This is a genomic window from Candidatus Thiodiazotropha sp. AKAK3, assembly GCF_058244645.1.
The window spans coordinates 57,672-115,342 of record NZ_JBSYOQ010000048.1; the positions used below are offsets into that span (position 1 = coordinate 57,672).

General features: G+C 47.7%; 49 protein-coding genes (2 of these 49 cut by a window edge). 31 read left to right on the top strand and 18 right to left on the bottom strand.

Features of this window, described 5'->3' with window-relative positions; genetic code table 11:
- The 4 genes in view from lpdA to AC4IE7_RS09570 are tightly spaced (at most 55 nt apart) and all read left to right on the top strand, a layout consistent with a single transcriptional unit that may run on beyond the window.
- Positions 1-596, top strand: partial view of a dihydrolipoyl dehydrogenase gene (gene lpdA / locus AC4IE7_RS09555; RefSeq protein WP_490776604.1) — the 3' portion only. It extends 1,129 nt beyond the left edge of the window; the window shows 596 of its 1,725 coding nt (coding positions 1,130-1,725); its start codon lies off the left edge, out of view; the stop codon is at positions 594-596.
- A gap of 25 nt (positions 597-621) precedes the next feature.
- Complete coding sequence (locus AC4IE7_RS09560; RefSeq protein WP_490776653.1) at positions 622-1,815, top strand: class I SAM-dependent methyltransferase; 1,194 nt, start codon at positions 622-624, stop codon at positions 1,813-1,815.
- Complete coding sequence (locus tag AC4IE7_RS09565) at positions 1,812-2,591, top strand: alpha/beta fold hydrolase (protein ID WP_490776605.1); 780 nt, start codon at positions 1,812-1,814, stop codon at positions 2,589-2,591. The genes AC4IE7_RS09560 and AC4IE7_RS09565 overlap by 4 nt, the downstream gene beginning before the upstream one ends.
- Before the next feature lie 55 nt (positions 2,592-2,646).
- Positions 2,647-3,618: a TAXI family TRAP transporter solute-binding subunit gene (locus AC4IE7_RS09570; RefSeq protein ID WP_490776606.1), complete on the top strand. Its 972-nt coding sequence runs from the start codon at positions 2,647-2,649 to the stop codon at positions 3,616-3,618.
- 76 nt (positions 3,619-3,694) lie between these two features.
- Here the strand turns inward: AC4IE7_RS09570 and AC4IE7_RS09575 are convergent, their stop codons facing one another.
- Complete coding sequence (locus tag AC4IE7_RS09575; protein ID WP_490776607.1) at positions 3,695-4,384, bottom strand: DUF481 domain-containing protein; 690 nt, start codon at positions 4,382-4,384, stop codon at positions 3,695-3,697.
- Between the two features lie 65 nt (positions 4,385-4,449).
- Here AC4IE7_RS09575 and AC4IE7_RS09580 point away from each other — a divergent pair, with 65 nt between their 5' ends.
- Positions 4,450-7,011: a TRAP transporter permease gene (locus tag AC4IE7_RS09580; protein ID WP_490776608.1), complete on the top strand. Its 2,562-nt coding sequence runs from the start codon at positions 4,450-4,452 to the stop codon at positions 7,009-7,011.
- A gap of 55 nt (positions 7,012-7,066) precedes the next feature.
- Positions 7,067-8,503 carry an exodeoxyribonuclease I gene (gene sbcB, locus AC4IE7_RS09585; RefSeq protein ID WP_490776609.1) on the top strand — a complete coding sequence of 479 codons (1,437 nt, stop codon included), beginning with the start codon at positions 7,067-7,069 and terminating at the stop codon, positions 8,501-8,503.
- Positions 8,504-8,515: 12 nt separating this feature from the next.
- Here the strand turns inward: sbcB and AC4IE7_RS09590 are convergent, their stop codons facing one another.
- Positions 8,516-9,664, bottom strand: coding sequence for a GGDEF domain-containing protein (locus AC4IE7_RS09590; protein ID WP_490776610.1), 1,149 nt, complete (start codon positions 9,662-9,664; stop codon positions 8,516-8,518).
- A gap of 97 nt (positions 9,665-9,761) precedes the next feature.
- Between AC4IE7_RS09590 and AC4IE7_RS09595 the strand changes: the two genes are divergently transcribed.
- Positions 9,762-9,902 carry a hypothetical protein gene (locus AC4IE7_RS09595; RefSeq protein WP_490776611.1) on the top strand — a complete coding sequence of 47 codons (141 nt, stop codon included), beginning with the start codon at positions 9,762-9,764 and terminating at the stop codon, positions 9,900-9,902.
- A 169-nt stretch (positions 9,903-10,071) separates the two neighbouring features.
- On the opposite strand, the gene AC4IE7_RS09600 is transcribed toward AC4IE7_RS09595, so the two are convergent.
- Complete coding sequence (locus tag AC4IE7_RS09600) at positions 10,072-10,356, bottom strand: hypothetical protein (protein WP_490776612.1); 285 nt, start codon at positions 10,354-10,356, stop codon at positions 10,072-10,074.
- A 44-nt stretch (positions 10,357-10,400) separates the two neighbouring features.
- Positions 10,401-11,048: an ankyrin repeat domain-containing protein gene (locus AC4IE7_RS09605; RefSeq protein ID WP_490776613.1), complete on the bottom strand. Its 648-nt coding sequence runs from the start codon at positions 11,046-11,048 to the stop codon at positions 10,401-10,403.
- A gap of 219 nt (positions 11,049-11,267) precedes the next feature.
- On the opposite strand from AC4IE7_RS09605, the gene AC4IE7_RS09610 reads away from it, so the two are divergent.
- The 3 genes from AC4IE7_RS09610 to AC4IE7_RS09620 all read left to right on the top strand — a co-directional run bounded on the left by AC4IE7_RS09610 (position 11,268) and on the right by AC4IE7_RS09620 (position 14,071).
- A complete protein-coding gene (locus AC4IE7_RS09610; protein WP_490776614.1) occupies positions 11,268-11,660 on the top strand; it encodes a hypothetical protein in 393 nt (130 codons plus the stop codon).
- Between the two features lie 90 nt (positions 11,661-11,750).
- Complete coding sequence (locus AC4IE7_RS09615; protein WP_490776615.1) at positions 11,751-13,343, top strand: NAD-binding protein; 1,593 nt, start codon at positions 11,751-11,753, stop codon at positions 13,341-13,343.
- Positions 13,343-14,071, top strand: coding sequence for a potassium channel family protein (locus tag AC4IE7_RS09620; protein WP_490776616.1), 729 nt, complete (start codon positions 13,343-13,345; stop codon positions 14,069-14,071). The genes AC4IE7_RS09615 and AC4IE7_RS09620 overlap by 1 nt, the downstream gene beginning before the upstream one ends.
- Before the next feature lie 35 nt (positions 14,072-14,106).
- Here the strand turns inward: AC4IE7_RS09620 and AC4IE7_RS09625 are convergent, their stop codons facing one another.
- Positions 14,107-14,460, bottom strand: a complete 354-nt coding sequence (locus AC4IE7_RS09625) for a hypothetical protein (RefSeq protein ID WP_490776617.1) — start codon at positions 14,458-14,460, stop codon at positions 14,107-14,109.
- 108 nt (positions 14,461-14,568) lie between these two features.
- Here AC4IE7_RS09625 and AC4IE7_RS09630 point away from each other — a divergent pair, with 108 nt between their 5' ends.
- Positions 14,569-15,516, top strand: coding sequence for a DUF3108 domain-containing protein (locus tag AC4IE7_RS09630; RefSeq protein ID WP_490776618.1), 948 nt, complete (start codon positions 14,569-14,571; stop codon positions 15,514-15,516).
- Positions 15,517-15,524: 8 nt separating this feature from the next.
- On the opposite strand, the gene AC4IE7_RS09635 is transcribed toward AC4IE7_RS09630, so the two are convergent.
- Genes AC4IE7_RS09635 through AC4IE7_RS09650 form a run of 4 tightly spaced genes read right to left on the bottom strand, consistent with a single transcriptional unit; the run spans position 15,525 to position 18,975 of the window.
- The gene (locus AC4IE7_RS09635; RefSeq protein WP_490776619.1) at positions 15,525-16,298 is read right to left on the bottom strand and encodes a hypothetical protein; all 774 of its coding nucleotides are present in this window, start codon (positions 16,296-16,298) and stop codon (positions 15,525-15,527) included.
- Positions 16,295-17,164, bottom strand: a complete 870-nt coding sequence (locus AC4IE7_RS09640) for a sterol desaturase family protein (RefSeq protein ID WP_490776620.1) — start codon at positions 17,162-17,164, stop codon at positions 16,295-16,297. The genes AC4IE7_RS09635 and AC4IE7_RS09640 overlap by 4 nt, the downstream gene beginning before the upstream one ends.
- A 51-nt stretch (positions 17,165-17,215) precedes the next feature.
- Positions 17,216-18,280 carry a quinolinate synthase NadA gene (gene nadA, locus AC4IE7_RS09645; RefSeq protein WP_490776621.1) on the bottom strand — a complete coding sequence of 355 codons (1,065 nt, stop codon included), beginning with the start codon at positions 18,278-18,280 and terminating at the stop codon, positions 17,216-17,218.
- A 14-nt stretch (positions 18,281-18,294) separates the two neighbouring features.
- Positions 18,295-18,975: an NUDIX hydrolase gene (locus AC4IE7_RS09650; RefSeq protein WP_490776622.1), complete on the bottom strand. Its 681-nt coding sequence runs from the start codon at positions 18,973-18,975 to the stop codon at positions 18,295-18,297.
- A 226-nt stretch (positions 18,976-19,201) separates the two neighbouring features.
- On the opposite strand from AC4IE7_RS09650, the gene AC4IE7_RS09655 reads away from it, so the two are divergent.
- Both AC4IE7_RS09655 and AC4IE7_RS09660 read left to right on the top strand, forming a co-directional pair.
- The gene (locus AC4IE7_RS09655; protein ID WP_490776623.1) at positions 19,202-20,068 is read left to right on the top strand and encodes an HDOD domain-containing protein; all 867 of its coding nucleotides are present in this window, start codon (positions 19,202-19,204) and stop codon (positions 20,066-20,068) included.
- Between the two features lie 12 nt (positions 20,069-20,080).
- Complete coding sequence (locus tag AC4IE7_RS09660; protein ID WP_490776624.1) at positions 20,081-21,262, top strand: sensor domain-containing diguanylate cyclase; 1,182 nt, start codon at positions 20,081-20,083, stop codon at positions 21,260-21,262.
- 2 nt (positions 21,263-21,264) lie between these two features.
- On the opposite strand, the gene AC4IE7_RS09665 is transcribed toward AC4IE7_RS09660, so the two are convergent.
- Together AC4IE7_RS09665 and AC4IE7_RS09670 are read right to left on the bottom strand one after the other, a co-directional pair.
- The gene (locus tag AC4IE7_RS09665; RefSeq protein ID WP_490776625.1) at positions 21,265-22,653 is read right to left on the bottom strand and encodes an integrin alpha; all 1,389 of its coding nucleotides are present in this window, start codon (positions 22,651-22,653) and stop codon (positions 21,265-21,267) included.
- A 204-nt stretch (positions 22,654-22,857) separates the two neighbouring features.
- Positions 22,858-24,375, bottom strand: a complete 1,518-nt coding sequence (locus tag AC4IE7_RS09670; RefSeq protein ID WP_490776626.1) for a dynamin family protein — start codon at positions 24,373-24,375, stop codon at positions 22,858-22,860.
- A gap of 651 nt (positions 24,376-25,026) precedes the next feature.
- Between AC4IE7_RS09670 and AC4IE7_RS09675 the strand changes: the two genes are divergently transcribed.
- The 8 genes from AC4IE7_RS09675 (at position 25,027) to AC4IE7_RS09710 (ending at position 35,647) form a co-directional block, all read left to right on the top strand.
- Positions 25,027-25,422, top strand: a complete 396-nt coding sequence (locus tag AC4IE7_RS09675; protein ID WP_490776627.1) for an SCP-2 sterol transfer family protein — start codon at positions 25,027-25,029, stop codon at positions 25,420-25,422.
- Between the two features lie 147 nt (positions 25,423-25,569).
- Entirely contained in the window at positions 25,570-26,640 is a 1,071-nt protein-coding gene (locus AC4IE7_RS09680) for an efflux RND transporter periplasmic adaptor subunit (protein ID WP_490776654.1), read from the top strand.
- A gap of 151 nt (positions 26,641-26,791) precedes the next feature.
- Positions 26,792-30,907: an efflux RND transporter permease subunit gene (locus tag AC4IE7_RS09685; protein ID WP_490776628.1), complete on the top strand. Its 4,116-nt coding sequence runs from the start codon at positions 26,792-26,794 to the stop codon at positions 30,905-30,907.
- Between the two features lie 284 nt (positions 30,908-31,191).
- The gene (locus tag AC4IE7_RS09690) at positions 31,192-31,728 is read left to right on the top strand and encodes a hypothetical protein (protein WP_490776629.1); all 537 of its coding nucleotides are present in this window, start codon (positions 31,192-31,194) and stop codon (positions 31,726-31,728) included.
- Between the two features lie 357 nt (positions 31,729-32,085).
- Positions 32,086-33,219 carry a hypothetical protein gene (locus tag AC4IE7_RS09695; RefSeq protein ID WP_490776630.1) on the top strand — a complete coding sequence of 378 codons (1,134 nt, stop codon included), beginning with the start codon at positions 32,086-32,088 and terminating at the stop codon, positions 33,217-33,219.
- A gap of 143 nt (positions 33,220-33,362) precedes the next feature.
- Positions 33,363-33,998: an AAA family ATPase gene (locus AC4IE7_RS09700; RefSeq protein WP_490776631.1), complete on the top strand. Its 636-nt coding sequence runs from the start codon at positions 33,363-33,365 to the stop codon at positions 33,996-33,998.
- A 187-nt stretch (positions 33,999-34,185) separates the two neighbouring features.
- Complete coding sequence (locus AC4IE7_RS09705; protein WP_490776632.1) at positions 34,186-34,764, top strand: DUF302 domain-containing protein; 579 nt, start codon at positions 34,186-34,188, stop codon at positions 34,762-34,764.
- Positions 34,765-35,212: 448 nt separating this feature from the next.
- A complete protein-coding gene (locus AC4IE7_RS09710) occupies positions 35,213-35,647 on the top strand; it encodes a hypothetical protein (RefSeq protein ID WP_490776655.1) in 435 nt (144 codons plus the stop codon).
- Positions 35,648-35,793: 146 nt separating this feature from the next.
- Here the strand turns inward: AC4IE7_RS09710 and AC4IE7_RS09715 are convergent, their stop codons facing one another.
- From AC4IE7_RS09715 to AC4IE7_RS09730, 4 genes are all read right to left on the bottom strand, one after another.
- Positions 35,794-37,866, bottom strand: a complete 2,073-nt coding sequence (locus AC4IE7_RS09715; protein ID WP_490776633.1) for an EAL domain-containing protein — start codon at positions 37,864-37,866, stop codon at positions 35,794-35,796.
- Between the two features lie 112 nt (positions 37,867-37,978).
- Positions 37,979-39,037, bottom strand: a complete 1,059-nt coding sequence (gene aroG / locus AC4IE7_RS09720) for a 3-deoxy-7-phosphoheptulonate synthase AroG (RefSeq protein ID WP_490776634.1) — start codon at positions 39,035-39,037, stop codon at positions 37,979-37,981.
- Positions 39,038-39,274: 237 nt separating this feature from the next.
- Positions 39,275-41,524 carry a nitric oxide reductase activation protein NorD gene (locus AC4IE7_RS09725; RefSeq protein WP_490776635.1) on the bottom strand — a complete coding sequence of 750 codons (2,250 nt, stop codon included), beginning with the start codon at positions 41,522-41,524 and terminating at the stop codon, positions 39,275-39,277.
- Positions 41,525-41,551: 27 nt separating this feature from the next.
- Positions 41,552-42,358 carry a CbbQ/NirQ/NorQ/GpvN family protein gene (locus tag AC4IE7_RS09730; RefSeq protein ID WP_490776636.1) on the bottom strand — a complete coding sequence of 269 codons (807 nt, stop codon included), beginning with the start codon at positions 42,356-42,358 and terminating at the stop codon, positions 41,552-41,554.
- A 418-nt stretch (positions 42,359-42,776) separates the two neighbouring features.
- On the opposite strand from AC4IE7_RS09730, the gene AC4IE7_RS09735 reads away from it, so the two are divergent.
- A complete protein-coding gene (locus tag AC4IE7_RS09735) occupies positions 42,777-43,787 on the top strand; it encodes a polysaccharide deacetylase family protein (RefSeq protein WP_490776637.1) in 1,011 nt (336 codons plus the stop codon).
- Between the two features lie 188 nt (positions 43,788-43,975).
- Positions 43,976-45,184, top strand: a complete 1,209-nt coding sequence (locus AC4IE7_RS09740) for a carboxylate--amine ligase (RefSeq protein ID WP_490776638.1) — start codon at positions 43,976-43,978, stop codon at positions 45,182-45,184.
- A 48-nt stretch (positions 45,185-45,232) separates the two neighbouring features.
- Here the strand turns inward: AC4IE7_RS09740 and AC4IE7_RS09745 are convergent, their stop codons facing one another.
- Entirely contained in the window at positions 45,233-46,465 is a 1,233-nt protein-coding gene (locus AC4IE7_RS09745) for an O-antigen ligase family protein (protein ID WP_490776639.1), read from the bottom strand.
- Positions 46,466-47,222: 757 nt separating this feature from the next.
- On the opposite strand from AC4IE7_RS09745, the gene AC4IE7_RS09750 reads away from it, so the two are divergent.
- From AC4IE7_RS09750 to AC4IE7_RS09770, 5 genes are all read left to right on the top strand, one after another.
- On the top strand, positions 47,223-48,263 hold the full coding sequence (locus AC4IE7_RS09750; RefSeq protein WP_490776640.1) for a FemAB family XrtA/PEP-CTERM system-associated protein: 1,041 nt from the start codon (positions 47,223-47,225) through the stop codon (positions 48,261-48,263).
- A gap of 8 nt (positions 48,264-48,271) precedes the next feature.
- Positions 48,272-49,471, top strand: coding sequence for a DegT/DnrJ/EryC1/StrS family aminotransferase (locus tag AC4IE7_RS09755; protein WP_490776641.1), 1,200 nt, complete (start codon positions 48,272-48,274; stop codon positions 49,469-49,471).
- Between the two features lie 25 nt (positions 49,472-49,496).
- Entirely contained in the window at positions 49,497-51,038 is a 1,542-nt protein-coding gene (locus tag AC4IE7_RS09760; RefSeq protein WP_490776642.1) for a lipopolysaccharide biosynthesis protein, read from the top strand.
- Positions 51,035-52,216, top strand: a complete 1,182-nt coding sequence (locus tag AC4IE7_RS09765; protein ID WP_490776643.1) for a glycosyltransferase family 4 protein — start codon at positions 51,035-51,037, stop codon at positions 52,214-52,216. The genes AC4IE7_RS09760 and AC4IE7_RS09765 overlap by 4 nt, the downstream gene beginning before the upstream one ends.
- A 96-nt stretch (positions 52,217-52,312) precedes the next feature.
- Complete coding sequence (locus tag AC4IE7_RS09770; protein WP_490776644.1) at positions 52,313-53,434, top strand: glycosyltransferase family 4 protein; 1,122 nt, start codon at positions 52,313-52,315, stop codon at positions 53,432-53,434.
- Between the two features lie 12 nt (positions 53,435-53,446).
- Here the strand turns inward: AC4IE7_RS09770 and AC4IE7_RS09775 are convergent, their stop codons facing one another.
- Positions 53,447-54,391, bottom strand: coding sequence for a glycosyltransferase (locus tag AC4IE7_RS09775; protein ID WP_490776645.1), 945 nt, complete (start codon positions 54,389-54,391; stop codon positions 53,447-53,449).
- A 334-nt stretch (positions 54,392-54,725) separates the two neighbouring features.
- On the opposite strand from AC4IE7_RS09775, the gene AC4IE7_RS09780 reads away from it, so the two are divergent.
- The 3 genes from AC4IE7_RS09780 to AC4IE7_RS09790 all read left to right on the top strand — a co-directional run bounded on the left by AC4IE7_RS09780 (position 54,726) and on the right by AC4IE7_RS09790 (position 57,636).
- Positions 54,726-55,856 carry a glycosyltransferase gene (locus AC4IE7_RS09780; protein ID WP_490776646.1) on the top strand — a complete coding sequence of 377 codons (1,131 nt, stop codon included), beginning with the start codon at positions 54,726-54,728 and terminating at the stop codon, positions 55,854-55,856.
- A gap of 42 nt (positions 55,857-55,898) precedes the next feature.
- On the top strand, positions 55,899-56,741 hold the full coding sequence (gene nfo / locus AC4IE7_RS09785) for a deoxyribonuclease IV (protein ID WP_490776647.1): 843 nt from the start codon (positions 55,899-55,901) through the stop codon (positions 56,739-56,741).
- Between the two features lie 94 nt (positions 56,742-56,835).
- Positions 56,836-57,636, top strand: a complete 801-nt coding sequence (locus tag AC4IE7_RS09790) for a hypothetical protein (protein WP_490776648.1) — start codon at positions 56,836-56,838, stop codon at positions 57,634-57,636.
- A gap of 29 nt (positions 57,637-57,665) precedes the next feature.
- Here the strand turns inward: AC4IE7_RS09790 and AC4IE7_RS09795 are convergent, their stop codons facing one another.
- Positions 57,666-57,671: the 3' portion of a hypothetical protein gene (locus AC4IE7_RS09795; protein WP_490776649.1), read on the bottom strand. The gene runs 123 nt beyond the window's last position; 6 of the gene's 129 nt are visible here — the last part of the coding sequence; its start codon lies beyond the right edge, outside the window; the stop codon is at positions 57,666-57,668.

Consider the following 57,671-nt stretch of genomic DNA (forward strand, 5'->3'; position numbering starts at 1 on the left):
CGAATGGTAAAAAAATCAATGCGGAAGCCGCAGGGGTCAATGTGGATGAACGGGGTTTCATCCCGGTTGACCAACATATGCGAACCAATGTACCGAATATCTATGCAATTGGTGACGTGGTGGGGCAGCCGATGCTGGCCCATAAAGCCACTCATGAAGCCAAGGTGGCTGCAGAAGTGATCGCAGGTCTGCCTGCCAGTTTCGATCCAATGACTATCCCATCAGTGGCCTACACTGATCCTGAAGTTGCCTGGATGGGTTTGACCGAAACTGAAGCCAAGGCCCAGGGTATAGAATATGAGAAAGGGGCATTCCCCTGGGCCGCCAGTGGTAGAGCGCTGGGTATTGGCCGGGAAGAGGGGGTGACCAAGCTACTGTTTGATCCCAAGACTCACCGTATTCTGGGTGCGGGTATCGTTGGTCCAAACGCTGGGGAGCTGATTGGTGAGACGGTGCTGGCCCTGGAAATGGGGGCCGATGCTGAAGATATCGGCTTAACCATACACCCCCACCCAACTCTGAATGAGACCATCTGTTTTGCAGCAGAAATGGCCGAGGGCAGCATTACAGATCTGATGCCACCAAGAAAGCGCTAATTTCTGGAAAACCAGTTTGGACAGGGTGACAGCCGCCGTTCGGGCCTTTTATGAGGCCCATCCCTACCCGTCGGGTAACAAGCCCTTCTGTGACGGTTACCATGGACGGCTGCTGTTGAGCTATATCGAACGACCTCAGGGTATCCCGCAATATCTCCATATTCTTGAGGCAGGCTGCGGACGGGGAGTCAACCTTACAGCTGTGGCGACAAAGGAGAGTCGGGATCAGTTCATTGGCATCGATATCAATCGTGTGGCCATTGAAGAGGCATCGGCAAGGGCAAAAGCTCATCGCCTATCCAATCTCAACTTCCAGGTGGCGGACCTTCTCGATAGCACAACCCTGCCTGAGAAGGGGAGAGGGTTCGATGTCATACTCTCCTATGGCGTCCTGCACCATCTCAAAGATCCACTAAAGGGGTTACAGCGGCTCGCTGAGTATCTGGCGCCTCATGGGGTGATAGGGTTTATGGTGGATGGCAGCTACGGTCGACAACCGCTGGATCGCTATCTTCAAGCACTGGATATTATCTCACCAGATGCAGAGACGGATCGCCATGCCTATGCAAAGGCCCTTGCCCAAGTTGCAGAAGAGGGTGTTTTCAAGGGGAACTGCTGGCAAGGAACTGCTTTCGTGGATGAGGTGGAGTTTGCTGATCGCTGTTTGCATGTCCATGAGCAAAGCTATGATATCAATGGCTTATGGGATCTGCTCGAGGCAGCAGGATTGCGCTTTATACGCTGGCATGAGACTTTGGATTGGTCTGTTGCGGCTATGACTGACGATGCGGATCTCTCTACGCAACTGAGAGCACTTGATCCGAGGGAGCGTTATCAAGTGGTTGAACGGTTGGCTTACCGGCCTAAGTTGACTCTGGTGGCGTCACGTATAGGGGATGAGCCTCGTAAACCACTGAAGAGAGCAGAACTGATGGCAACTAAATTTGCTCTAAACCCTCAGCTGCAACCTACTGAAGATGAGAGTGGAAAGGTGAATTGGTCTCTTCGAGGACGTCCACTGCCGATCAACAATGATCGACTAACGGATCGACTGATTTCGCTGGCGTCAGAATCGGGAGCCACATTCACCTATCAAGAAATTCTGCAACGTCTTGGTGATCAACAAGTCACTGAAGCGCAAGCTCTGGAACTGTTCACTCAGATGTTGGCTTGTGAATGCTTCTACGCTCCCCATGGGATAGATCCAGGATTAGCATGAGTAAAGATCCACTGCTCTACTACAGGGATTTGGGTGATAAAAGCGGACCTGTCCTTTGTCTCATGCATGGCCTGTTCGGTTCATCAAGCAATTGGATGGGCATAGTTCGCAGGCTTCAGAACGACTACCGAGTCATTGTGCCTGATCTGCGTAATCATGGCAGATCCCCTCATCGGGATGAGATGAACTATCCAGTGATGGTTGAGGATCTGATGCAGCTGCTCGATACCCTTGAGCTGCCCAGTCTATCCCTGCTGGGTCACAGTATGGGGGGTAAAGTTGCGATGTGGGCAGCCCTCACCCATCCGGAACGGATCGATAGGCTGGTGGTTGCTGATATTGCTCCAGTTGCCTATGGTAACCGTTTTACCTCTATCTTTAAGGGATTGGATGAGATGCCTCTGCAGCAACTTCAAAATCGTGAAGAGGCAGACAGTCATCTTTCAAAATCTGTTGTGGATCGAGGGGTGCGACAATATCTATTACAAAATCTGCTAAAACAGGAGCAGGATTGGGTCTGGCGGTTTAATCTGCAGGTATTGCAGAGCGCCTTGCCCGCCCTCTCAGGTTTTCCCGTAATTGGAGAAAGTGTCTATCCTGGTGATGTACTATTTATTCATGGTGAAAGATCCGATTATGTAAACAGTGACGCACTAAAAGTGATTCAACACTGTTTTCCTCACAATCGACAACGAATGATACATGGCGCCGGGCATTGGCTTTACGCTGAACAACCTGATCAGTTTGCTCAGGCAGTGAGCAATTTTTTGAAATGAACTGACTATCGATGGTAGGTATCGATTGAATCAGATAATAGCGAATTATTAAAAAATGAATGTAATTGGAGGAAGCATGAAAAAGGTTCTTGGACTCGGTCTGTTGCTATTGCCGTTGCTCAGTGTCAGCGCTGAGCAACAATTCATCAGTATTGGAACAGGTGGTCTTACCGGGGTTTACTATCCCACTGGTGGTGCGATCTGTCGGCTGCTGAACAAAGGCCGGAAAACGCACGGTATTAGATGCTCAGTTGAATCCACTGGGGGTTCGATCTTCAACCTCAATACGATCGCAGCGAAGGAACTCGATTTTGGTGTTGCCCAATCCGATTGGCAATATCATGCCTATAATGGCAGCTCAAAATTTACCAAACAGGGCGAGAATAAGAGTCTGAGAGCGGTTTTTTCCATCCATAGTGAACCCTTTACAGTGATGGCTCGCAAAGAGAGTGGCATCGAGGCGTTTACAGATCTTAAGGATAAAAGGGTTAATATTGGCAATCCAGGATCGGGTCAACGGGGCACAATGGAAGTTTTAATGGAAAAACATGGCTGGAGTAAGCAGGCGTTCAAACTTGCCTCAGAGTTGAAGGCGACCGAGCAGGCCAGAGCCTTATGCGATAATAAGATAGATGCCATGGTCTATGTGGTGGGGCATCCCAATGCCTCGATTAAGGAAGCTGCGACCGCCTGCGATACCCGACTTGTCTCAGTTAAGAGTGAATTAGTTGAAAAGCTGATTGAAACCACACCATATTATGCACCGGCTTCCATACCTGGAGGGATGTATCAAGGGAGTGAATCTGATACCCCCACCTTTGGTGTCAAGGCAACCCTGGTCTCATCTGAGCATGTGGATGATGAGGTGGTCTATCAACTTGTAAAGACGGTGTTTGATAACCTGGATAAATTCCGCAAACTCCATCCGGCTTTTGAGCATCTTCAGGCCGAGGATATGTTGCAGGGTAATAGCGCCCCTTTTCATGATGGCGCAATACGTTATTACAAAGAAAAAGGGTGGTTGTAGTAGAGGGAATCGCAGGGTTAAGGTGACTCTCCTTAAACCTGCTAGCGCGGCAGGGTGCGGCCCTGCCGCACCACACTCATATCTGCCATATCAATGATAGATGATAGGTGAAATCGTTTTTCTCCTGCTCATCACTTGCGCTGCTGTCGTATTCGTTTTTCAATCCGAGCTTAATCGCCAGATTGCGTGCTTCAGACATTTTCATGGCCCAGTTTATTGTTGTCAGGTTTCTGTACTCTCCAGTCTCGTCAAGGTCGGGATAGAAGGCATTTGAAAATTCGAATCTCTCGTGTTCTGAGATGATCCAACCCAGGTCGAGGCCAAGTAACAGTTCTGGTGTAGAGATATCCTCACCGTCACCCCGGCTGATAAAGCCACCCAAACCAGCTCGGCTGGCAATATCCCAGCTTTCATTCTTGATGTGTTGATAGCCGATACCACTGGAGGCTGATATACGATCATCCCAATCCTTGAACTGATTCCAGTCATACCGACCTTGCATGTAGGAGAACCAGGGGATACCAGGCCAGATCCACTCTCTTTTCAGATCTGCAAAGAAGCGATTGGCAGAAACATCTCCATCACTTTTTGCGCGGTCATAAGCTGTTGAAAAGTTCCAGGCTTTTTCCAGATCAGTGTATTCGGTACTAAACCCAAGATGAATATTCATGGTATCGCTGTTTCCAGATGCGCCGTTTAAGCCCATTTCCAGCTGATGTTTCCAGGGCTTGGCGGCTGTTTCATCAGCGATGGCGGTCTGACTCAATACTGAGCTGATTAAGAGTGTTAGAGTAGAAGCAAGTGATTTGAATCGCATTGTTTAGATTAGCTGTGAGTTGCAGAGATATGGTGCAGAAGAATAACCCAAATCAGCTGGAAATGGTCGAGGCTGTTGAATATGGTGGGAGGCGTCCCACAGGATTGACCAAAAAAATAGTCATGGGGACAGCGTTGAGTTGGGCACTGTTTCAGCTTTGGGTTGCCTCCCCCTTGCCTTTCAGTATTGGGTTTGGTGTATTTAATGACACAGAAACCCGCTCAATACATCTGGCATTTGCGATCTTTTTAGCCTATCTCTTTTTTCCCTTCAGACGCCATATCAGCCACGAAATCCCTTTAATTGACTGGTTGCTTGCGATCGCTTCTGCCTTCTGTGCGGCCTATCTGTTCCTCTTCTATGAAGCCTTGGCAGAGCGTGCTGGTGCCCCGTTATCGGTCGATGTCGGGGTTGCTGTGTTGGGTGTGTTACTACTGCTGGAAGCAACTCGTAGGGCCTTGGGTTGGCCATTGATGCTGATCGGAACCTGTTTTCTCGCCTACACCTTTGCTGGCCCCTGGCTGCCTGACCTATTGGCACATAAAGGTGCATCTTTGGAGCGGGTAGCTTCCCACCAATGGCTCTCAACCGAAGGGGTTTTTGGTGTTGCTGTCGGGGTCTCGGCAGGATTTGTCTTTCTTTTTGTCGTATTTGGCAGTCTGTTGGAGCAGGCTGGAGGAGGGCACTATTTTATTCGAGTTGCCTATGCGCTTGTGGGGCACCGAAAAGGGGGGCCGGCCAAAGCAGCGGTTCTGGCTTCCGGTTTAACCGGGATGGTTTCAGGCTCTTCCATTGCAAATGTTGTCACCACGGGCACCTTTACCATTCCTTTGATGAAAAGGATAGGCTTCTCCGCTGAAAAATCCGGGGCAATAGAGGTGGCGGCTTCAACCAATGGACAGATCATGCCTCCAGTGATGGGGGCAGCAGCTTTTCTCATGGTGGAGTATCTCAATCTCTCCTATCTGGAAGTGATCAAACATGCCTTTTTACCCGCCGTGCTGAGTTACATTGCTCTGCTCTACCTGGTCCACCTGGAAGCTGTCAAAGCGGGTATGCCTGCCGGGACTAAAGTGCATCAAGGCGGCATAGGTTCCCGCTTGCTGCGATGGGGGCTTACCCTTTCCGGTGTCGCTATCTTTTTCATGTTTGCCTATTGGCTGATCGGGATGGTTGATCAGCTGTTTGGTGAATATAGTTTCTGGGTAAGCAGTCTATTAATCCTGCTGTTTTATGGGCTGTTGATCTACGGCGAAGTGCGATTTGGATTGCGCCATAAGGATCAGGAATCATTTGAAGGCTTTACTCCAGGTCAGGCAGTGTTGGGTGGATTGCACTTCCTACTGCCTATTCTGGTGTTGGTCTGGTGTTTGATGCTGTTACGTCTCTCGCCCGCTACAGCGGTTTTTTACGCCATATGTTTGATGATAGTGATACAGCTCACTCAGCAAGCTCTGCGAGCACTCTATCGGGGTGGCGCTGTGGTGCAGGGGCTGAGGGAAGGCGCTATTTCACTGATTACCGGATTACAGAACAGTGCTAGAAATATGATTGGCATTGGTGTCGCCACAGCCACTGCAGGTATTGTTGTGGGTACAGTCAGTCTGACCGGCATTGGTCAGGTGCTGGGGGAGTTGGTTGAGGTTCTCTCTCTGGGATCGGTGACACTGATGTTACTACTCACCGCATTGATCTGCATGATTCTCGGCATGGGATTACCGACAACAGCCAACTATATTGTTGTGTCGACTCTAATGGCTCCTGTGATTGTTCAATTGTCTGCTTCCCATGGGCTTGATATTCCACTGGTTGCGGTGCATATGTTTGTCTTCTACTTTGGAATACTGGCAGATGACACGCCACCAGTTGGATTGGCAGCCTATGCCGCTGCAGGTATCTCAGGTGGTGATCCTATCCATACCGGATTACGCTCATTCTTCTACGATATCCGTACCGCCATTCTGCCCTTTATGTTTATTTTCAATACCGAGCTGTTGCTGATTGGTGTGGAAGGTGTTGTGGGTATTGTTATGATCGCTCTGCAGGGGATGATAGCCATACTGCTCTTTGTTTCCGCAACCCAAGGGTGGATGATAGTTCGAAATCGCTGGTGGGAGAGTCTGCTGCTGTTAGTGATTGCGTTCTCTCTGTTCCGCCCCGACTACTGGCAGGGGCAGTTTTTCCCTCAAGCGGTATGGCAACCGGCAAAAGATATTGAGCACTACATTGAAGATCTGCCTCAAGGTGAGAGAGTGAGCCTGCAGGTCGAGATTGAAGAGGAGAGTGGGACGCTTATCTCCAGGGATGTGGTTTTGACTCTACCAGAGCGGGGTGATGAAAGGCCTCTGCAAGCCTTGGGATTTGATACCGAGATTGAGGGTGATAGTCTCAGAGTGGTGGACATAGGTTTTATGAGTCCTGCTGAATCAGCCGGCCTTGAGGCGGGTTACACACATCAAATACAAGGCTTCTATAAACCACAGAAACAACCTGATCGGGCATGGTTCCTGATATTTCCTTTGGTTCTGCTGGCCTTTGTCTGGCTGGGTCAACAGCGGCGAAAAGGGGCTTCTTGATGCAAACCGGACAAGCGATTAAGGTGCCGGATAGACAACAGTAAGGGAAATATAGATGTCATTCAGTTTTTATTGGCATGACTATGAGACCTGGGGTGCTGATCCACGTCGGGACAGGGCCTCTCAGTTTGCCGGAGTACGTACCGATGAGGCGTTCAACCCGATTGGAGAGCCTCTAGTCATCTACTCTAAACCCAGTGATGATATGTTGCCTCAACCGGAGGCATGTATGATCACCGGGATTACGCCTCAATATGCTCAACAGCGGGGCTTGATCGAAGCAGAATTTATCCGCGCCATCCATCATGAGTTGGCGGCGCCGGGTAGCTGTGGCGTCGGCTATAACAGCCTACGTTTTGATGACGAAGTTACCCGGAATACCCTCTATCGGAATCTATACGATCCCTACGCAAGGGAGTGGCAGAATGGCGCTTCCCGCTGGGATATTATCGATATGGTGCGCGTGACCCATGCCTTGCGACCAGAAGGTATTGAGTGGCCGAAAAACGATCAGGGTGTCACCAGTTTTCGTCTTGAGGTGCTTAGTGCTGCGAATGGTATCGAGCATACTTCAGCCCATGATGCGCTGTCCGATGTCTATGCCACCATTGGTATGGCAAAACTGATTAAACAGCGTCAACCTAAGCTCTATGACTACCTGTTTCAGAGTCGTTCCAAGCAGGTGATTGCCGAGCGTTTAAATTTGCAGAGTCGTCAGGCTGTACTGCATGTTTCCTCCATGTACCCGGCAATACAGGGGTGTATTGCAATGGTAATGCCGTTACTGAGACATCCAACCAATCCGAATGGCGTCATTGTCTACGACTTACGCTTCGATCCTGAGCCTCTTCTCGCTCTAAGTGCCGATGAGTTGTATGAGCGTCTCTTCACCCCTAAAGAGCAGCTCCCGGAGGGTGTGGACCGGCTGCCATTAAAAACCATACACATCAATAAATGTCCGGTCGTTGTTCCATTGAATACTTTGACACCAGAGGCGGCTGAGCGCTGGCAGATCGATTTAACCCAAGGGGAGTTGTACAGACAACAACTGCTTATAGCGGATGAGTTAATAAAAAAGATCGAACAGATCCATAGTCGACGTGAGTTCGATCCAATTACAGATCCTGACCTGGCGCTCTACTCCGGTGGATTCTTTTCCAGAGATGACCGACAACGAATGGATAGGATCATCGGCAGTGATCCATCTGAATTGTCCACTTTCCCATTGCTGTTTGATGATCCCAGACTAGAGGAGATGTTGTTTCGCTATCGGGCAAGAAACTGGCCTGAACTACTGAATGAAGAGGAGCGAAGTCGTTGGGATGAGTACCGTCAAGATCGTCTATTGTCGGAGGAGGGAGGGGGTAGCATCATTCTGGAAGAGTATCTGCAGATACTCGACAGACTGGAGTCGGATTCGGAGTTGCCTGCGGATAAAAAGGCACTGGTGCCACAATTGTTGGCCTGGGCTGAGCAGGTTGCTCCACTATAGCCAATGGTCGGATCAGTGAATTGTCGTGGAGTCAGGAGCTGAATATTCCAGTTCACAGCCGTCGACATGTAAAATACCACCACGTCCATGTTCTGTTTTACTTCGATACATCGCTTTGTCGACAGATTCGATCACTGATTCCAGATCTCTGCCATGATCGGGATACTTACCCATTCCGATGGTGATACTGAAGTCGATCTTACTCTTCCTGGCATAGTCATCAATCGCCTGGCGGATACGTTGGGCCACCAGTTCACCACCTTGATTTGTAGTATCTGGAAGCAGCAGCAGGAACTCATCACCGCCATAGCGTGCCACCAAATCTTCGCTACGTAATATGCTTGCAATGCTGTCTGCTACCGCCGCCAGTACTTGATCGCCAATATTGTGACCATGGGTATCGTTGATGGCTTTGAAGCCGTCCAGGTCGGCGAATAAGACAACTACCCCATTCCCAAGCTCATCAGATTGGAATAGAGATGCAGAGCGCTCAATGAGGGCGCGCCTGTTAAGTAGCCCGGTCAAGGCGTCGATGTTGCGTTCGTGGGCAAGTTTGGTACGGGCAACCTCTATCTTTGCTGTCAGCGAGTAGGAGTAGAGCACAATGATCGCAAAGAAGAGAAGAAAAAAGATGGCACTGACTGAAAACAGGTTCACATAGTCAAATAAGCGTAGACTGACCACCACTATTGCCGCACTGAGGCTGCCCACTACAGCTTCACCGAATAGTCTCAGGCCATAGCGCATGCCATTGCCCAGGATGACCATCAGATAGACCAGAAAACCTGGTGAGCTGATCGTGGTGTCAGCCAGAACAGCAAAAGAAGCCATGGCAATATCCACCCACATAGTAAGGCGTTGGCGCCAGGGTGCGTGAGGTTCCCGTGAGGCGTGGTGCATGAAGTAGAGAATCTCCAGGCTAAACAGCCCGAAAACCAGATTGACCACCGTAAGGTTGGTCCAGTCGCGTATCTGCTCCTCGCCGCCAAAATTGAAATAGAGCACCGCCAGGAGACAAAACAGCAGTCGAGTCCAATATTGGGTGCGCTGGTCCTCCCAGGACATCCAGTTTTCAGTATTGCGTCGGTCTATCTGGTCTCTGCGACGCTCAATACCGGAGCGGCGATTATTTGCAGTCTGACCTCTATTAGTCTGGTTCACACCCTTACCTTATATTGCTTCTCCATGCGCTGTGCCACGACTATGAGTTTAGTCGCCATGAAGTGAAAGTCCAAAATAGATGAGGAGTTCAAGATTCTTGCAATCATACATCTACAAAACAGACAACAGAGAAAACCATCAATTCAAGGTGTTACTGTCTGCTACTGTTCTTGGAAAAATGGCTGAATGGCCCCGGATTCCTGATGCATTGGAGGAGGATGTACTCAGTCGCTATTAAGAGCGCCGAACCCACTGAACATCTGTGTGATTATGAGAACTGGCGGAGCTCTTTCATAGATTGCCAAACCGACCTGGGTCCGGTTTGGCAATGGTTGCGTTCTTGAATACTGAATTATCGATAAGTAGGGCGCAGCTGACAGCAGATCGCCCCAATAATCGTCCAGGATCTACGCTTCAGACCACTTTTGCAACGCATCAATAATGCCTTTTGCCTGATCTTTGCTGGAGATATTGAACTTGCTCTTCTGCATATATTCACCGTTACGTTTTTGGTAGCGGCGGATGGTGTATTTATCTGCGCTGTACTTTTCCTTGGCCCGGTCCCAATCTTGAAAACGGAAGATAATCGTGGTCCAAGCTCCTTTGGAGAGTACAACTTTGTCTAACTCTTTAACCACATCGATGCCGTCTTCTGTGTAGTTGATTGTCAGCTCTTCAGGTGTTGATGCCATAGTAGTGCGTAAATCCCATAAGTTATTGAAATAAAATGAATCCGTTAGCGACTCTCAGGGGCGCCAAACTGTTTTAGAATTCTAATGATGTCCTGGTTGTCTCGCTTTATTGCTAATTCCAGAGGCGTCAGTCCATCCTGGTTGGTGATCTCCAGACTAGCTCCCCTGTTGATCAGGTACTTTGCGGTAACCCGCTGTTCATTGAGAATCGCTGAATGGAGCGGAGTATTACCCTTATCATCAAGATTGTCGAGGGATGCACCATGTTTGATTAAAAAACTGATTACCTCCCGATCGGCGCTACCCAGCGCAGCAGTTATATGAAGTGCGTTGTCTGGATCCAGTTTGGCACCGCTCTTCAGCAAATACTCCGCTATGATTGGGTTTCGTGCGATCAGCGCATAGATCAGGGGGGTATGTCCCTGCTCATCAAGTGCTTCCAGGTTGGCCTGATGTTTGACCAGGATTCGACTCATCACCAGGCTGCCTTTTCGGGCGGCAATATGGAGCGGGGTCAAACCATCTGCACCCGCCTGGTTAACATCAGATCCCCAATAGAGATTTCGCTCCAATTGATCGATATCGCCTATATGTACAGCGCGGGAAATATTGATTGTCGGCTCCGGCTGCTTGCTGCAACCGAACAACAGAATCAAACAGAGACTAAAAATAGTTGGGAATTTATATAACATACCTATGGATAGTAAATCCTTCACCACTTAAGCTGCAAGCATCGTGATTATATTCAGTTTGAGATCTGCCATCACTGTACTCACTATCGTTAATCATTTAGGATCGGTTAACAACGTGTTCTGGGTAAGGCTTTTTTAGCCTGATATCCAGAATCGACGACTAACCTGGATCTCTAAAACGACCAATTGCTGAATAGACCATATATATGAATCCCGATTGTGTTTAGCAAGATACTACTGACACTGGCAGTGATAGGCGTGGCGTGGCTTGTGATACGCCAGCGCCAGCAACGAATGTCGGATATTCCTCAGCACTCTCCTCCAGCTCTCATGCCCGGGTCATCGAATAGGCCGATCAAATGGCTGAGCTATGGGGTTTTGGCGCTGATGCTGAGCGCAAGTCTCATATATTTTGGTTTGGATATCCAGCAGGGTTACCGACTTGTAACTGTTAAAGTCATCGATGCCCAATCTGGCAGAAGCGTGAGCTACATTGCGAGACGCAAAGATGTGGACGATCGCTATTTCATAACACAGGATGGTCGCGAGATCCTGGTGGCAGAGGGTGAACGTATTGAGCTTTCGCCCCTTGATGGTGAACACCTTCCCTGACTCTTTGACGCTGCAGTCTCCAGGATTTAGCTTCTCTGCCGATAGATCCAGAGAACAGATTCTTTACCCTTGGTGGAATTTTCAGCGCTTATGTCCTTTGCTCATCAAGTCATAAAATATTGCTATATTCTAGAAGATTCAAGCCGTTATAAAAACCTCAAAAGCGCGGTATTCAATCTTCTGCAGAATCCCAGGGCACCGATTCGCCCCTATTTCGATATTTTTATGATTATGCTGGTTCTGCTGAGTGTCTGGCTGTTGATCTATGAGGTTAAAAACGACCTGGGTAACCTGGGTGACATGATTGAGATCGGGGCGGTCACTATATTCGTCATTGAATATCTGTTGCGATTCTGGATATACAACGATAGCCATCGGGTGATTATCGAACGTTATGAGCGGGCAGAGTTCATCAACGAGCCCTTTCATGTCGGGTCTGCAATTCGGCATGCTGTACTCGGTAAGTTGAGGTACGCCATCCAGCCACTGGCGATTATCGATCTATTGGCGATCATTCCAAGTTATCGTCCCCTCAGATTCCTGAGAATCTTTCTACTGTTCAGATTGTTCAAACTGTTTCGCTACACCCGTAGTATCAGTGAATTCGTAAAGGTTCTGTCTGAAAAACGAATTGAGTTGGTGACCCTATTCATTTTTATGGCGTTCATCACCTTCACCGCCGCTACAGCGATCTTTTTCTTTGAGGCTGATCATGAAGGTACTCAAATCGAGGGCTTTTTTGACAGTGTCTATTGGGCATTGGTTACCATGTCGACTGTGGGGTATGGTGATATCACGCCGCACACCACAGAAGGTCGGGTAATTTCTCTGGTTTTAATCATCGCCGGTCTGGGGGTGATCTCATTTTTTACATCAATCATCGTTTCGGCATTTGGTGAGAAGATTCATGAGATACGGGCTCACCGGGTCTACTCAGAAGTGGAACGGAAGCATGTTGATACCCTGGTCTGTGGTTTTGGCCGTGTGGGACAGGTCGTTGCCGAGCGGCTGGCGGAGGATAAGCGATCCTTTGTGGTTGTGGATCCGCTTGAAGAGAATATCAGACTTGCCAAGCAGCGCGGTTATTTAGCAGTGCTTGGGAATGGAGAGGATAACGATCTTCTATTGAGTGTGGGTATAGATACCCGCATCAAAAGACTCCTCTGCTTAACCGGGGATGATGTTGTGAATGTCTACATTACCCTGATTGCACGACAGGCCAATCCCGAAATTGAGATTGTCTCCCGCTCAAATCACCGGGAAAACGTGAATAAGCTCTATCGCGCAGGGGCAACTCACTGTGTTGCGCCCTATGAGGTCTTTGGTTTGATTGCAGCTGAATATGCAGGTCAACCGGTAGCTTTTGAAGCGGTATATGGGTTACTGACCAGACAGACCAGTGAGGGCATCGAAGCAGTACGCATCAAGCCGACGAGTTCCCTGGTTGGGCAACGTATGGATGAGATCGATTTCAAGCAGAGAAAACTTACCCCATTTGGTGTGATTCGCGAGGGTGAGTGTGAGACTGATGAGGCGTTGGGTCATTTCAATTTGAAGGGGCGTGGCTTTTACTTTAATCCTAAAGGTGATTTCACTCTTATGGCTGATGATCTATTGGTATTGATCGGCCATGAATATAGCGTTATTCATCTGCGTGAATGTCTGGAACGGGGGGTCTTGTAATGGGAAGACGAGATACCTTGATATTCGGTTGCAGTGCTTTGGGTCATGAGGTGGCGATGCAGTTATCCGATCGTGACATAGAGGTCTACCTCTACAGTAATAACCTGGATGAGGTTGGTTCACTGCTGGCGAAAGGATTGCAGGCAGGTGTGATCGACTACACGGATGACGAAAAGCTGTTGGGTATCGGCATTGGGGATTGGGTGAAAACAATTTTTTGTCTCTTTGCCGAAGAACCAAACAACCTATTTTTGACTCTATCGGCTCGGGCACTCGATCCCGATTTGAAGATTGTATCTGTGTCGGAATCTGTTGAATCCAGTAAACGACTATTGGCTGCAGGGGCAACAAAGGTGATAGACCCCTATGAAATCAGTGGCCAACGGGTGCATGAAATCATTGAGCGACCCTATCTGGTTGAGGTGCTTGAAAACACGCTATTTGGTAAAGCAATCGATATTGCAGAAATTGAGATTCCTGAGAAATCGGTGCTTTCCGGTATGCAGTTGAGCGATTTACAATTGGAGAAACGCTATAACCTGATTGTGCTGGGTGTGGTTGATCTGGAGTTGGGGAATCAGCTGATCTTTTCCAATAGTGGTGTTGACCACCGGCTTGATGCTGGTGATATCCTGGTTGTCATAGGCCATGTGAGTGAGATCAGCCGCTTAAGAGAGGGGGTGTTAGGCAATCAGCCGGAACCCTTAAGCGGTTTAGATGATCAATAGGTATGTGGCGAGCAGGTATAGAACTTACCACTAGATCAGGCTGGTGCACTTGCCAGTAGATTAGCTAGCGGCTTGGTAACTTGCGCTAATTGAGCTTCAGCGGCCGATTCTGGTGAACTGGTAATCTGTTGTACCAGCGTATCCAACAGCGAACGTGCCTGCTGTGGTGTGGAGATGGCGGCAGCTGATGCAGTGCGGGATGTTTCCATTTCATAGAGCTGGCGTGCATTGTCGATATCAACGGTGGATCGGCTACTGGTTGAAGCCTGGGTCTCTTGTACGGACTCTCTGCTGCTTCCTACCTGTTCCGATTTTGTCTCGGCACTGGACTGGCTGGATCTATCTGTCGCGGTTTGAATGGTTTTTTCGCTGTTGACAGGGTTTATCATGACTTTTAATCCTCTCGAGACAAAAAATTGACGCTTAATGCTCTGGTTTACTAAGTTATGCACTATTCTGCGAGAAACGTGCCAACAGGGCTTTGTCGAGTATAGTCAATGAGGGGTCGGCAAACACACCAGGGGATGATTCTGCGAATTGAAGCCCTATTTATGACCTTGATACTTTGGGGGACGAGCGCCGTAGTTGGGGCTGCAAGTCAACCTATGCTTGGCGAAAACCTGGAGTACACGCTGAAGTTCCGTGGCTTGATAACTGGCTATGTGGAGCTGGATATCGCCAAAATGACCTTAGAGGTCGAACAGGATATGGGTGAGGTGTTTGATTCTCCAGCCTATATCACTAATCTGCAAGTCACGACTGAACCCTATTCGAAAGCTGAGATGCTCTATCCAGTTCGACTCAAATACCGGAGTTGGTTGGATGCTCATAAACTGCATCCCTTAATCGCAGTCAAAACTCTAAAAGCAAGGGTCGAGCGAGAGGAGTTTTTCTTGTTCGACCGGAAATCGGGACAGGCCTTTCACTATCAGACAGGTGAGGATGAGGTGGTTGAGCCGGAAATTCCCCCGCTACAACTGCGACCGGTAACCACACTCACTCAAACAGAGTGGAGCGCCCTGACACAGACTCAAGCCATCGAGATGAAGGGAGAAGATGCTTTAGACTACATGGGATTGATACATCGTTTGCGAGGCATGCCGCTTGAGAGTGGGAGTCCAATAGAGTTTTCCACATACAACGGCAAGGAGATCGAGTGGTTCCGAATTGATGTGAGTCGTGAACGTCTGCTGCGGGCGGGTTGGGATCGAGAGACCTTCAAGCTTAAGTTAAGGGAGATCGACCCGGAAAATGGGGATCTAGGTGAGGCGGTGCACCTTTGGATGAGTGATGATGATCAACGCCTGCTGTTGCGTTTTTATGCTGAGCGAACCTTTGGCGCCATGGAGGGTATCCTGGAAACAGGTCGTCCTGTGGATCAACAGCAGTCCGAAGGGCTCTCCGATGCTACCAAGTCATCAATGGAGACCTATCTGGATTTCTGAGCCGATGGCTAGTCTTCTGATATCTTAAATTGTGCCTTTCCCTGGCTCTCTTTCTCATCCCCTTCGATAATCTTCAGATGATCCAGGTTGGGTATAGGGGCAGCCTCCACTGGGGTTTGGCAATCCTCCAGGCTACCCTGATTGGCGGCTGAGAGTGAGAGATCGTTGGTGTCGATGATTGGCGGCTCAGGCGGTGTCTGGTCGTCCAGATTGTCATCTGAGCTATCCAGTTCCAGGGCAGTTGTGTCTATTTCGAGGGGTTCTGGCTCCTCTGTTTCATCCAGTAGAGCGCCTGGCTTGGTCAGGTCGAGAGCGCTGATATCGGGTATCTTCTGGGGGGCGGTCTCGGTTGTACAATCTGACAGGTCGAAACCCTCATTTGAGGAGAGGGGGTAGTCCGGAGCAATGATCTCCCTATGAGGGGGCTCTTCAGGAACCTCAAGCGGGCCATCTGCCAGGGTGAGTGTCTCCGTTGTAGCTGCAGTGGGGGCGGTCTGAGTCTGCTGAGGACGAGCAGCTGCTGGCGGTTTAGGGAGTGGTGCAGGTTGACCTGCGGGTACGATATCCACGAGTCCTCCAGCATCCCGGAAGGCAACACGGAATTTTATTGCCCGATCCATGTCGACGCCCCGTTTAATCGGCATAGGCTTACCGCTGAAAAGACGCTCCAACCGATCCCCTTCCAGTTTGAACATGGCGCCGATCTTGCGCTTGACCTTTTCTGGATCACTGTCTTTGAGCAGTGCACCCGAAAAGTAGACGTCATAGGTCTCTAAACTCACTGACTATCTCCTTGGTTTGGCCAGGATCTATCTTGAATATTATACTCGTCACTTCCCTGGTGATCCTTTAGAAAAGGTAGTCTCAGCATACCAGGCAATTTTGTGATCAGGTTTGGGTTCTGCAAAGATCCAACCCCGATTTTCATCTGTTGATGACCAAGCTGAGGCTGCGCGATATAGGTGCCCATGAGTCGATCCCAGATAGATAGGTTAAATCCAAAATTGCTGTTGGTCTCCTTTGGGATAACCGAGTGGTGAACTCTATGCATATCCGGTGTCACAACCAGCCAGCGTAAGATCCGGTCGAGTCGTGCTGGAAGGGATACATTGCCATGGTTGAACATCGCCATACTGTTTAAAACCACTTCAAAGATCAACACCGCTATCACAGAAGGGCCCAGCGCTGCGATGGTGGTGATTTTGATCAACATTGAGAGCACTATTTCAATTGGGTGAAAACGGGCGCCTGTCGTCAGATCGTAGTCTGGATCGGCATGGTGTACTCGATGTAGACGCCACAAAGCGGGAATGGCGTGCACCATCACATGTTGCAGATAGATCACCAGATCCATCAGAATAACTGCAATCACCACACTCAGCCAGAGCGGAAGGTTGACCTCATTCAGCAGTCCCCAGCCCTTTTCCTCGATGAATGCGGCAAACCCTACCGCAGCAGTAGGAAAGAGAAGACGCAGTAAAAGAGTGTTGAGGATAACAATGCCGAGGTTTGAGCTCCAGCGGCGGCTTCGGGTAAAGATAAGCTGGCGACAGGGTATGAAAAACTCCCAAACTGCCATGGCTGCAAAGATAGCAACAAAGATACTCAGGCGAATTGTCAGTTCATACTCGAGAATGAAGTCAGTCATGGTCTATTAATTATATATGAGACATTAGCAGTGAATGACTGTAGTAGAAAATCAGGCATTGCCTTTATCCTTCATACCGATACCTTGTTGAGCTGCGAAGTCGAGCATGCGTTGTATGGGGATGACAGCCTGTTCACGTAGCTCAGGATCTATCTCAATCTGATTTGCACCAGAGTCCAGAACCCGATTGAGGTTCTGTAGTGCATTCATGCCCATCCAGGGGCAGTGTGCACAGCTGACACAGGTCGCTCCTTCACCGGCGGTTGGTGCTTCGATGAGCGTCTTCTCCGGAGCCATCTGCTGCATTTTGTAGAAGATGCCCCCGTCAGTGGCAACGATGAACTCCTTGTTATCCATATCGGATACCGCTTTGATCAGAGCTGTCGTCGAACCGATCACATCGGCTTGTTGAATTACATTTTCCGGAGATTCCGGATGCACCAATACAGCAGCATCGGGATGCAGACGCCGAATACGTTCCAATGCAACAGCCTTGAACTCTTCATGTACAACACAGGAGCCTGGCCACATCAGCATATCTGCACCTGAAACACGCTGCACATAGCTACCCAGATGGCGATCAGGGCCCCAGAGAATCTTTTTGCCCTGGGATGCCAGATGCTTGACGATTGGCATTGCTATACCAGAGGTAACCACCCAGTCGGAGCGAGCCTTGACCTCTGCGCTGGTATTGGCATAAACCACCACGGTATGTTCGGGGTGAGCATCGCAGAAGGCACTGAACTGATCTGCAGGACAGCCTTCATCCAGTGAACAGGTTGCATTCAAGTCGGGCATGATGACCCGCTTTTCCGGATTGAGTATCTTGGAGGTCTCACCCATGAAGCGAACCCCGCAGACGACCAATGTTTCCGCATCCTGGGCTGCACCGAACCGGGCCATTTCCAGAGAGTCGGCGACACAACCTCCACTCTCTTCGGCTAGCGCCTGAAGGTCAGCATCGGTGTAGTAGTGCGCAACCAGAACCGCATTTTGCTGGCTCAGTTTCTCTTTAATCTGAGCTTTGAGCTGCAGTTTTTCCTGCTCTGTCAGAGTTGGCCACTGAGGGTGTTCAGGGACCTTGATATCAGGCAGTTTCAAAGATTCAACATTCATGAAAATCTCGTTATCTATTTGATGATCTCAACCTGTGTCGGGTTGATGACTTGGTAGTTTTTTGCAGGACGATGATTTCCCAGGCGGGAATATTCACCTGTCTCACGGATAATGTTACGGGCAAGAATGCCTTTACGAAAATTTCGTTTATCCAGGTTTTCGTTCAATAGGACTTCATAGACAGACTGCAGCTGGCTCAGTGTAAAGCTATCCGGGAGCATCTGAAATGCAATCGTAGTGTAGCCCAGCTTGGCAATCAGGCGTTTTCTTGCCCTGTCGATAATGTCAGCGTGATCGAATGCCAGGTCAGGTAGCTTGTTGATGGGGAACCATGCGGTTTTGGCTGCATCGCTGGATGCCTTGGGGCTCAGATGATCTGAAGGAGTTAGGGCAAAGTAGGTAACGCTGATTACTCTTTCCCGTGGATCTCTAAGCGGGGCACCGAAAGTACCGAGCTGCTCCAGGTAGACGCCTTCAATACCGGTCTCCTCGTTTAACTCACGTTTAGCACAAGCTTCCAGGTCTTCGTCGATATCAAGAAAGCCACCCGGTAGGGCCCACATACCCTGAAAGGGGGGATTTTTCCTCTCTATCAGCAGTACAGACAGGATATTCATCTGGATGGTGAATAGTACAACATCAGTAGTCACTGCTGGATGTGGGTAATCGTAGTTGTATCTCTTCTGCAGATTCATCTCAAAACTGTGTCGCGAAAAAATTGACCTTGCTCTGTTTTAGGTCAGATAAGGAGTCTCACAAAGGGGGCTGATATGGAGAAATGGTACACTTGTTAGTGTATTAAGTACACCATCACAGAATTGAAAGCCTTAGTTAAATAGAGGGTTAAAGATCAAGCTTTTGTCGCCGCTAGAAGTGTAAGGATGAAACGACTACTTCAACCCTGACTATTACTATAAATCTATGCAAACGGCCCAACAAGCGAAAGAACAGATTCTAAAGCTGCAGCATCTGCCACCACTTTCAGCGACTGCTACTCGCCTGCTTACTCTATTGAGTGAAGAGGATCTGGCGCTGAATAAGCTGGCCGAGGTCATCAATCAGGATCCGGGATTGGCTGCCAGGATTCTGGGGCTTGCAAACTCTGCCTATTTTGGACAGCAAAATCCTGTGCTCAAGGTTGAGGATGCCATAATCCGCGTATTGGGGCTGAACATGGTAAAAAGTCTATCTTTCAGCATTGCGGTGAGCGGCGCCTTCGATATTTCCGGCTGTCACCATTTTGATTTAAAACGCTACTGGCGTGATTCCCTCTATTTGGCCACCCTTGCCAGGCAGCTCTCACTCAAGAGCACTATGGATGATCGTTCAGACCCGGATGCAGTCTACTTGGCAGGACTACTATTAAATATTGGTGTTTTGGTGCTGGTACACGTTTTTCCTGAGCTATATAGCAAAGTCATACAGATTTCGCGTCAGCAAGGTAGTGATGCAGATATTATTGCGCTGGAAAATGAACATATAGGCATCAATCACTGTGAGGCTGGTGCCTGGTTAGCTGATAGATGGCATTTGCCAAGTCTGATTGTGGCTGTGATTTCACAGATGAGTCAACAGGTTAGGGATGAACATAGTAAAGAGGTCATCCTGGTCGGCGCTGTCTCCTGCTGGCTAAACCACACTGATGAAGATGGAGCACTGGTTAAGCAGTGTAGATCAACACTATCTGATTGTTGTGGATTGTCAGCAGAATCGCTAGACCATATCAAGGCAGGTTTTTTGGACAAGGAAGATGAGATCAAATTAATTGCCAATTTGTTGGCGAGTTGACAGGAGCGTCAGATGGATCTTTCGTTTAACCAGACCTCGATGGACTTAAGAGAGCGCTTCTTCAGCTTACTGGATTCCCTATCTGCCCTGAGGGCACTTTCTCAAATAAATATTGAACGAGTCACTGAAGACGAATTGCTGGCTAAGGCCTTGGATGAGCTGGTGCGGTACCAGAATATCGACAACTGCTCAGTATTTCGATTGGAAGATGGGGTGCTGAATTGTGTGGTCGGGCGAAGCATGGTTGAGTCCCATGCTGAGATCATCGGCACAGCGAATGCTAAATCTCAGCAACAAACTATGCAGTTCAAGTCGGGTGAGGGCATAGTTGGGGTAGCTTATGCCACAGGGCAATTGCAATACTGCAGGGATTGTGGCCAGAGTCATGATTTTATAGCTCACAGACATCAGGGATCTGAAATGCCCGGCTCATTGATCAGTGCGCCGATAAAGATGGGGGAGTTGGTTCTTGGTGTGCTCAATGCTTCACATCCGATGCCGGAGTATTTTGAACCTTGGCAGCAGCATACTTTAAGTCTGTTTAGTAGCTGCTTGGGGCAGATTATATACAACCACCGTATGCTGCATGAGCTGGAGTTGCTGGTTGATCAGCGAACAGATGATCTTGCTAAGGCTCTCGATGAGGCCAACAGACTGCGCAAGCGTTATCAGCAGCTTTCAATGGTTGATGAGTTGACCGGTTTAAATAACCGACGCTACTTCTTTAATGAAGCTGAAGCGCAATTGTCACGGGCTATTCGCTCGGAGCAACCTTGTAGTCTGATGCTGATAGATGTCGACCACTTTAAGCGAGTCAATGATCAATGGGGGCATTTGGTTGGTGATCAGGTTTTGGCTGCTATATCGAGGATATTGTTAGAGGAGGCTCGAGGTGGTGATCTGGTTGCCAGGGTTGGTGGTGAAGAGTTTGTGATCCTTTTGCCAGAGGCAGGGATCGAAGGTGCAGATCTGATGGGGCAGCGAATTCAAGAGCGCTTGACTAACCTCGAGACCGGTGGCGTTCGCCCTAATGTTAATTTAACGGTCAGTATCGGTATCACAGGGTTGCCGAAAGATCCTGATCAAGCATTAACCCCTGGCCAACTGGTAGACCAACTCTACTCTCAGGCGGATCAAGCCATGTATGACTGCAAGCGTGATGGACGTAACCAGAGAAAGCGCTTTCAGGGTTGATATTACTGATTCAGCGATGATAGCGAACCGAAGATGATACCCTCACTGGTGTCATAGTGTGTTTCGGTTGGCCCTAAAAAGAGAATCCAGGTGGCACCCTTATTGTTGCCGCCACTATCATCCAAACGGGCACCCACTGCCAGATCCGTATGGTCATCACCATTGAGATCACCAAGATTGGCTAAAGCACCGCCAAACTGATCCCCATCATTGAGGCTACCATCAAAATCCCCTTCAGTGTCTGAGATCTTCGATGCAGAGACAATTTCACCGTCGCCTTGCATGAACAGTACCCATGCAGCGCCGCGATCACTTCCACCATCGTCACTCTGTTTTGCGCCGACGATAAGATCATCGTAGTTATCATTGTTGAGGTCGCCGATGTTCACCAGGGCACTGCCAAATTGATCGCCGTTACTGAGTTGATCCTCTAAGCCCCCGCGGTTATGCGAAATTCTTTTTAATGAATCGACAGTACCATCGCTGTTCAAGAAGAGAATCCATACTGCACCGCGATCACTGCCACCATCATCGTTTCCACTGATACCAACTGCAAGGTCTGTCACGCCGTCACCATCGAGGTCACCGATGGCAGAAACAGCACTGCCAAAATGGTCCCCATCCTCTGGATCCCGCTCGAGGTTTCCTTCTTCTGAAGAGATTTTCTGGGTTGCACTGACAGTGCCGTCGCTATTCATGAAGAGAATCCACACCGCGCCCCGGTCAGTGCCGCCATCGTCATCATTGGGTACGCCGACAGCGAGATCATCTATGCCATCATTGTTGAGATCTCCGATATTGGCCAGTGCGTGACCGAATTGGTCATCGGTATCAAGATTTCCTGTGAATTGACCTGCATCTTCTGAGATCTTCTGATGGGATTCCACGCTACCGTCGTCTTTCAGAAACAGCACCCATAGCGCACCATGGTTTGTGCCGCCATCGTCGTCCATAGGGGCGCTGACAACAATATCTTTGAAACCATCATTATTCAGATCGCCAACTGCCGCAATAGCGCTGCCGAACTGGTCATTATCATCCAGGTCGCCATCAAAATCCCCCTTGTCACTGGAGATCTTTTGCTGGTAATCGACTTGACCATCATCGTCCAGAAAAAGCACCCAGACAGCACCGCGATCTTGGCCATCGTCATCATCGTAGGGGGCGCCAACAGCGAGATCGATGACGCCATCGCTCTCCAGGTCACCAATATTGGCGACAGCAGCTCCGAATTGATCTCCATCATCGAGATCCCCAGAGAATTGACCGCTGCGATCAGAAATTTTCTGATCAGATTCGACTTCCTTGGTATATGTCTCTTTGCAACCGGAAAGGATTATTATCAACCCAAGGGCCATAGCAAAGAGGGTAGGTAGAGGATATTGTTTCATATCGTTCAGAAGCCATTCAGTTCCATTGTAGTTTCATCATAGACTCTATCACGATGAGCGCAGTTCGTAAGCAATATAAGAACTGTGCGAAGCGTCACGATTATAGATGAGAGGGTTGCAGCTCCATCGTAACGAACACAGACAAAGCAACCAACACAAAGGGTGTCCAGGCTACACCCCTTGCATGGCATGAAAAGAGATCTGTCAGGCAGAGCCCGTTGGGTTCTCTTGTGGTGTTTCACTCGCAGTCATTGTCTCTTCCTGGGACTCTGCAGCAAGGAGCTTCTCACTGCCTGAAGGATTGGTAAATTGATCATTCAGGGTCTGGATATAGGTATCGGTTGTCTGCACTACATCTTGCAACTGTTTGCGGGATTTTCTTCCCCAGCCGGCTGGCTTTTTACTGAAAATAGAACGCCAGGGTTTTGTGCTACGAATAAAAGCGCCGACCGGATTACTCTTTAAACCCAGCTGAGATGCCTTTGCCCGAAGACCCTTCAGTAGCGATCGAGATGCAAGGCCACGAATGGTGAAATGGATTGCGCCTAAAGCAATCACCAGCAAAGCCAGGAGTGCCCAGGGGAGGATTTTATTGGCGTCAGCAGCGAGCCAGGGTGGCTGAAAACTGAAGCCCTGCCAATACCCAGCATTGATCGAGTAGATCAGCAGCGCAAAAAATAGGCCGCCCATGATAACTGCATCACCGATAAGAACCCTTTTTCTCCATTTGTCGAGTGTGGCGGAGATCAGGGGTACACATCGTTCTTCAATATCTCTGGCGGTCTTCTCAAGTGCGCCTACAATACGATAGGCGCGTTCGATCTCAACCTCCTCCATGCGGCTGTGGATTTCACTCAGATCGATATCCCGTTTTGTCTCATATCGTTGACGAAGTGCTTCGTCTTCAATAGGCACAGCAGCATCAGGATTATAGACAGCATAGAAGCGGCCGGCAGTCAGGCCTCGCTCGCCAAGCGCCCTTTGCCAGGCGGCAATTACATCCTCAGGATTGTTCTCCCTTGCGGTGGTATCTATCTGATTCAGTATATAGAGGAATTTCCCCGTATCATTACGATGAATGGTTCGCTCTATGAGATGGCTCAGGGTGTCTTGCATAGCCCCCGGTTCAGGGTGGCGGGCATCAAAAAAGACCAGCACCAAGTCAGATAAGTCGATGATATGGTCGGTGATACGCAGCGTGGATGTACGCTGGGCATCTGCATCGAATCCGGGGGAATCGATCAGTATTTTGCCCCGAAGTTTCTGACTGGGGCAGGTTTTGAGCTGTAGATAGGCATCAATTCTATCCCCTTCACCTTTGGCAACCTTTTCTATCTCATCCGACATCTGATAGAAGGGAAATCTTGGATCAGAATCCAGGGCAACGCCAGGCAGTGCGTGTGCCGTGGCCTCTTTGCTGTAACAGATGACTGTGAACTTGTCATCCACGGCCTGGTTCCCTGATCGCTGAATCTTGTCGCCAATATAGTGATTGATAAAAGTTGATTTTCCCGCCGAAAAGGTGCCGAGGATCGAAATCAGAGGCCACCAGGGGATCTGGGTTGCAAAAGAGCTGTCACCCTCCATAAGCCCCATACGGAAAGCGACTGCGTCGAGTACTCTAAAGCTTTGCACTGTGCTGAGGAGAATAGGGTTTTCCTGTTCCAGGTGGGTTTCAAGGTGTTTGAGACGTGCCTCTATGACCTGTCCTGCTGGATGCATGTTTTTCTTGCTCCTCTATAACGAATGTAGATTTTATCCGGCAACATCAATTGTTTCGATCAGCAATAATCTGTCAGAAACCAGAGAATTATTCTCTATTCAATACTATCAAAATGTCAGCTGCTTCAAGAATATAGTTACTTTGCAATATGTGGATAGACAAGAATAGCCGGTAGTGGCGGCATATTCTTTACCGACAACATTCGTGAAGCCTTACTAATCAGACCTTGTGAATATTGTCCGAGCCTATGAAACGTCGAATAGTATAAAACACAACACCAGCTTAGACTAAGTTGACTTTCCTGGTGAGGATATCTTAAGGCTGATATCGACAGATGTATGATTATTCTCCCGAGATGCTTGTTGTTTAAATCTGCCGGCTCTAAAGAATTAATACTATTGAAAAGATGTCTCTCTAGAATAGTGACAAATTAGTTAAATTTAGGGCTGATAGAAGCATGATATCTCGTTGATTTGAAATGGTATATAATCAAATTCTAATATATTTAACCAAATGATATATAGGGCTTTCTTACTAAAATCCCCGGTTGCATTGCCCGATCCCTTCAGAGATACTGGGAGGTTCTCAAATAGGGTTAGGTTTCGCCCATAACATAAAAAAATAAGTCAGAGAAATTTGTGGAGGTTGTAATGGCTGAATTGTTCTCGGATGGTTGGATGAGTGAGTTTGCGACCCATTGGAATGCTGAGCCGGATTTATCCGATGCTTTGTCTCAAATCGGTTTCAGCAGTGTCATTGGGTATGGATTTGATGGTGATGGTGAACCCAAAGGTGTGTTGACCATTGAAAATGGGAAAGCAGTTTCTGGTGAAGCATTCAACGGACAGACTCTAAACTGGGATATACGTGCTACTGAAGATCAGTGGCGCAAGTGGATGGCTAAGCCACCAGGAATGATGGGCTTGGGTATGGCATTTACCTCCAGAAAAATGAAATTCGTTATTGGCGACTACTCGTCAATGATTAAAGATCCACGCATGGCTGGCCCCTTCATCAAGAGTTTCTCTGTGATGGGGCGTGTCTGAAAACTGTTATAAATGTCAATCTTCCTTCCTTTCGCGTGTAACAACACTAGGTAGTAGTGAAATATGGGCTTTAAAATTAAGGCGATGTTACTGACAGTGGGTTTGTCTGCTTGCTTGGCTGCGGGGGGTGTTCAGTCCCAGCCAAATATGGCTGACAGCGCTTTCTTTGTTGTACAGCAGACTCAAGGGGTTCCCCATGTCTCATTGGGGGGTACAGTAGTCCCTTACAAAGAGGTGACCCTCTCCGCTCAATTGCCTGGCCGGGTCAACTACCTGGCAGGTATTGAGGGGGATACGTTTAAGGAAGAGGATCGACTGGTTGAACTGGATGTTAATGAGCTAGAAGCAAAGCGTGAAGCTGCTCAAGCCCAATTGGCGAATGCTGATGCACAGCTGCGTAATGCGGGCGTACAGTATAACCGGGAGCTCTGGTCACCTAAGTCGAAATCTTCGATGGGTGGTATGGGTATGCCTAACCTGTTCGATCAGATGTTCACCAGGCCGATGGAAGATACTTTCGGAGATAGGGATCAAGGCGCAGAGCGTAGTGCGGATATTTTCTCATCACGTACCAATATTCAACAGGCTCAGAACACCATATATCGGGTGCAGGCTGAGATCCGCGCAATTGATGCAAAGATACGGGATGCTAAAAGTGTTGCGCCGTTCAATGGTGTAATCATGAAAAAATTCGTCGAGGTCGGGGATACAGTTCAGCCTGGTCAGCCGCTACTCAAATTTGCAGATGTCGAATACCTTCAGATTGTGGTCGACGTGCCCGGTCGACTCCGTCCAGGGTTGAATGAGGGAATGATGTTGCGCGCCGAGCTTGATGTGGGTGACCGGGAAGTGCCAGTTCGGGTCGCGCAGATATTTCCTATGGCAGATGCTCAGCGCCATACAGTGACTATTAAGTTTGATCTGCCCCAGGGGGTATCGGCACCTGGAATGTATGCCAAGGTTCTAGTGCCAGATTTTAATGCACCGGCGAGATCCAATCCGATCATCCCCAATTCGGCTATTCGTTACAATGGCAGTCTGCCCGGGGTCTATGTGGAAGGTGAGAACGGGAAGCCAGCGTTGAGGTTGATCCGTGTTGGCGAGAAGTTGCCAGGCGGTGGTTTCACAACCGTATTGTCCGGACTTCAAGCCGGAGAGCGGATATTGAGAAACCCGCCGTTGGATATCAGTACGGGTTGGACGACGCCGCAACAATAGAATAAATCAGGAAGAGCTGAATCGTGCTGGTCAGGTTGGTGGGGGATCAGTACAGACTCTTCCGAGTAAATCTTTTTTCTTTAGGGTCAAGGTCAAGTGTGGTGTTTCACTGCTCTAGCCTGGGCCTGGTACTACAATTTCGGGATCAAATATGAGCCAGAACGACGACAAACTCGATCAGCTCCACTCAATGGACCCAAATTATGAGGCTCACCTGGGGATAGCCGGAAGAACCGCAAGGTTCTTTATTGAATCCCCTCTATCACCACTCTTTTTCCTGGCTATGATGTTAATGGGGTTGCTTGGCCTGATTATCACGCCACGTCAGGAAGATCCTCAGATTTCTGTGCCGATGGTGGATATATTTGTCCAATATCCTGGTGCAGCCGCTGACCAGGTAGCCGCACTGGCGATCGAGCCCCTCGAACGGATCATGTCTGAAATCCCCGATGTCAAACATGTCTACTCCGCCTCTCAACGGAGTGGTGGTGTAGTGACCATTGAGTTTGAGGTAGGTGAAGAGATGGGGCCATCGTTGGTCAAGGTCAACGATAAAATCGATTCCAATATGGATCTGATCCCCCCCGGTGTGATGCCACCTCTGGTAAAGGCTAAAGGCATAGATGATGTGCCGGTGGTTACCCTGACCCTCTGGTCCAAGGACCTTGACCGGGATGGTAGACCCGATGTGGATGATGGTCAGCTGCGAATGCTGGGCCACGATGTGCTGCAGACGCTGAAAGAGCTGCCAGACACGGGTAATGGTTTCGTCGTTGGTGGTCGCCGTGAACAGGTTACAATCGAAGTATTTCCTGAGCGACTTGCTGGTTACGGTATAAGTCTTGATCAGGTGGCCAATACCATTCGTACTGCCAATGCAGAGCAGTTGGCGGGGGGCGTTGAGGCCGGCAGCACTCACTTTTCGGTGGTCACGGGATCCTTCCTGAAGAATGTCGAGGATATTAATCGTCTGGTTGTGGGTACCCACAACGAAGTTCCTGTCTATGTGCATGATATTGCGCGGGTGAAACAGGGCCCTGAAGATGCGCAACACCTGGTGGGATTCTATACCGGTGCAGCCAGTGAGTTGGATATTAAAGCTGACGGGGTACCTGCGATTACTCTGGCAATCGCTAAAAAAGCGGGCTCAAATGGGGTTACCGTAGCCAACTCGATCAAGGAGCGGATTGAGGTTATCAAAGGCACCCTGATACCTGAGAATGTGGAGGTCTCAGTCACCAGGAACTACGGTAAAACGGCTGACGACAAGGTCAGTGAACTGATCTTCAAGCTGTTTATGGCAACAGGCTTCGTATTCCTGCTGGTGCTGGCGGCATTCCGTGCATTCCGGCCCGCGATAGTTGTGGTATTGGTTATCCCGGTGGTACTGCTGATGACCATCTTCAGCGCCTGGGTGATGGGCTACACCATCGACCGGGTGAGTCTCTTCGCCTTGATCTTCTCCATCGGTATCCTTGTGGATGACGCCATTGTTGTAGTTGAGAATATCTACCGGCGATGGTTGGAAGAGGGCTCCACCGATATTGTCACTGCCGTGGATGCGGTTCGTGAGGTCGGTAACCCAACCATATTGGCGACATTTACCGTTATCGCCGCCCTGCTGCCGATGGGATTCGTGACCGGTATGATGGGTCCTTACATGGAGCCCATTCCTGCTCTGGGTTCAGTGGCAATGTTAATCTCGCTGTTTGCCGCTTTTGTATTTACCCCTTATCTGACCGTCTCACGCTGGTTGAGACCTTCCATGCGCTATCTGGAGGTTGCGGGAGAGAGGGAGCACAAAGAGGCCGAGTGGCTTGAAGGTCTGTTCAAGGGCGCACTTATGCCATTGATCGAATCTCCCAGAAAGGCAAAGATATTCAAGCTGGTTATGTGGGGTAGCTTCCTCGTGGCCTGCTCGTTTTTCTACTTCAAGTGGGTGGCAGTGAAGATGCTGCCACTGGACAACAAGCCTGAGTTTGCGGTTGTGCTGGACATGCCTGAAGGTACAGCGCTGCCTGTGACTGCCAACCTGGCCCATCGGATGGCAGAAAAGGTCCGGGTGATGCCTGAAGTGACCGCTGTTCAGGTCTATGCAGGCACTGCAAGGCCCTTTGATTTCAATGGCATGGTACGCCACTACTATCTACGAAGTGATCCCTGGCAGGCAGAGGTGCAGGTGCAGCTGTTGGATAAAACCGAGCGTAAACGCACCAGTCATGAGATTGCAGTTCAGACCAGAGAGATGCTGGCAAAGCTTACCGAAGGTAGTGGCGCCAAGGTGGCAGTTGTAGAGATGCCACCAGGTCCGCCTGTGTTGCAATCGGTGGTCGCTGAGGTGCATGGTCCGAGTAGTGAAGTCAGGAGAAAAGTGGCTCAGGATCTGACCAATATCTTCAGTCAGACTGAGAGTCTGCGCGATGTGGACAACTATATGCGCGACCCTTATCAGTATTGGCGATTTACTGTGGATACTGAAAAGTCAGTTCGCAGAGGCATCTCTGTAGACACAATCAATCGCAATCTTGGCATGGCCCTCGGTGGCTCCCCACTGGGTGACGTCAAACAACGTGCAGGTCATGAATCGGTCAATATCGTTATGCAGGTGCCGATGGCGGAACGCTCTGAGATTACCCGTCTCGGGGATCTTCCGATTCAATCCAGCACTGGTGTGACAATTCCTCTGCGTGAGTTGGGTCGTTTTGAACAGGTTTTGGAAGACCCGATCATCTACCACAAAGATCTGCGTGATGTGGAGTATGTGGTAGCCGAGGTTGGTGGGAAACTGGCAGCACCGGTCTATGGCATGATGCAGGTACAGGATCTGCTGGATAATGAGGTCTATGTCGCCCCTGACAATGTACCGATTGATGCACATTGGCTGGGTGCCCCAAAGAACGATACTCGTACAGCCATCGAATGGGCGGGAGAGTGGACAGTCACCTTCGAAACCTTTCGTGATATGGGTGCCGCCTTTGCAGTGGCGTTGGTGCTGATCTACATACTGGTGGTTTGGGAATTTGGCAATTTCAGAATTCCTGCGCTTATTATGGCGCCGATTCCGCTTACGCTTTTAGGTATCATTCCTGCCCATTTTATCTTCTTTCAAGCAGGATGGGGTGGTGAATTTACCGCTACTTCAATGATTGGCTGGATTGCACTGGCGGGTATTATCGTACGTAACTCCATACTTCTGGTGGACTTTTCCATCCATCAAGTGCAGCAGGGGGTTTCAGTCGTCGATTCTGTCATCATGGCGTGTAAAACCAGAACCCGTCCGATCATGATCACTGCCTTTGCCTTGGTTTGTGGTTCATCGGTTATCTTTTTCGATCCCATCTTTCAGGGGATGGCGATCTCCCTGGCATCCGGTGTGATGGTCTCAACAGTTCTGACCCTGATCGTTATTCCGCTGGGGTGTATTACTGCCAGTAAGGATATCCTCGAGGTGGCCGCTGCAACGGCTCCGGAAGGTAGTAAGCTGCTGACGCAGGAGTCTGATAGTTCACCTCAGGAGATTGAGCCAGAGCCTGTTGCTGCTGTAGAGAAGCCTGAGTCTGAGGGTGATCAGAAGCGCTCTTTGGGGATGGTGGTTTGGGCCAAGATTGTTGCTCTCTTTACCATGATCTTCTATCTGTTCAAGGGGATATTTTTACTCCTTGGACAACTCTTCAAGGGTTTGAGGAAAAAAGGTAAAGAGTCGACACCCACAGCAGAGAAGCCAGACTCCGCTGGAGGAGGCTCTTCAGGCAGTGATCCTGATACAGGAGGATTCGTGCCGGATAGTGGGACGCCAACATCCGGAGCGACAGAACCACCAATTGCAGCAGCACCTGCGACAGAAGAGAAGCAGCCTGCGGTAGCAGCAGAAGCATCGACACAATCCGATGCTCTCTTGGAAGAGACGAAGCTATCAGAGACCAGTCAGACCTCTTCTGTAGCTGAAGCCGAGGGATCTGAAAAAGAACCCAAGCAAAGCGCTGAAGGATCGCAAGCAGCAGCAGGTGAAGCAGCGGCTAAGAAGCCTCAGGCGAGGCAGGAGAAGGCCGCTCAAAAACCTGAAGCTGTTCATGCCAAGCCGAAAAAGCGTCCTTCAACTTTGAAAAAGCAGGTTTCCAAGAAAAAGGCGGCTGTAGCGGCTAAAAAGGGGAATGGAGAGAGTAAGGCTCAATCTTCCACAACGGAGCCCCGTAAGAAGGCTGTTTCCAATGTGGCCAACTTTCCTCTAAGAAAGAAGGCGGCTCGTCGAGGTATACGGCTTAAGTAGCAAGGATTGAGCACTGTAATCTGCTGTTTGAGATGTTTGGATTGATAAGGTGATTCTGAAGTTACTGGCCTGAGGTGCACCTGCTTAATGGTCTATAATGACCTATTCGGATGCACTGGTTAGTAACTATTCAGGGTCTGGAGTCTGGTTACCTTCTCTAGTGGGCCGCGCGGTAAGTTTGGTAACTCTCTGCCGGTCCACATGCGATCTTTTCGTCAGGTAATTGTTAGAGATCCGAGAGCTACGCCAAGCTTGTCGTGGAGTGAGCAGGTTTGCAATTCAAAATGTTATTTCGGCTGTTCTGGCTCATCTCCCTGTTGGGGCCGACAACTCTGCTGGCTGAGCAGCAGATTTATCCGTTTTCACCCTCCTATTCTAAAACTCCCCAGAGCAATTTTGAACGCCAGCACTACTACTGGCGACCCTTGAATCAAGAGGATGAGTATAGAGTTATACCTGGGAATAACTGGCAGGCACCTGTCGAACAGGAAACCCTGGGAGTTAGAGACGAGTCAGATAGCTCTTTCTCCAATGGGAGCCACTGGCAGATACCCCAAACTCAAGGAGCCATACCCTATGGCCGAGGGTTTAGGTTTCGTCCTCTGAATGAGAGAGAGCAGGATCGTCACCAGCGCCGAAACAGTTCAGACCAATCAATTCAATTTCGTCCCTCAAATTCAGCAACAGATAGGGCTTTCGGTTTCTCGATGGAAAACCAATATCGATTTCGTCCCGATAGCCGCCTTGAGAGGGGTTCCAGGAGTGCCCCGCGACGCTACTCCCTGGAACCGCCGTTGCATATGCTCTACCCGACACCATAGTGGGAGAATCCTAGGGCCAGTTAAGGGTAAAAGTCTGTAGAGTTTGAATAAATCCCTTCTTGTTCATCTGCTGAAAGCGATAAGAGAAGGCATGGAAATATTAGATTTTGAAGAGAAAAATATCTTAAACAGTTTTTTAGAGGCCTATTTACCGCTAAACTGTCGTGACATAGCTCAATTCTATTTTTTAGGTTTGAGTTATCGAGCTATACAATAGGGCTTTTTTCTGATATTCGGGTGCAACTTTCAAGTTGCAAATTAGTTTCGGTAAATATCAGAACGATATTTGTTCGTACCATAATCCGTTGGGTGGGTATCCCAATCTTACGAGATTAAAATAAGGAAACAGGTAACCTGATGAAAATTGCAGCGTTCGCTTTACTGCTTTCTGGCGTCATTACAACAACCATGGTTCCGTTTGCCTCTGCAACGGCAGGGGGTAACTATGCTCCCGGACAGAATCAGGGGTATTGGCCTGCTTATGGTGGGACATCAAGTTACAAACCTAGCCGATACGCACCCAACCAAAGAGTTGGGCAGGGTCAGATGGGGCAAGGCTGGCCTGCTTCGGGTACGCCTTCTAACTATCGATTCCGGCCCTGGTCTGGTAAGACTCAGCCGGCTTGGAGGGCGCCAGCGAATCCAGCTTGGAGACAGCCCCCTGTAGCGATGAATCATCCTGCTGCGCAAATCAGCCCGGCAAGGTATGCGCACTCACCGCAGATGCAAACCCCAAACAGGTATCGCTTCCGGCCCTTGCCTCAAGGTGGTCAGCAGCCTCATTTTGCTGCGCCAGAGGTGGCTTATCGCCCATCCAATATCAAAATACCAGATCACTATGTCTATCGGCCTCTCAATCCGGTGAAAAAGGTTCAGCGACATCCGTCTCCTTATCACTACACCCCGACCTATTCACCAGCGCCTGCTTACGGTTTTGCCCCGCCTGCACCGATGAGATTTAGTGCACCAGTTCCCAACCGCTCTGTTCCAATGGCTCGATCTCTGCCAGGGCCCAGCTATGCTTATGGCGGACAGCCATATCCTGATTTCAGATTTCGACCAACATCAAGAGCTTATGGGCCTCCCGGCTACCCAGTTGCCGGTTCAAATATGAACAGAGCGCCTCGATATGCGGCTCGCTGGCCCGAGCGGCCGAGATTTCGGCCTGCGCCCCGGTTCCGTCCTACAGCTCCAGTATATGCCGATCCATTTTATGGCTATCCACCAGGCTATGCTCACCCTGCAATGGCCTATAACTGGCCAAGTGAGAGGTGGGGAAGATATAGGCCATCCTATCCACAGCCCAATCCATCATCATGGCAAGCTGCGCCTGATACCTATGATGATATTGCCGATAGGAGAGTCGATTGGTACGACGGTCGTGCTGATGGAGAGGGGGCATGGTATAAACTCACACAGCAACAGGATTGGCCTCGCGTGTCTCACAACTGGAGAGAGGAGAGCAACCACTACTCAAGGCCTTCAGAGTAGCGTGAAAATTGGCTTGTGATGGATGAAATGACCCGGTCTTAGAACAAAGGCGCTAGTGAATTGACGTGTGGTGTGCACCTGATTCAATGCTTGTTTTATGTGCCTAAATTCTCAGGCCAAACCAAAATAATAAAGGGGAGTTTATGATAACGGTAATCGGTAGTCTGAAAGGAGGGTCCGGTAAAAGCACGGTAACCTTCAATCTGGCTGTTTGGTTGGAGATGGCAGAGGCTGAAGTACTGGTCATTGATGCAGATCCGCAGGCAACATTGAGTGATGTTTCTGAAGTACGAACAGAGGAGGGTTTCGAGCCCTTTCTGAACATAAAGAGTGGCTCAGCCCTCACACGTAAAAAACTGGCTGGTTATGATGAAGTTCTGATCGATGTGGGTGCTTCAGATATTGAATCGATGAAGCAGGCACTGGCACTGGCTGATCGGGTTATCATACCGGTTCCACCTTCCCAGGCTGATATCTGGTCGACGCAAAGGTTTTTGAATTTTCTTGATCAAGCCGTTGATGGAGAAAGACCAGAGCTGTTGGCGTTTATCAACCGTGCAGATACACACCATGCTATCCGGGAGTCCGATGAGGCTGCAGCGGCACTTGTCTCCTTACCGGATGTGCGATTTATTAAACACCGTCTCTGTCAGAGAACGGTTTTTCGCCGCTCTTTCAGTGAAGGTTTGGCGGTTTACGAGCTCGACCCAAGAGGGAAGGGGAGTAAAGAGTTCTATGCGCTGACTGCGGCTCTTTATCCAAAATATGTCTCACAGTGAATCACCCAATAGTCCATTTGCATTGATCCCAATAGGGCTGAGGCTGTGATGCAACTTACTGTTTGTTAGGAAATTTATACCGGATTGAGCCGGTTTTTACAGGTTCAATCAGTGCTAGTGGGCCGCTCGGCAAGTCAGTCACTGAGCGACCAGTTTAAAAAAGATAATTTGATTGTTGGAGAGAGAGATGGGGATGTTAAGAAATCTGTTTGCATTGATTGGATTACTGGTGGTGATTGGTGCCGTAGCCTTCTATGCAAAATTCAATAGTGCAGTGGATGGATTCGATCCTGGTGCGGGAAAAGTTTTTAAGGAGTTTGCTCAGTCGCTGGTCGAAACAAAGAGTGCCGCTGAAGCGAGTATCTGGAAGATTCCTGTAGAGGATGGATTGACGGCTGAAGAGGTTGAAGAGACCATGAAGTTCGTCGCAAATGAACACAATATGTCTAATGTTGGTGAGCTGCCCCTTTCTCTCGATATTGAGGCAAAGATGGGTAGTGAATACCGCTTTGTAAAGATCTACCTCTTCTGTAACTCGTTGACTGCTGCGGAGATGCTCGATTATTCCGATGCCTATGCAGCCTATCTACCCTGTCGGATCACTCTTATCGAGGATAAAGCGGGTAAATTATGGCTGATCACTCTGAACATGGATATGATGATCTATGGCGGCGAGCCACTCCCACCTGCGCTCAAGGAGGAGGCGATCAAGGTTAAAGAGTATATTCTCGACATCATGAATCGTGGAGCAACTGGCGACTTCTAGTGGAGTCAGATTAAATCTCCAGTAATTCCATATAATATTTGTGGTATCTCCGGGGCTGTTGCAGAAACAGACCCCGGGTCATTTACCCACTCGATTCGATTTCGCAGACCTATCAGGGTGTTTATTAATAACCCTTTGTATTTTAATGGTTATTTGCGTGATTCTATTTTGATCAATGGTCTAAAATGGCTTTGCCCCGATCTTAATATCCCTGATCGTTAAGTGCTTACCACCAGCAGAAAATAGAATTTTCTCGAAAAAGTCTATTAGCATATAAAGAGACTTTTATTGTGATAAATAATTGTTATGCTAAAATTTCAAGACTACGTAATGGGTAGGTAACAGTCAGGTTCATTGAAGCATGACAGATAAAAATGACGATAAATTACTAAACGATCGTTCAGGAGAAGCAGATATCGGCCAGGAAGTCAGGGATGGTCAATCCTCCATGGATCGTCTTTCTCAAGCATTTGAGACAAGTGCAAGACGTTGGGAACTCATTGTTTACCCATCTCTGTTTGCGTTTATTCTACTTGCGGCCTACGGGTTTTATTTGATTTTCAGCCTCGCAAAGGATGTTCATTTTCTTGCGTTGAGTGTTGATTCCAATATGAATGTCATGTCGAGTAACCTTATGACAATGACAGATAGTGTTGGTCAACTTTCAGCTAATGTTCGTACTATGGCTGTTAGTGTGGAGTCTATGGCGCAGGATGTCAGAGCGTTGGAACCCATGTTGACCAGTATGGACTCCATGAATGAGTCGATGAAAAATATTACCCACTCTACCTACAGCATGCAGCGCGGAATGCACAGCATGAATAACAACATGCATGATGTCTCCCGACCGATGACATTCTGGAACTCTTTCATGCCCTGGTAAATTGGCTAGCAGACCAATATGACGAGGTCTCAGGGGATGCTGATTTCAACCGGAAGAGTTTTACCCAAACTGAATCGTTCTGATTCACCGGTTCGCTACTTAAGCCAGTAGCATTTTAAGCAGTTATTAGTGGTGCCCTTAAGGTATCAATCGCTATTGAAGTCATAGTCGATGGATACAGATGGCTCCTGGATAAAATACCCACGTATGTAGTTGACTCCGATAGACCAGAGTATTGCCAGGCTTCCTGCCTCTTCAACACCCGAGGCGATGGTTTTGATATCTTCAGCCTGAACCAGTTCATTCAAATGGTTCAACTTGTCCTGTTTATCCTGATTTTCAGACAAATCACTCAGGAATGAGCTGTGGAACTGAATAAAGTCCAGGGGGAAACTGCTGAGGATGGCTTCCGGCATTTTTGCCAGGCCAAAATGGTCGATGCAGGTTTTACATTTGATCTTTTTCAAACCTTCAGCAAATTTCTGCAGTTTTTGCAGATGGGTTCTGGCATCGGTGTCATCGAATTGAAATGTTACCCATGATCCCTTGGCTTCGTAATCCCTTAGGCAGTCGCAGACAAATAGTAGTAAGGTATCATCATCCAGCGACGAGCCAGATATGTTGATCAGGAAGGTGATCTTTTTGCCCTTTTTTCGCTGCTTGGCCAGCTCCTCTATCGCATGCCGGATTACCCATCGATCCATCTCGGGTGTCCTACCCATCTCTTCTATTTGACTCAGGAAATGGTCTGGGTGAATCTCCTCTTTTTTCTCATCAAGCAGGCGTATGGTGACGGCATAGTTTTCGCGTGTATCACCATGCAGGCTGACGATAGGTTGATAAGCCAACTGAAATGTATCGTTATCAAAGGCATATCGAATCAAGGCTGACAGATTGGCCTCACCAGAAGTGCCTGTTTCTGACGCTGGTACAGTTGCATCAGCAATATAGTAGCTGTTGCCACCTTGAGATCTTGCCTGCTCACACGCTTGATACGCATGGGTGATATAGTCATTCCCACTGGAGAAATTCTCTGATGAGAATGCAACGCCGATGCTGCAGGTCGCCTGGATCTCCTGGTCGTTATTCTCTATTGCGCTACAGATCTGTTTGGCAGTCTTTTCTGCATTTTTCCGCTCTTTTTCACTAGTCAGTATGGTGAAGGTATGATCCCCGAAACGGGCCAGAACCTCCTGATTCGATACCGTGCTGCGCAGCAGGCCGGCGATTTGAAGCAGTAGTGCGTCACTCGTTTTTATTCCTGTCTGGCTGCGGATTCCGGTAAAGTTATCGAGGGTGATATAGAACAAGGTACTACGTTTGCCTCCAGAAGCGCTGTAGCGTTTAACCTCCTCCTCCAGCTGGGTGATAAAGTACTGCCGGTTGTAGAGTCCAGTCTGGACATCTTGTGTACTGAGCAGACGTAGTTTCTCTTCAACCTCTCGAGTGATCGATTGATCACGAAAAACCACTTGTGTGCAGGGCTCGCCATCGATGCTGGCCGGAGTAAAGTGAAGCTCAGCACTGAATTCAGTTTCATCGCTGCGTACACAGGTGGTTTTCATCTCACTGGAGTGTTCACTATCAGCACTCAGTTTCCGCAGTAGCTTTTTAAATCCAGCATGTTCGGAAGAGGCGATCATATCCATGATTGGAAGTCCCTCGATCTCTTCCTCACTGGCCAGGCCAAACAGCTCTAGATAGGCGCGGTTGGCGGTGACATGCATGCCTTCATGGACATAGGCTATTGCATCACGAGAGCTTTCAGTCAGTGCGTCACAGCGCTCTTCAGCCTCTTCAAGTTGATGTTCAATATGCTGAAGGCGACGTGAGGTTTTGAGGTTTTTATACTCTCTCAGGATGACCTGTACTAAGTGGTCGAAGTTTTTTCGCTCCACAAGGTCGGTAACACCCTGTCGCATCAGATCGATTCGCATCTCATCACTGGGCTCTTCGTCGACAGCAATGACAGGGGTTGATGGACTGATAGCGACAAGCAAAGCGAGTAGTTGATTGATCTCCAGAGCGTCGTTGTCCAGAGTGTAAATCAGTAGATCCAGGGGGTGCTTTTTCTTCAGTTCCGCGCCCAGCTGATCAGCATCGTGATCGATTCGTATAGCGTGAGCCGCTGTACCGCTATTGCGGAGGGTGTCCAGGCATGTTTCTACTTCAGGGGTTGTATTTCCTAAAACCAGTAACTCAATCGCTTCTTCGGGCATGCCGTACTATCCTGTTACACTTGCTTAGTATTGCTTCTTATCATTGGTTATAGCTGCCAATCAAAACCTTTCAATCCTTGATAAGCGATTAACCTTCAGCATGCTCAAGTAATTAAACGGCATTTTTTCGTCTCAGCCTTACCGCTTCCGCCAAGGTTTCCAGCAGCGGTACGCTGTCATCCCAGCCAATGCAGGCATCAGTAATACTCTGTCCGTAGGTAAGGGTCTCGCCTTCAACTCTATCCTGCCTTCCGGCAGTGAGGAAGCTTTCGATCATCGCACCCATGATGCGATCATCACCTCTGGCGATCTGGCTTGCAACATCCCGTCCAACCAGCAGCTGGCGAGGATGCTGTTTTCTGCTGTTGGCGTGGCTGAAATCGACCATCATACGAGGTTTGAGTCCATTGCTTTCCATCTCATCTGAGGCAATGTTGATACTTTCAGAATCATAGTTTGGGCGACTGCCACCTCTGAGAATCACATGGCAATCGGGATTGCCATGGGTGGAGAAGATGGCTGAATTGCCCTCTTTGGTCACCGATAGGAAGTGGTGCGGGCGTGATGAGGAGCGTATCGCATCCAGCGCCACCCTCATGCTTCCATTGGTCGCATTCTTGAATCCAACAGGGCAGGAGAGACCAGAGGCGAGTTCGCGGTGAGCCTGGCTCTCAGTGGTGCGTGCACCGATCGCACCCCAGCTGATCAGGTCTGCGATATATTGCGGACTGATCAGATCAAGATACTCGGTACCAGCCGGTATTCCCATGTCATTGATATCAAGCAGCAGCTTTCGTGCAAGGCGAAGCCCGCTATTGATCTCGAATCGATCGTCCAGAGTTGGGTCATTGATCAATCCTTTCCAGCCTACCGTTGTGCGTGGTTTTTCGAAATAGACCCGCATCACGATCTCAAGGTCATCTTTCAGGGACTCTCTTACCAGTTGAAGTCGTTGGGCATAGTCCAGAGCGGCCTCAGGATCATGTACTGAACAGGGGCCGATAATCACCAGTAGACGGTCATCTTCACCATGCAGAATTTGGTGTATCTGCTGACGGGTGTTAAAAACTGTATTTGAGGCCTTTTCAGTAAGGGGCAGTTCCTGATGGATTTGAGCCGGGGGAGTAAGTTCCTTGATGGCCTTGATACGAAGATCGTCAGTTTGTTTCATTGCGCTGGAAGCCGGTATCTTATTGAGTCGAAAAACAAATGATTATACATGCATAAGTTGAATCGGTGATATCTGTTTTATTCTGTTTTTTTGGGAATCCAGTAGAAGGTTATTATTACCGGAACGGATAAATATTATGGGGTGTGCTGAGTCAACCGGTGCAGAGGCATGCAGCCAAGAAGAGCAGTAGGAGAAGGCGCTTTGATACTTTGCCCCTCCCTTCGCTATATGCAGATGTTATCTGGTCAGGGCCATAAACAGTTTTGGAAGCTGTTCCGGTAACCGTTCTACCCGATCGATAACCGTATATTGACGTCCGAAGATATCCCGGACGTAGCTATCTGCATTGGGATCCAGGTTGATGCAGTAGGTATAGATGCCATCCTGATCGGCTTCCTGTACCGCTTTGCGGCTGTCCTCTATGAGCAAACGGTCGTCGTGCACATCGATATCAGCCGGCTCGCCGTCTGTTAGAATCAATAACAGCTTTTTATCAGCAGGCCTTGCCCCCAGATAGTGGGCGGAGTGACGAATTGCCGCCCCCATTCGGGTCGACCAGCCAGCCTGCATGCTTGCCAGACGTCCCTTCACCTCATCGTTCCAGCGCTCACCGTACCCCTTGATATGTTGATAGCGTACCTCATGCCTGGTATTCGATGAGAAACCGGCAATAGCAAAGCTGTCACCTAGTTGTTCAATAGCCCATCCCAACAGGGATACTGCTTCCTGGCTGAGTTGCAGAATGGATTGCTGGCAGCCTTCAGGGATTTGATCCACCGATTCTGAGAGATCAATCAGCAACATTACAGCAATATCACGGCCATCGTTTCGATGACTCATGTTGATTCTGGGGTCGGGATTAGTACCGCTTTTGAATTCGATCAGCGACCGAATGGCTACATCCAGGTCGAGTTCACTACCCTCTTCCTGATAACGAATACGCACATAGTGTTGCGGTTTTAGAAGATCCAGCATGCGTTTCAACTGCTTTGCCAAGGCCTGGTGCTTATGTAGCAGTGCATCTATGAAGCCAGGGTCTCCCTGGGGGTGTAAGCTCTCATAGAGGCTGACCCAGTCTGGGTTATAAGTCTTGCTCTGATAGTCCCATTCAGGATAGTGGCGAGGGGGTAGTCCCTGAACCTCTTCTTCCAGTTGTTTCTGCTTCTGCTCAGAGTTGAACATCTCTTCTTCATCGCCCTCTTCGATGAAGACCCACATATGCCGGTTATCGTCACGGTAGCTTACTTCAGTATCAGTGAAGTAGACATTTGCTGAGAGATCAGCCTGTCTGCGGGTACGGGCAATGTAGGATATTGCCAGGCTGGCCATCTCCTGAGTGGTTGATAAACCTGCCTGCAATGCGTCATGGAAACGTCCCAGAAACTCCAGTAGGTCCGGATTGGTATAGCCATGGTTCGGGTTCAGGGTAGCGTAGGAGAACATCGCCAGGCGATGGCGTATGCATGACTCTTTTTCCGGGTCACAATCCTCTTCTCGAGGAGCGGGGTGCAGCTTTAACAACGTTGAACGCAAGCCAGGGTATTTGCGGATGGCAAGCAGATCGATACGGGCATCTTCGAAGATTTCGATAGCTACCCGCTGAAATGGGCTGTAGTTATCAGCCACAATAGGGGTGGTCCAGCTTTGATGGGCTGCGATATGGGCCAGCAGTATTCGATAGCGGTCGATACCTGAAACACTATGTTGGTCGTCATAAACATCCGGTACCCGAATGCCCAGGGAGTCAAAGTAGGGCATGGGTTTACGCATCTCATCAAACCCTTCTGAATAGGGCACGAAATGGGCTTTACTGCGCCACATGGATTTCAGATAGAGATCGAGTTTACGTTCGTTGTCGGCGAACAGGGTGCCGTGGCGTTCCCTCTGGAGAATGGCGCGACTATCAGCAGATTGCAGGCTGAAATAGTCGATCTGCCGTTGTGGATGAGTACGGTAGTTACGAACTCCGTAGTCGATCCAGTTGTTCAAACCTTCAAAAGAGAGCTGACTCAACAGATAGGGAAGTTTATGCAACAGGTCAGGGAGCGATGGGCTGGGTATGGTGGAGTGGAATCCATGAATCGAGCCAGAGGTCTGCGCCATCATATCCAGAATCATCTGGATGAAATGCTCCATGAGATCCGTACTACTGAGTCTGCGGCTTGCTTCAGGCAGCATCTGCAAGAAAGGGAGAATCGCCTTGCCGTTGGGGCTACGGGATATATTCCACACTGTCTGGGAAACTAGTGGTATGACCTGTTCACCTACCCGGGTTGCCATTTCAGGCATCTCTTCGAGAAACACGATTACAGGTTCCACGCCCCGACCAATCTTGCAGGTGAGGGATGCCCCTGCCAGTAGTGCTTCAACCCCGCTGGAGGTCAGTAACTGTTCTGCCTGCTCCATACAATCAGGAAAGATCGGGTCGATCTGTTCAAAACCGCAACTGAGTGTTTCCCGGTAGGCTGTTAATTGCGAATCATTCATTGTGCCAATGGCGTCATCTGCTACGGGTTAACCAAAAACTGCTTCGATAGCGTGATCCAGGGTGGCAACAATATCCTGATCGTCAGTGATGGGCCTGACCAGAGCCATACGACAGGCCGCTCTGGGGCTGATGCCACGATTGATCAATCTTGCTGCATAGACCAAGAGGCGGGTGGAGATACCTTCATCCAAACCATGTCCCTTAAGGTTTCGGGCGGTTTCACCAATCTTAACCAGCTTAGTGGCGTTCTCCTCATCGATGTCTGTCTCTTTAGCGATGATTGCTGATTCCAGTGCGGTTGGTGCGTAGTCGAAGTCGAGCGCTGAGAAGCGTTGTTTGGTGGATTGCTTTAGATCTTTCATCAGGCTCTGGTAACCAGGGTTGTAGGAGATCACCAGTTGGAAGTCGTCGTGCGCATTGACTACTTCGCCTTTTTTATCCAATGGCAGAGTGCGCCGATGGTCGGTTAGGGGATGGATTACCACGGTAGTATCCTGACGCGCCTCAACCACTTCATCCAGATAGCAGATTGCGCCAATACGGGCAGCAATGGTCAATGGGCCATCCAGCCACCGGGTACCTTCTGCATCGAGAAGATATCTTCCCACCAGGTCTGATGCGGTCATGTCTTCATTGCAGGCGACAGTAATCAGCGGTTTGCCCAGTCGCCAGGCCATATGTTCGACGAAACGGGATTTGCCACATCCCGTTGGCCCCTTGATCATGACGGGTAATCTCTCGGCGTAGGCTGCCATATAGAGTTCGACTTCGTCTTCCTGAGGTTGATAGTAAGGCTCCTGGCTGATCAGGTACTGGTCGATCTCGCTACTCATTACGGACTCCAAATATGATGCTCACTACTTCAGGCTCGGTGAGTCATAGATGACACGTCCAATGAACCTGTTCCTTCCGCCCTATGGTATCGGATGTTGTCTGGCTAATACACTACAACAGAAATAATAGGGTTATATCCTCAATCCAGAGCAAGATGCAGCGACTCATAGTGCTCTGCCTCTCCAGTCAGCAATTATTTGTTGCTGTCTGTTTGCAATCGATTGTATTTATAACATTTATTTGGAGTCGGGAGAGGTCAATGCAAGGACTTGGGAATAGCTTGAAAGTGGAGTATCGTAGCGGTCTGTATAGTCGGATACATGAGTATGTTCCTGATTGATCCCTCTACCTGGTCCAGTTGAGGTAAGGGCTTTTTCTGTATGGAAATATCCATTTTTTAACAAGAGCGCGCACCCTATGCGACTGATAAAGACGACCATAAAAAATACCATTGCCTACTTTTTATACTATTCAGGGCTGTTGTCACTTGTTAAAAACAGAAAGCTCCGTAATAAAGCTTTTGTACTTGCCTACCATCGTATTTTGCCAGAGAAGATGCTGGAAAAAATAAACTCGACTGCCGGGATTATTACCGATAGCGATCTTTTTCGCAGGCAGTTGAGTTGGTTGAAAAGTGAATTTCATATTATTGGTATTGATGAGGTGCAGGATCTCTTGCTTAATGGCAGAGAGATGGTTTCGAATGGCTGTCTGGTGACTTTCGATGATGGTTGGCAGGATAATTATGAATATGCCAAAGCGCCATTAGCAGAAGAGGGGATTCCAGCAACCATATTCCTTCCTTATAACTATATCGGTGAAGAACAGGTATTTTGGCAGGAAGAGATGCTGGCCCGGTTTTCCCAATTGAATAGCAGTGAGGATGATGCGGATAGAGCGCTTCTCAAACAACTTACCGGAATTGAAGCGGTGTCGGACACACATACCTTGCGCAGTGCAGTTACCGCGATGAAAAGCAGGGATTATGCAGAAATTTACGATACCTTGGATAGATTGAGAGAGCACCAGAAAGAGAAGTCGGTTAATCTGAAATATGACACCTATATGACTTGGCTGCAGGTAGAGAAGCTGGCTGCGTCGAACATCAACTTTGGCTCACATGCATTGAGTCACCGGATTCTTACTCAGATTGAGCCTGATGATGCCCGATATGAAATCTCAGAGTCGAAAAAACTTATCGAAGAGAAGATTGGTACTGAAGTCAATGCAATTGCCTATCCAAACGGAAATTGTGACACTACCATCGAGAAAATTGTCGCTGAGTCCGGTTTCCAGATGGGATTCATCATGGGAGGAGGGTATGTTTCGCAAGACTCGAATCCGATGGCGCTGCCGAGAATTAATGTCCATACCAATAATTCCCGCAACAAGCCCGTTTTTTTATGTACCATCCTGAATATTTTCTAAGCATCTTCTGAATAGGCCATGGATCGATACCTCATCACTAGATGCTGTTTCTGCATTGTGGATCTTCACAATGGTGGAGCGTTGTATGGGGTTCGTGCCTCAAATGAAGAGCCCATGGGGTGTGGCTTTAATCGACGTTTTAGGATCGACATTCAATTTGGTCAAGAGTTGCTCAGAGGTTCCTTGAGATGAATGTTCTTGTAACAGACGGGTATGCCCGGGCTGCGCTTGCGGTTACCCGATCCCTTGGATCCTCAGGACATAAGATTTTTGTTGCTTCCGAATCTGAAACCTCATTGGCTTCCTCCTCTAAGTATTGCTATCAGGGGCTGGCCTACCCCAGTCCAAGAGAAGCCCCAGAAGCCTTTTTGGATTTTCTGGTTCAGGTGGTAGAGGAGCAACAGATTCAGGTATTGATGCCTGTGACTGACGTCTGTCTGTTGCTGGTTTCGAAGCATAGGCATAGGTTTCCTGAGAGTTGTGTAATACCGATAGCAGATGACTCAGCAATCAATGCGGCAGCAGATAAAAACCATATATTGGAACTGGCAAAGTCCATTGGTATGCCTGTACCCGCCTCTTTGGTTATATCCGCCAAAGAGGAAATAGAAGAGAAGCTGGCGGGAGATGAACTGAGCTACCCTGTAGTGCTGAAGCCGGTACGCTCGAGAGTCAAGTCAGGTAATCGATGGGTCTCCACCGCCGTCGACTACGCCAAAGATAGAGTGGAGCTTGAATCGAAATTGATGAGTTATGTGGCAGAAGTCTATCCGATAATATTACAGGAACGAGTTTCCGGTGTCGGTTATGGGGCGTTCTACTGCTTTGATTCAGGTAAGTGTATCGCTAAGTTCGCCCACTCTCGTATTCGGGAAAAACCACCATCAGGTGGGGTGAGCGTGTTGCGTGAAAGCAAGCATATAGATCCGGTAGTTGATGATTACAGTCAGAAGTTGTTGAGCGCTTTGGGTTGGCATGGTGTGGCTATGGTCGAGTTCAAATATGATGAACAGAGCGGCAATGCCTATATTATGGAGATCAATGGTCGTTTCTGGGGATCTCTGCAATTGGCAATTGATGCTGGTGTGGATTTCCCACAAATTTTGCTCTCCCTTGCTTCAGATGAGAGTCGATCTGAGCCTCCCGAGTATAAAGCGGGTGTTAAAACAAGATGGTTTTGGGGCGATATCGATCTACTTCTGATCTATCTTCTGAAAAAAGGAGAGGTATTGAAACTACCGAAAGGACACCCTGGGAGATTGAAGTCGATACTCTCCATTCTGTTACCCTGGAGCAGGGGGCAGAGATTCGAGATATTGCGCCTATCTGATATAGGGCCGTGGTTTTATGAAACAAAAAAGTGGTTGAATGCCAATATCCTCAATAGAGGGGCCTGAAGGCAGACTGCTCAGCCAGGCTTATAGCCAATTTAAGTTGTGTAAGTTTCAGAATTTTCGAACCTTTTTTACTGGGACAGCCTCCAGGGGCTCCACTGCCTCTGCCACTTCACGCGATACCATTCTGTGCATACCAATGGTCAGGCCCATAAGCAGAAAGAGATGTGGGTAGAGATAGCCGGTCAGGAAGGCGGCGCAAACACTCCAGGCGAGTGTGGACCAGATCAGGCTTTGTGGCCATATTGGTGTGATATCTATTCTATCCTGGTTTTGCCGGATTAAACTCAAACTGTTCATGTTGACTTTAATGGTATGCCAGATAGTCAGTAAGTAGATGATTAGGCCAGGAAATCCATACTCTGCGATAACCTTGAAATAGACGCTGTGTGTCGATATCCATCTGACGGGGTCATCAGGTTTTCTATATATTCTGCCATATGCAGAGTTAAAACTACCCGCACCCACACCAAGAATAGGATGATCTATCGCCATCTCTGTAGCAGTACCCCAGGCTTTGATTCTGCCCATTGCAGAAGTATCCTCTTCGTAGTTGGCCAGGGTGCCCATCCTCGAGAAATAGTCGGCTGGTGAAAATAGTAGAACACCAAGGACAATAAGGCCTAACAGCGAGAAACCAGCGAGCTTTTTGCTGGAGATAAAGATGAGGTAGTAGAGAAGCCCTGTTCCAAGAGCCAGGGAGGAACCCCGTGACTGGGTACCAATAATGCCTATTACAATGATACCGGCCAAGCCAAAGTAGAGGTATTTATAGAGGGTGCTTTTGGTGGTTGAGGCAAGATGTAGGGCGAGTGGGAAGGCCAAATTCATCGACCAGCCGAAGTCATTTCCATCCCCCAGGAAAAAGCCTGCCAGGTAGTGTCCAACCCGTTCGGCACCCAGCTTATCCACATTGATGATGACCAGCGCTGCATGGGCGATAGTAAATACCAGAGTGAAGGTTCTAAAGCTCTTTTTATCACTGATCAGGTAGGCACAGATTATGGTGTAGATGAAATAGCCAATTTGAACCTTAAATGGCTCAACAGCACTGCTTCTTACAAAGCCATGAAACATGGCAAACCCGGTCAATAAGACGAAAACCAGGGTATAACTGGCAGGTTTATATTTGAAAAAATCGGAAATTTTGTTTTTGCTGACAACGGCCAACAGTAGCAGTGCTGCCAATCCCAGTGTAATAGGAAGCTTGCTGTAGATCGGCAAGTAGTGGCCGATTCCAACATATTCGCTTGTAATCAAAAATAGAAAAATAAAAAAAAGCATGGTGTGGCTGACTGCTCGACTCGGGTGAGTTGCAACTGCTGCAACTGATGATTGGCTGGAGAACGCATTGTGCTTTCAGCCAGTCATTATATTTCCTAGGGTTACTCTGATCAATTCGCGATTTGGTGCAGCTTGGCTGAAAGGCTCAAGTTCTGCAGAAAAAGCTTCATATAGTGGGCTATTCGGCGACTAAGTATGTCGTCTTCAGGCTTGAAACCCCTAACAATATGATTTTTTAAAGAGAGGCCGAAGTGTGCCTGCCTGCAGACTGCGTTATCAAAACTTGCTGTAGGAGTGCTACAGCGGCGTTTTGATGCCTTGCCGCAGGCAGGCACACTTCGGCTGAAGACAACATACTTAGTCGCTGGGTTAATAAGCTCGCTTTTCTCCTTGGATTATAAACCTTTCACCTCACTACGCACTCGATCCGGAATCTATCAGAGGTTCTTTGAAATTGATTGAAACACTAGTGCAGTGATTAAGTCAGCTATCTATCTGGAGAAGGGGGCGATTGGGCTATTTTATAAAGGGCGTGACACTATGGGCAGGCAACTCTGGTAATATGAGTTGTATCACAAAAAGATCGTTTTGGACGATAAGCAGCGCGGTTGTGTCATATTCACTTGACATAAAGAGGGTGAAATAGCTCAATTGGATCAAGTCCGGGTTGATCCTGCAGGGTAGATTGAGATGACACTTAAGAGATGCTTCCGTAGTAAAATAGACGGATACTATATATTTTTTCGGATCAGGTGAAATGTCAGATATTAAGTTATTGTCGAGTACATTGGAAAGCAGGCAGATATGGAATGACTATCTGAACAGGGCCACCGAAGCCAATTTTTACCAGAGATTTGAATGGCAGGAGTTGAATGAAACCCATTTTGGGCATCAGGTCTATTCGATAGCGTCGCAAGATAGTAAACAGGTAGATGGGGTGCTGCCCCTGGTTTTGATAGAGAGCCGACTTTTTGGCAAGATTTTGTGTTCCATGCCCTTTGTTAACTTTGGCGGCGCCTGCGCAGATTCGATCGAAACCGAAAAAGCGTTGATAGAACATGCAATTTCACTCGCTGACCAGCATCAGGTGGATTATCTGGAATTGAGGACGACGAAGAGTTCACCTCTGGGACTGCCTGAATCGACTAAAAAAGTCTCCATGTCGATCAAGCTGGAAGATGATCATGAAAAGCTCTGGTCGGCTTTCAAATCGAAGCATCGAACCAATATTAGAAGGGTCTATAAGAATGACATTCGTGTGGTTTCAGGCCATGCCGAATTACTGGAAGACTTCTACCAGGTAATGAGTCATTCCTGGCGAGACCTCGGTACGCCATTCTATAAAAAAGGCTACTTTCAGAAACTGCTCGATCTTTTCTCAAAAGATGATATCAAGATCTTTGTTACCTATCTGGGAGACAAGCCGATCTGTGTGGCGTTGAATGGCTACTACAAAAAGACGGTTGAGGGGATGTGGATGGGTACTGTACAGGAGTTCCGCAAACTTCAGCCAACCTACGCCTTATACTGGGAGATGATCAAGGACAGCTGTGAGATGGGATGTATAGATTATCATCTTGGCAGATCGACAGCCGATTCAACTGGTGAGGCATTCAAAAAGAAATGGAATGCTGAAATGAAGCAGCTCTACTGGCAATACCACATGCCACAGGGCGGTGAGATGCCTCAGCTGAATGTGGATAATAGAAAATATAAGATAGCCATTGATGTGTGGAAAAAACTGCCACTACCTGTCGTAAGTATGATCGGCCCCCTTATCTCTAAGAGTATTCCCTAGAGCCTCATATGTTGAAACACCTCTCTCCTACTGGCTCACCAATTAAACTATTTGAACTGGTTAGCTGGTTCTATTCTGCACTCAGTGGTTCTGGAGATAGGGCCAAGCTCCAGAATATGGTCAAGAGGTTGCTGAATAGGGAGTACAGTTTTCTCTATTCGACAGGTCGAGGCGCGATGACTGAGCTGCTTTCAGCTGTCAAGGCGCTTCACGGTAAGCATGGAGAGCGAAATGAAGTCATCCTGCCGGCATATACCTGCTACTCTGTGGCAAGCTCAGCCATAAACGCAGGGTTAAAAATCAGGCTGTGTGATATCGATCCGCAGACACTCTCCTATGATCTGCAAAAGCTGCGTGAAATAGATTTTTCAAGGGTAGCTGCAATTGTTAGTGCCAATCTATACGGCCTGCCGAATGATTTGGGGGCGCTTGAGAGAGTTGCTATGGAACATGGGGTGCTATTGATTGACGATGCTGCGCAATCACTCAATTCAAAGATAGATGGGCGCCATGTGGGGACTTATGGATATGCGGGTATATTGAGTTTAGACAAGGGCAAGAATGTCACCTCAATGCAGGGTGGATTGATTGTGACGAATGATAGTGAGCTTGCTGAATATCTGGATAAGGCCTCAGAGCAGCTTTCCGATCTGAGCAGTAAAAGCAAATTCATAGAGTTTGTGAAAGTCTTTGTCTATTTTCTGTTTCTCAATCCTTATGCTTACAAAATACCTGCAAATATCAGTTTTTCCGGGCTGGGTGAGACAAGGTTTGAAACTGAGGTTGAAGTCAAGGCCTATCCAGAGTTTCTCTCATCCTTGGCGATTGCTCAATTTGACAGAGTGGAGCTGATCACTGAATCACGTGTTTCACGCGGCGAATTCTACGAACAGACCCTTAATCCGGGTAGCGGCGTATCTAAAATAGCCAAACTGGAATCCACAGAGCCAGTTTATCTTAGATATCCAATACTGGTTCATGATGGTGATCTGCGTTCAGATTTGTTAACACAGTATCGTCAGTATGGTATATCAGCCTCATATCCGGAACCTTTGAATCTCTTATCCGAAATAGAGGCGCATCTGGTAACCAGAGAGGCATGTCCAGGTGCTGAACGTGTGGCACGAGAGATCGTAACACTACCTACCCATGCCTTTGTCACAGACAATGATGCAAAGCGTATTTGTGAGATTGTGAATAAGCTGTAGTTATAAACGGCTCATTGGATTTAAAATGGAAAAGAGCAGGATAATAAAAAACCTATTCTCGAATTGGTCCGGTCTATTAATCTCAATAGTCGTCTCTTTCTTTCTTGCACCTTTTGTTGTTCACAATTTAGGCAATGAATTATATGGTGTGTGGACCATTATCAATCAGTTTACAGGCTATATGTATCTGTTTGATTTTGGTGTTCGTGAATCGGTCATTCGATATACATCTCATTCAATAGCCAAGAAAGACCCTAAGATATTGGAAGAGGTGTTGAGTGTCTCTTTTATTATCTACTTTTTCATATCCATTGGAACAATTCTTGTTTCAATAGTGCTGTCACTCTATTTTTCTGAGATTTTTGGTGTTGATGAATCTATAGCAAAAGTGGCATCGATCACCGTTTTATTGGTTGGAGCGACAATCGCACAATTCTTTATCTTCAATATTTTTTCAGGGGTATTGATGGGGTTGCAGCGTTATGACATTTTCAATGTTGTAAATATTCTGACAACACTCGCGAAAGCGGCAGCTTTTGTGATACTGCTGAAGCTTGGGTATACGATTGTGGCAATGGCAGCCAGTCAAATGATCCTCGGCTTTTTGGGTGGGCTCTATCTGCTCCACTCTGCAAAATCTGCTGCCAGCAAGCATGATGTGCAATTTAAACTCAGATTCAGACTTGATGCAGGATTACGCAAAGTTGCCAGGAAGGTGGTGAATTATAGCGCTTTTGTCTTGATCAATAATCTGGGCCAGAAAATTGTATTTATGACTGACGCTATCGTTATTGGTATTTTTATGCCGGTTGCCTCAGTCACCTTTTATGCAATCGCCGGGACTTTAATCGAATATTTGAGAAAGCTGGTTGTCGTTACAGCTCAGGTACTGATGCCTATGGTAGCCCACTATAGTGCATTGGATGACCAGGAGCGTATTAAGAAGACTGTTGTCGACGGCTCTAAACTGACCCTGTTTATCTCATTTCCTGTTGCCTTGGTATTCATCGTGCTCGGTGGTGAATTCATCGCACTTTGGATGGGTGAAGAGTTTAGAGAGTTGTCTGGATTGGTGTTAATGATACTTGCTGTGTCACAAATATTTTCCGCACCCCACCAAACACTTTCCAGCGTTTTGTATGGGATGGATAAACACAAAATGCTTGCATTTTTTAGAATTGGTGAAGCTATAACCAATCTGATTCTGAGTATTGTACTTTTGCAGATCTACGGTATTGCTGGTGTAGCATTGGGTACAACCATTCCACATATAATATTAACAGCCATTATATTGCCTATTTACACGACTAGAGTGATAGGTATGGATCTGCTGAAATATTACCTATTGGGCTATATCAGGCCAATCATTGCTGCAATACCTTTCTTGGGAATGGTTTTGTATGTTAAACATTATCTTCAATTTGACAGTTTGGCTGTTTTCTTTGCAGTTGTCGCAGGGGCATCATTGATCTATTTGGCTATCTCCTTCTGGATTATATTTACTGCCAGTGAAAGGCAGGGTATATACGATAAAATCAAACCGTTATTGAAGAGAGTGCAAAATTGAAAAAGACAAAAATAGTCTATTTGGAACATTGCATTGATCATACTATCGGTGGATCACACTACTGTTTACTGGAAATATGTCGTGCGCTTGATAAAGAGCGTTATGATGCCACTGTGGTTTTCTACGAAGAGAATGATCTGGTTTCAGAGTTCAGGGATACGGGGTTTAAGGTAAGAATTGAAGAGCCGTTCCAGGCTTCTCAGTTCGGCGAGAATTTGCCTGCGCCACTTCGAAGAGTTTTTAGACTGCCAGTGAACTATTTCAATATGATGGTATTGAGAGTATTCAAATGGCGAAAAATTCTACAGCAGGAAAATGCAGATATATTGCACCTGAATAATACATTTTCCACAGATCATGACGCTTTGATAGCAGCGAAATCTTTAAAAATTGCTGTGGTTTCACATGTGCGTGGTATTGAACCAAGAATCAATAAGCTCGGGCTTCTGTTCAGTCGCTCGCTAGATAGAATCATTGCAATATCAAAAGCGGTAAAACAGAACCTGCTTAATCAAGGTGTTTCAGATGAAAATATAACGCTGATTTACGATGGAATTAATGAAAACAGAATTACAGATGGGGTTAAAGAGAACTATCTGAACTCCAAGTATGATCTAAAACAAGAGCAGACGATATTTGGTGTTGTTGGAAATATCAAACCCTGGAAGGGTCAAAAACTGCTGGTTGAGGCAGTCGCTTTGCTGAAGGAAAAACATGAAGATTTCAGCTGTTTTCTAATTGGATCCATCACAGATTCATCCTATCGGGATGAAATAGAGCGATTGATTGAAAAGCATCAGTTACAAAATCATATTGTCATAACTGGGTATCAAAAAAATGTACCTGATTACGTTAACTCATTTGATATTTTTGTCCATACTTCGGTGGAGCCGGAACCTTTCGGAATCGTCATCATTGAGGCACTCGCTTTAAAGAAGGCGGTCATTGTTTCGAATATCGGTGCGCCACAGGAGATTATTGTAGATGGTGAATCCGGGTTGTTGTTTGATATAGAGTCGGTCGAGGATTTGGCCGCAAAATTAGATTCTCTGATTCGGGATGATGTGCGCAGAAAAATGCTCGGTGAGGCAGGCTACACGAGGTTCCGGGATAATTTTACAATTCATATAAATGTTGATGGTATCTGTGGCGTCTATGATGAGGTCATTAAATCGTAGATTTACAAAATCGTCGTAAGGGTTAAAATGAAAGGACGGATTTAAACAACTAAGTTATTCTTTGTGGGAATAAAATTCGGGAAGAATGTGCAAATAATGCAAGATAAAGTTGTTGTACTGGATATTAGAGATTCTCCCTGGTGTGATGGTCCAGGGAGGACAATAATTGAAGTAGCACGGGGTTTAAGGGAACAAGGGATCGAGATCAAAATTGCAAGTTTTGTCTCAGATAATCGTCGTGAGTCAGATTACCTTGATAAGGCAAGAGAAGATGGTCTCGACTGCCTGGAGATAGAGGAGTCCAAAACCCTGGATTTCACCATCATCGGTCAGATTCTTGAATATAATAAGCAGACCCCGATCGACATTATTCATACTCATGATCTGAGATCGAATCTGTATGGGTTGTTTGCTGCAAAAAAATTAAAAGTGCCCATTATCACAACTGCTCATGGATGGGTTGCCAATACCTTATTACGAAAAATTGAAATATTTGCTGATAAGCTCCTGTTGTCCTATTTTTTCGACACGGTGATTACTGTTTCCGACCAGACACAGAAAAAACTAAGAAAATTTCGTCCGAACAGTACTCGCCTGGTTACTGTTCATAACACACTTGAAACTCAAAACTATCATATTGAAGATTCCGGTAAGATCAGGAAATCTTTGAATATTACGAACAAAACGCCACTGATTGCGAAGATTGGCAGGTTAAGTCCAGAAAAGCGCCAGGAGTTGCTGTTAGCAGCTGTCAAACAACTTGTCGATGAGGGGTATGACTTTCGTTTGCTTCTGATCGGTATTGGTCCAGATGAGAATCATCTCAGAAAGCTGACAGAGTCACTGGGGTTGGGTAATGTGGTTGAATTTAAAGGGTTTATTCGGGATATGCTGCCTGTTTACAGTGAGCTCGATTTGGTGATTCAAACCTCATCAACTGAGGGTATGCCAAATGTTGTTCTCGAATCGATGCTGATGCGGGTACCTGTAATAGCTACAGATGTGGGAGGTACCGCTGAGATAATCAACAGTCAGGATGTGGGTACCTTGATCGAAGCCGATAACAAGTCGCAGCTTGTCGATGAGTTAAGATTATTTCTGGATAATCCTATGAAATATCAGCAAAAAGTAGATATGGGTGAGCAGCGTATCAGAGAAAAATTTGACTCTTCGGTACGTTTGGAAAAGATGGCCTCTATCTACAACAAGATGGTCTGAAACAGCTTCCAATTAGAGTTTGAATAAAACCTTAAATATCGAGATGCTCCTGCCTAGGAAGTAGAAGTAGAATATTATACTGTTGATCAGGATCAGTTTAGGTTTAGGGCCAAACTTGTAGAGTGCAGATGCAAGCAGTAGTAAAACGATGGATATGAGGATGACAACTGAGAGCAGACTCAGTTGCATACTGGCAGTGAAGATTAAGCTGAGATGTAAGATCAGAAAAATATTGGTTGCGAATTGAACATTCGAGCAGCAGATTACATCGAAAAACTTTCTGGTTCTTGTACCATGCCAAGCCTCCCTCTTAACAAAGGTATAGAGGTCATTCGGATAGCCGTGGTGTAAGACCTTCAATTTCTGGTTATTGATGATTCTGGCGTTTTGAGTGGTTTTTGCTCTTATTGAAAGATCTGTATCTTCCCCTGTAACCAGGTCAGGATTGAACCCATTTATGTTGTCAAAGAGTTCCTTGTGAATGATAAGGTGACCACTATTGATGTAGTTTCCTGACTCTCCCTGACTGGAGGAGAACCAATATTTTTCAAGAAAGTTCTCTTCGTTTGCAATACTGCATTTTGATCCGGTGATAATATTTCTATCCTCTTCGAGCATCTTGCGTGTTACAGGAAACTCTTCAGACCACTCCTGAGTTAACTCTACATCGCCATCAAGAAAGATATAGATAGTTCCACTGCTATTAGTGGCGCCTGCATTCCGAAGGCCGGCGATGTTCAATTCTGGCTCGAACAAAACAGTGGCGCCTTTTTCTTCGGCTATTGACCTGGTTCTATCAGTTGATCCGTTGTCCACAACTATCACTTCGTGAGCAATATGCTTGTTGTGTAGATGGATTGAGTCTATCAGTCGCCCGATATTCTCCTCTTCATTCATTGTGGGGATAATGAACGAAAGCGCTATATTCTTATCGTGAGAGTCGGCAGTGGATTCCATGATTGATATTATAACTTTGGCTCAGGTTAAATCGCTCTTCTACCGAGCAAGGTATAAGCTGCACGAGGCTTAGGTGGTGCCGTGTAAGCCATTCTATTACTGATCTCCTATTTGAGGCAAATTACCTGCTACGCAGATGGGATTACTTAAAGTGAGATTGAGAGCAGGTCAGGTTCTACCTGATTACTGCTAAGGGAGATAACTGCTGCAGTATACGTCGCCCAATCAGGTGATTGTTCAAGCTTCTCCAGATAGCAAAAGGTTATTACATAATGAGCTTAGAAATGTCATAATCGCCAAGACAATATAAACTTTTTATATATACAGAGTTATTATGGAATTTGTGCTTTGGGGCTCATTCTTCGTGGTTTTCTATGCCTATTTTGGGTACCCGATTCTGTTGTCCTTAGTCAATGCTTTGAGTAGTAAAATTGACTATAAATCCCTTGATTATCCAGCAGATATATCTGTTTCTCTGATTATTCCTGTGCATAATGAACAGGCGGTTATCTCGCGAAAGCTCGATAATACGCGAGAGTTGGATTTTTCTGGTGATTTGCAGGTGGTGATCATCTCCGATGGATCAACGGACGATACGGCGAAGATCGTGCATGGCTATGAAGGGCTAAAGAAGATAACCTTCATTGAACTGGAGGAGAGAAAAGGCAAAGCGAATGGACTGAATGCAGGATTGGAAGCGGCTACTGGAGATGTTGTTGTCTTTTCAGATGCCTCTATCATGCTAGATTCAAGGGCGATTACCGAACTGGTACGACCTTTTGCTGTAGCAGAAATCGGCTGTGTTTCTGGAGAGGATATCATCGAAGGAGATAGCGGTGAGGGGTTGTATGGCAAATATGAACTGTTCCTGCGAAGACAGGAGTCTGCGACAGGTTCTATTGTTGGGGCCAGTGGATCTCTCTATGCCCAGAGACGAGAGATAGTAACGCCATTTATAGAGGGTGTGGCCCCCGATTTTTATTCGGTTCTCAATACTGTGGAACAAGACTACAGGGCAATTTCAATATCCGAATCATTTGGGTATATGAAAGCTGCAAAATCACAGAAAGATGAGTTTAACCGTAAGGTACGTACCTTCATAAGGGGCATTACTGCTCTTTTCAAAAAAGCCAATCTGTTAAACCCCTTTAGATATCCCCGTTTCTCCCTATATCTGATATCCCATAAACTGATCAGATGGCTGGTACCCTTTTTCCTGATTTCCTTGTTGGTCAGCAATATCTTTCTGCTAGGCGATGGTTTTTATGGGTTTCTGTTTATCCTGCAGATTGCTTTCTATGGGATCGCTGCGGTAGCAGCAATGAATGAGTCAGTTTTAAAGGCACTACCGATAACCAAGGTTCCACTCTTTTTTGTCTCAGTGAACATATCGATACTGACAGCCTGGGTAAAGTATCTCTCTGGAACCCGGCAAGAGATTTGGGCGCCAACCAAGCGCTCTTAAAGCTGGATAATCGAAGTCTCAATAGATCCTAGGGTTTATCAGATGAAATATGTTGGTGCGCACGTCAGTGCATCCGGGGGAGTTCAGAATGCACCCCTCAATGCTCAGTCGATAGGTGCCAGAGCTTTTGCTCTATTTACAAAAAATCAGCGCCAATGGAGAGCAAAGCCATTGAGCGAAGAGTCGATAGAGGCGTTCAAAACGAACCTTAAGCGTGTCGGTATATTAAGCCGGCATGTGCTTCCACATGATAGTTATTTAATCAATCTAGGGCATCCTGAAAAGGAGGGGCTTGAGAAATCCAGATCTGCTTTTCTGGAAGAGATGCAGCGATGTGAGCAGTTGGGGCTGCCACTGCTCAATTTTCACCCTGGGGCAACCTTAAGAAAAATTAGTGAGCAGGAGAGTTTGCAACGGGTTGCCGATTCGATCAATTGGTGTCTGGATCAGACTCATGGGGTGACGGCAGTTATTGAAAACACAGCTGGTCAGGGTAGCACTTTAGGTTATGATTTCGGGCACCTCGCGACCATTATTGATGGGATTGAGGATAAGAGCCGAATTGGTGTCTGTCTCGATACCTGTCATACCTTTGTGGCAGGCTATGATCTACGTACGGCTGCAGCCTGTGAAAAGACATTTAAGGAATTTGACCTTACCGTCGGGTTTAAATACCTGTGTGGTATGCATCTCAATGACAGCAAGCCGGAGTTGGGGGCACGAGTAGACCGTCACCATAGTCTTGGAGCGGGGAAGATTGGTTGGGAACTGTTCCGTTATATTATGCAGGATGAGCGTTTTGACGATATTCCTTTGATCCTGGAGACCATAGATGACACGCTATGGGCGGATGAGATTGCAACCCTCTATGGATTTCAGAATTAGATTCTTAATAATTTAATTTGGTTTGTGAGGTGGTTTCTCGATAGAATATGCGCTACAGAAGAACCTTGGAATAGGGAAGTTAGAGGACTCTGCCATGTCACTTTTGGAAAAATTAAAAGAGGAAGCCCGCAAACAGCAAGAAGCTGAGGGCGCCAATTGCGAAGCGACCAGACTTGAAGAGCTCTACCAGTCGCGTTTCAAATCCCCAATGCGATCCATCATGAAGTATCTCTCCGAGCTGACCGATCAGTTGAAGATACTTGAACATGAGGTGAGGCACGATTACTCCCTGCCCGGGCTAGGTCAGGTAACAGGTTTACTGAATTCCGACTATGTCGTGAATGCAGATAGTTCAGAGAATACAAGGGTTGTTCGATTACGATTCAATTGTATTTCTGACAATGAACTGACTTTTGCGATTACACCCAAATCGAAGGCGGATGAGGCTTGCGCTTTTCTGGATGCCCAGACAATGCGTTATACTGAGTGGCCAATACGTGATCATGAACAGCGGGTTGTTGGTCTGAATTTACAACTGAGTGTAAAGGTCAAGGTGAACTTTCTGTTTCAGGCCGATCCTGAGTTGGGTTCCATACGAATGTTCGTCTCCAATTTCAATGGTTTTAAGGTGGAGAAGAGTCTCATTCAGCCGGAAAAGGTGGATGAAGCCTGGCTCGATACTCTGGGTAATTATCTTCTGCGCAATCGCGCAAATATGGTTGACCTGGAGATAGATGAGTCTCAAAGAAACTCCATTCGTCAACGCCTGGAGGAGGCTAAACTTCAGCGTGAAGCCGAGTTGCAGGAAGCCTTGATTCGTGAGCAAATTGAGCGTGAGCAGATTCACGAAAAATCGTTGATCGGTAAGTTGAAATCGTTAACAGATCGACGTTGACGCGATTGACCCGGTGAGCAAATAGTTTCTTACAG

Coding starts and splice junctions, on each gene's coding strand:
- AC4IE7_RS09740 (WP_490776638.1), top strand. CDS start 43,976: ATGAATGTTCTTGTAACAGACGGGTATGCCCGGGCTGCGCTTGCGGTT.
- AC4IE7_RS09775 (WP_490776645.1), bottom strand. CDS start 54,391: ATGGAATCCACTGCCGACTCTCACGATAAGAATATAGCGCTTTCGTTC.
- AC4IE7_RS09770 (WP_490776644.1), top strand. CDS start 52,313: ATGCAAGATAAAGTTGTTGTACTGGATATTAGAGATTCTCCCTGGTGT.
- AC4IE7_RS09665 (WP_490776625.1), bottom strand. CDS start 22,653: ATGAAACAATATCCTCTACCTACCCTCTTTGCTATGGCCCTTGGGTTG.
- AC4IE7_RS09570 (WP_490776606.1), top strand. CDS start 2,647: ATGAATGTAATTGGAGGAAGCATGAAAAAGGTTCTTGGACTCGGTCTG.
- AC4IE7_RS09620 (WP_490776616.1), top strand. CDS start 13,343: ATGGGAAGACGAGATACCTTGATATTCGGTTGCAGTGCTTTGGGTCAT.
- AC4IE7_RS09695 (WP_490776630.1), top strand. CDS start 32,086: ATGAAAATTGCAGCGTTCGCTTTACTGCTTTCTGGCGTCATTACAACA.
- AC4IE7_RS09700 (WP_490776631.1), top strand. CDS start 33,363: ATGATAACGGTAATCGGTAGTCTGAAAGGAGGGTCCGGTAAAAGCACG.
- AC4IE7_RS09745 (WP_490776639.1), bottom strand. CDS start 46,465: ATGCTTTTTTTTATTTTTCTATTTTTGATTACAAGCGAATATGTTGGA.
- AC4IE7_RS09725 (WP_490776635.1), bottom strand. CDS start 41,524: ATGAATGATTCGCAATTAACAGCCTACCGGGAAACACTCAGTTGCGGT.
- nfo (WP_490776647.1), top strand. CDS start 55,899: ATGAAATATGTTGGTGCGCACGTCAGTGCATCCGGGGGAGTTCAGAAT.
- AC4IE7_RS09710 (WP_490776655.1), top strand. CDS start 35,213: ATGGATCGTCTTTCTCAAGCATTTGAGACAAGTGCAAGACGTTGGGAA.
- AC4IE7_RS09640 (WP_490776620.1), bottom strand. CDS start 17,164: ATGACTGACTTCATTCTCGAGTATGAACTGACAATTCGCCTGAGTATC.
- AC4IE7_RS09735 (WP_490776637.1), top strand. CDS start 42,777: ATGCGACTGATAAAGACGACCATAAAAAATACCATTGCCTACTTTTTA.
- AC4IE7_RS09755 (WP_490776641.1), top strand. CDS start 48,272: ATGTTGAAACACCTCTCTCCTACTGGCTCACCAATTAAACTATTTGAA.
- AC4IE7_RS09655 (WP_490776623.1), top strand. CDS start 19,202: ATGCAAACGGCCCAACAAGCGAAAGAACAGATTCTAAAGCTGCAGCAT.
- AC4IE7_RS09715 (WP_490776633.1), bottom strand. CDS start 37,866: ATGCCCGAAGAAGCGATTGAGTTACTGGTTTTAGGAAATACAACCCCT.
- AC4IE7_RS09660 (WP_490776624.1), top strand. CDS start 20,081: ATGGATCTTTCGTTTAACCAGACCTCGATGGACTTAAGAGAGCGCTTC.
- AC4IE7_RS09670 (WP_490776626.1), bottom strand. CDS start 24,375: ATGCATCCAGCAGGACAGGTCATAGAGGCACGTCTCAAACACCTTGAA.
- AC4IE7_RS09705 (WP_490776632.1), top strand. CDS start 34,186: ATGGGGATGTTAAGAAATCTGTTTGCATTGATTGGATTACTGGTGGTG.
- AC4IE7_RS09600 (WP_490776612.1), bottom strand. CDS start 10,356: ATGGCATCAACACCTGAAGAGCTGACAATCAACTACACAGAAGACGGC.
- aroG (WP_490776634.1), bottom strand. CDS start 39,037: ATGAAACAAACTGACGATCTTCGTATCAAGGCCATCAAGGAACTTACT.
- AC4IE7_RS09750 (WP_490776640.1), top strand. CDS start 47,223: ATGTCAGATATTAAGTTATTGTCGAGTACATTGGAAAGCAGGCAGATA.
- AC4IE7_RS09605 (WP_490776613.1), bottom strand. CDS start 11,048: ATGTTATATAAATTCCCAACTATTTTTAGTCTCTGTTTGATTCTGTTG.
- nadA (WP_490776621.1), bottom strand. CDS start 18,280: ATGAATGTTGAATCTTTGAAACTGCCTGATATCAAGGTCCCTGAACAC.
- AC4IE7_RS09650 (WP_490776622.1), bottom strand. CDS start 18,975: ATGAATCTGCAGAAGAGATACAACTACGATTACCCACATCCAGCAGTG.
- AC4IE7_RS09630 (WP_490776618.1), top strand. CDS start 14,569: ATGAGGGGTCGGCAAACACACCAGGGGATGATTCTGCGAATTGAAGCC.
- AC4IE7_RS09760 (WP_490776642.1), top strand. CDS start 49,497: ATGGAAAAGAGCAGGATAATAAAAAACCTATTCTCGAATTGGTCCGGT.
- AC4IE7_RS09685 (WP_490776628.1), top strand. CDS start 26,792: ATGAGCCAGAACGACGACAAACTCGATCAGCTCCACTCAATGGACCCA.
- AC4IE7_RS09790 (WP_490776648.1), top strand. CDS start 56,836: ATGTCACTTTTGGAAAAATTAAAAGAGGAAGCCCGCAAACAGCAAGAA.
- sbcB (WP_490776609.1), top strand. CDS start 7,067: ATGTCATTCAGTTTTTATTGGCATGACTATGAGACCTGGGGTGCTGAT.
- AC4IE7_RS09615 (WP_490776615.1), top strand. CDS start 11,751: ATGTCCTTTGCTCATCAAGTCATAAAATATTGCTATATTCTAGAAGAT.
- AC4IE7_RS09690 (WP_490776629.1), top strand. CDS start 31,192: ATGTTATTTCGGCTGTTCTGGCTCATCTCCCTGTTGGGGCCGACAACT.
- AC4IE7_RS09565 (WP_490776605.1), top strand. CDS start 1,812: ATGAGTAAAGATCCACTGCTCTACTACAGGGATTTGGGTGATAAAAGC.
- AC4IE7_RS09730 (WP_490776636.1), bottom strand. CDS start 42,358: ATGAGTAGCGAGATCGACCAGTACCTGATCAGCCAGGAGCCTTACTAT.
- AC4IE7_RS09780 (WP_490776646.1), top strand. CDS start 54,726: ATGGAATTTGTGCTTTGGGGCTCATTCTTCGTGGTTTTCTATGCCTAT.
- AC4IE7_RS09675 (WP_490776627.1), top strand. CDS start 25,027: ATGGCTGAATTGTTCTCGGATGGTTGGATGAGTGAGTTTGCGACCCAT.
- AC4IE7_RS09680 (WP_490776654.1), top strand. CDS start 25,570: ATGGCTGACAGCGCTTTCTTTGTTGTACAGCAGACTCAAGGGGTTCCC.
- AC4IE7_RS09625 (WP_490776617.1), bottom strand. CDS start 14,460: ATGATAAACCCTGTCAACAGCGAAAAAACCATTCAAACCGCGACAGAT.